Here is a 54,248-nt window from a genome sequence, read left to right as displayed (position 1 = left end):
CGCTGGACGAGGCGGAGACCCTCGGCGTCACCGGCCGGGGCGCGCTGTCCGGGCCCGGCCGCGCCCTGCTGGAACACCGCGACCCGGCGCCGCTGATGGCCCCGCTGCTGCCGGAGCCGGTGGACCACGTCCTGCTCCAGGCCGACCTGACGGCGGTGGCCCCCGGCCCGCTGCGGCGGCCGCTCGGAGACACCCTGGCGGTCCTCGCGGACGTGGAGTCCAAGGGCGGGGCGACGGTGTACCGGTTCACGCCCGGTTCGGTGCGGCGCGCCCTGGACGCCGGGCACACCGCCGTCGACCTGCACGCCTTCCTCAAGGAGCACAGCCGCACCCCCGTCCCGCAGCCGCTGACGTACCTGATCGACGACGTGGCCCGGCGGCACGGGCACCTGCGGGTCGGGGCGGCCTCCTCCTACGTGCGGTGCGACGACGACGCGATGCTGGGCGAGATCCTCGCCGACAGGCGCTCGGCCGGGCTGGGCCTGCGCCGGATCGCCCCGACCGTGCTGGCCGCGCAGTCCGAACCGGGCGCGCTGCTCGACGGGTTGCGGGCGATGGGGTACGCGCCGGCCGCGGAATCCCGTACCGGGGACGTCCTGGTCGGCCGGGCCGACGCGCACCGCAGCCCGGCGCGCTCGGCGCCCGTACCGGTGCCGGAGGGGCCGCCGGTGCCGGACGCGACGCTGCTGGGGGCGGCCGTACGGGCCATCCGCGCGGGCGACCTGGCGGCGACGGCGGTCCGCAAGGAGCCGGCCCCGTCGGCCGGGGTGCCGGGCGGACTCCCGCGCACGAGCGCGGCGGAGACCCTGGCGACGGTGCAGGCGGCGGCGCTGACGGGCTCGGCGGTGTGGATCGGCTACGTGAACGCGGACGGGGCGGCGAGCCAGCGGGTCCTCGCCCCGGTCCGGGTGGAGGGCGGCTTCGTGACGGGCTACGACCACACGGCGGACGAGGTCCGCACGTACGCGCTCCACCGGATCACGGGCGTGGCGGAACTGGAGGAGGACCACCTCTGACCCGGGCGGGGGCGGGCGGGCCGCGGGCGGGGTCGCGGGGCCGGGCCGCCGGCCCGGGGGAAAACCGGTGGTCCTGCCGCGGGGCGCCCCGCAGGGTAGGGGCATGCACGACGTACCCCCGCGCCAGATCCGCGCGGCCCACACCGCCACCACGGTCACCGTCTACCAGGCGTACGCCCCCTCGCTCGGCCTGCCCGCCGCCCGCGACGGCCGCTTCCCGGCCGCCTGGAAGCGGGAGCGGATGACGTGGGTGAAGCCGTCGTTCCTGTGGATGATGTACCGCTGCGGCTGGGCCGCCAAGACCGACCAGGAGACGGTCCTCGCCGTGGAGATCACCCGCGACGGGTTCGACCGGGCGCTGGCCGGCGCCTGTTTGTCCCACTACTCCCCCGGCATCCACGCCGACCGCCCGGCCTGGCAGCGGGCCCTGCGGGAGTCGTCGGCCCGGGTCCAGTGGGACCCGGAGCGGGACGTGCGGCTCGACCCGCTCCCGTACCGCTCGCTCCAACTCGGGTTGTCCGGGCCCTCCTCACGCGCGTACGCCGACCAGTGGACGGTCTCCATCCGCGACGTGACCCCGCTGGCCCGGGAGGTCCACGGCCTGCTGCGGGCCGGGGACGCGGACGCCGCGCGCGCCCTCCTCCCGGCCGAGACCCCGTACCCCTCGGGCCCGTTGCCCCACCTCGGCGCGTAACCGGCCCGCGGAGCGCCCGAACGGCCGAACGCCCGGACCGCGCGGCCGCGCGGCCGCGCCCGGGCCAACGGGTCAGAGCGCGCGGCTGCCCCCGGGCCGGCGGGCGGCCTCGAGCTCCAGCAGCTCGTCCACCGACCACTGGTCGTAGACGTGCGCTCCGTACCGGGCCGCCACCACCGCCCCGTCGGGCGCGATCAGGAAGTCCGCGGGCAGCCCCAGCCGCCCGCCGCGCGGGTTCGCGTCCGGCAGCCGCTCGCGTCCGCGCAGCGCGGCGACGGCCGACCGCGCGACGGCCCGCAGGACCGGGCCCCACGCGCGGGGGTCGAGGAGCGCGCGGGGCGGATTCCACGCCGAACTCGCGGTACCGAAGTCCCGGGGCCTGCCGGGCCCTCCGAGCGCCGTGTTCCCGAACATCCGGCAGTACGGCACCATGGAGGTTTGGCCTGAATGAAACGGGGCGCTGCGCGTGAATGGTCCACTGATCGTCCAGAGCGACAAAACACTCCTCCTCGAGGTCGACCACGAGCTGGCCGGCGCCGCGCGCCGGGCCATCGCTCCCTTCGCCGAGCTGGAGCGGGCTCCCGAGCACATCCACACCTACCGGATCACCCCGCTCGGCCTCTGGAACGCCCGGGCCGCCGGGCACGACGCCGAGCAGGTCGTCGACGCGCTGGTCGAGTTCTCCCGCTACCCCGTCCCGCACGCGCTGCTGGTCGACGTCGCCGAGACCATGGCGCGCTACGGCCGCCTCACCCTCTCCAAGCACCCCGTGCACGGGCTGGTCCTGACCAGCACCGACCGGCCCGTGCTGGAGGAGATCCTGCGGTCCAAGAAGGTCGCCCCGCTCGTCGGGGCCCGGCTCGACGCCGACACCGTGGCCGTGCACCCCTCCGAGCGAGGGCAGATCAAGCAGACGCTGCTCAAGCTGGGCTGGCCCGCCGAGGACCTCGCCGGGTACGTGGACGGCGAGGCGCACCCGATCGAGCTGGACGAGAACGGCTGGGCCCTGCGCCCGTACCAGCAGCAGGCCGTCGAAGGGTTCTGGCACGGCGGCTCCGGTGTGGTCGTGCTGCCCTGCGGCGCCGGCAAGACGCTCGTCGGCGCCGGCGCCATGGCGATGGCCAAGGCGACCACGCTGATCCTGGTCACCAACACCGTCTCGGCCCGCCAGTGGAAGCACGAGCTGGTCAAGCGGACGTCGCTGACGGAGGACGAGATCGGCGAGTACTCCGGTACCCGCAAGGAGATCCGGCCCGTCACGATCGCCACGTACCAGGTCCTCACGACGAAGCGGAAGGGCGTCTACCCGCACCTGGAACTCTTCGACTCCCGGGACTGGGGCCTGATCGTCTACGACGAGGTGCACCTGCTGCCCGCGCCGGTCTTCAAGTTCACCGCCGACCTCCAGGCGCGGCGCCGGCTCGGCCTGACCGCCACGCTCGTGCGCGAGGACGGCCGCGAGTCGGACGTCTTCTCGCTCATCGGGCCGAAGCGGTTCGACGCGCCGTGGAAGGAGATCGAGGCGCAGGGCTACATCGCGCCCGCCGACTGCGTCGAGGTGCGGGTGAACCTGACGGAGTCGGAGCGGCTCGCGTACGCGACCGCCGAGACCGAGGAGAAGTACCGCTTCTGCGCGACGACCGCGACGAAGCGGAAGGTCACCGAGGCGCTGGTGCGCAAGCACAAGGGCGAGCAGACCCTCGTCATCGGCCAGTACATCGACCAGCTCGACGAGCTCGGCGAGCACCTGGACGCGCCCGTCATCAAGGGCGAGACCTCGAACGCGCAGCGCGAGAAGCTCTTCAACGCCTTCCGCGAGGGCGAGATCAGCGTGCTGGTCGTCTCGAAGGTCGCGAACTTCTCCATCGACCTGCCCGAGGCGACCGTCGCCATCCAGGTGTCGGGCACCTTCGGCTCCCGCCAGGAGGAGGCCCAGCGTCTCGGCCGGGTGCTGCGTCCGAAGGCGGACGGCCACGAGGCGCGGTTCTACTCGGTCGTCGCGCGCGACACCGTCGACCAGGACTTCGCGGCGCACCGCCAGCGCTTCCTCGCGGAACAGGGCTACGCCTACCGGATCATGGACGCCGACGAGATCCTGGCGAGCGACTGACCGTGCGGTCGGCCGTACCACCTGCCATGCCGCCTGCCGTGCGGCCGGCCTCGCCGGGTGCGGGCCGCCGCGGCGCGGGTACGGGCCCCTGCAACCGGTCGGCCGGGCCGGCTCCCCCGGTCCGGCCGGCCCCGCCGCGCGCGGCGGCGATCAGGGCGGTCAGCAGCGGTACGCACCACACCCACAGCTGGGCCCGGCCCGGCACCGACAGCAGGGCCCGGCCCGCCGTCGGCAGGTGACGGGTCCAGAACGCGTCGGAGGCCTCCGGGAGGACCAGCAGGCCCAGCAGGGCGGTACCGGCCAGGGCGGCCGCCGCCGTCAGGCCCGCCCGGGCGCGCTGGGTCAGCAGCAGGTACGGGATGAGCGCCGCCGCGGTGAGGACAGTCCCGGCGCCGATGCCCAGCGCGAAGCCCTTGCCGAGCGCGGCACCGGGCCGCCCGAGGTCCCACAGGACGAGGCAGGCGGCGGCGAGGCCGACCTGGCCGGGCAGCGCGGCCCCGGTCAGGGTGTCCAGCCACAGCCCGGCGACGGTGGCGGCCAGTACGGGCCGGCGCCGCGCCCGCAGTCCGGCCAGGCGGCACGAGAGCAGGATCAGCAGGGCGAGCAGACCGGCGCTGCCGAGGACGACGACGGCCTCCAGGACGCCGGCCGGCAGCCAGGCGGCGGGCGTGAACAGGATCGCCGCGAACGGCGGGTACGCGGCGGGCGGGCGCCAGTCGGCGGCGGCGACACCGTCGGCGGGCACGTGGGCCGGGGGGACGCGCAGAGCGACGCAGAGCACGCCCAGCGCGAGCAGCGAGCCGGTGAACAGCATGCCGGGGAGCGACGGCGGCAAGCGGCTTGGAACGGTGCTCCGGGTCACGCGCGTGACCCTAGTGGATCAGCCACGCCCCACACGGCCCCGGACCGCCCCGGCCCCGGCCCCGCCGCCCGCACGGCCCTACGGGCCACGCCCACGCACACGAACCCCGGCCCCCACACACCAAAGGCCCCCCACCCAGCGGCCCGACAACCCGCCGCCCAATCCCCCAAGGCGACCCGCGTCCCGGCACTCCGGCACTCCGGCCAGCACCGCGGGCCGGTCCGGCCCGCAGCCGGATCGGTGCCGCGCGAGGCGGCGCGGCGCCGGGGCAGCGCAGGGCCGGGGGGTCAGCGGCGTCGGGGCGGCGCGCGGCCGGGGCAGCGCAGGGCCGGGCCGGGGGGTCAGCGGCGTATGACGCCCGCGTCCTCGGCGTACTCGCCCAGGACGACGACGCTCACGGCGGTGGCCGCGATGACCTTCGCGGCGCGCAGCACGCCGCCCAGGCTGTGCCGGGGACGGAAGTCGGAGGTGGCGGTGGCGCCGCTCGGGCGGCCGCCCTGGATCGGGGTGAAGGTTGCGGTGCTCATGTATCCATGGTGCGTTTCCCGCGCGGATTCCACATCGCCCTCCGGACGGAATCCCGGGGCCCCCGGCATCCTCCTCCCGGCCCATGCCTCCCCCTAGTGGCTCTGCCCCGGGTATGACACCCCCAGGTACGACACCCGAACGGAGGTCCCGCCCCCAAGGGACTTCCGGCCCCCCCCAATCCGTTCGCACCGGACCGCGCCCCTCGCTAGAATCTCCGCTCCTGCCGCCTCCCGCCGCCTCACCGGGGAGAGCCGCCCGCCGCACGGAAACCGGCGGGCTCCTTGTTCGCACCCGCGCTTGTCCGCACCCGCGCACCCAGCAGCTGGAGGCAGTCCCGTGCCCGCGCACGCGCCCGCATCAGACCCGCACACCCCCGCACCACGGGACCCGCTCGCCCGCGAACGGTCCCACCTCGCCGCGTCCCGCTCCGCGCTCCGCGCCATGCGCGAGGACGCCGAGGCCCTCGACATCCGCGACGTGACCGCGAACTGGGTCAACGCGATCGTCCTGCAGGCCCAGATCGACGACCGCATCAAGTCCCTCGCCGACCTCTCCCACACCCCCCTCTTCTTCGGGCGGCTCAACTACCTGCACGCCCCGGGCGCGACCCTCGCCGAGGGCGCCGAGGGCGAGCAGTTCTACATCGGCCGCCGCCACGTCCACGACGCGGGCGGCGACCCGATGGTCATCGACTGGCGGGCGCCCGTCTCGCAGCCGTTCTACCGGGCCTCCAGGAAGGACCCCCAGGACGTCTCGCTGCGCCGCCGCTTCGGCTACACCGTCGGCGAGCTCACGGCGTACGAGGACGAGCACCTCTCCGACCCCGGCGAGGCGGCCGCCGTCAGCAAGCTGCTCCAGCAGGAGATCGAGCGGCCCCGCGTCGGCCCCATGCGGGACATCGTCGCGACGATCCAGCCCGAGCAGGACGAGATCGTCCGCTCCGGCCTCTCCGGTTCCGTCTGCGTGCAGGGCGGCCCCGGCACCGGGAAGACGGCCGTCGGCCTGCACCGCGTCGCGTACCTCCTCTACGCGCACCGCGACCGCCTCGCCCGTACGGGCACGCTCGTCATCGGGCCGAACCGTTCCTTCCTCCACTACATCGAGCAGGTCCTCCCGGCCCTCGGCGAGCTGGACGTCAAGCAGGCCACCGTCGACGACCTGGTCGCCCGCGACGGCCTGGAGGTACGCGCGACGGACGCCGCCGAAACCGCCGTCGTCAAGGGCGACGCCCGGATGGCGGAGGTGCTGCGCCGCGCGCTCGGCTCGCACGTCACCCCGCCCGCCGAGCCGCTGATGGTGGTCCGCGGCTCGCGCCGCTGGCGCGTGCCGGCGTACGAGCTCGCCGAGATGGTCGAGGAACTCCAGAACCGCGACATCCGCTACGGCGCCGCCCGTGACGCGCTGCCGCAGCGGATCGCGCACGCGGTGCTCGTACGGATGGAGCAGGCGGGCGAGGCGCCCGACGACCGCGTCCAGGACGCGGTGGCGCGCACCGCCGCCGTCAAGGCGGCGGTGAAGGAGTGCTGGCCGCCGGTCCAACCGGCGAAGCTGGTCCTGCGGCTCCTCGCCGACCCGGACTTCCTGGCCGCCCACGCGGAAGGGGTCCTGACCGCGGACGAGCAGAAGCTCCTCCTGTGGCCCAAGCCGTTCCGGAGCGTGAAGTCGGCGAAGTGGTCGGCGGCGGACCTGGTCCTGATCGACGAGGCCACCGACCTGGTGGAGCGGACGCACTCGCTGGGCCATGTCGTCCTCGACGAGGCCCAGGACCTGTCGCCGATGCAGTACCGGGCCGTGGGCCGGCGCTGCACGACGGGCTCCGCGACGGTCCTCGGCGACCTCGCGCAGGGCACCACCCCGTGGGCCACGCGCGGCTGGGACGAGGCCCTCACCCACCTCGGGAAGCCGCAGGCGGTGGTGGAGGAGCTGACGGCGGGCTTCCGCGTGCCGCGCGAGGTGATCGCGTACGCCTCCCGCCTGCTGCCGTCGATCTCCCCGGGCCTGGCCCCGGTCTCCTCGGTCCGCGAGACCCCCGGCTCGCTGCGGATCGCGGAGGTCGCCGATCCGACGGCGGCGGCGGTCGTGGCCTGCCGGGAGGCGCTGGCGCACGAGGGCTCGACCGGCCTGATCGCGGCGGACGCCCGCGTCCCGGCGCTCGCGGAGGCCCTGCTGGCGGCGGGGCTGCCGTACCTGTCGCCGGGCGAGGAGACGACGGCACAGTCGCGGCTGACGCTGGTGCCGGCGTCGCTGGCGAAGGGCCTGGAGTACGACTACGTGGTCCTGGACGAGCCGGCGGCGATCGTGGACGGCGAGCCCGACGAGCGGACGGGCCTGCGGCGGCTGTACGTCTGCCTCACCCGCGCCGTCTCGGGCCTGGCCCTCCTGCACGCCGCCCCGCTGCCCGCCGCCCTGGCCTGACGGCCCCGAACGGGGCGGGCGGGGGCGGGGGCGGAGCCGGTGGGTACGGCCCGGTCCGGCCCCCGGCCCGCCCGGCCCGCCGTTCCCGGCGCGCCTCTGCCCGCCTCGGGCCGCCGTTCCCGGCGTCAGTCCAGGGCCGACCGCCACCGCGCCACCGCGGCCGCCGACACCGGGCGTCCCCACCCGTCGGGGCGCGCCGCCCCGCCGATGTGGAACGCGTCCACGCCGGCCTCGCGCAGCACCGGCAGGTGCGACAGCGCCAGGCCGCCGCCGACCAGGATCCGCGCCTCGTACCCGGGCTCGCCCCGCCGCGCCGCCTCGGCCAGCAGCACCGGCAGGCCCTCGTCCACGCCGGCCGCGGAGCCCGCCGTCAGGTAGGTGTCCGGTCCGGCGGGCACCGGCTCGGCGAGGGCCTTGCGCAGCTGGTCCCGGTCCGCCGCCCGGTCGATCGCCCGGTGGAAGGTCCAGCGGCAGCCGTCCAGCTCCGCCACCACGGCCTCGACAGCCGCGAGGTCCGGGGTGCCGTCGGGGTTCAGGAAGCCGAGGACGAACTCGGTCGCCCCTTCCGACCGCAGCTCCCGCGCGGCCGTCAGCAGGAGCTCGGCGTCGCCCGCCGCGAACCCGTCCGTCGTGCGCAGCATGACGCGCAGCGGGATGTCGACCGCGGCCCTGATCGCCGCGAAGGTCTCGCGCGGCGGGGTGAGCCCGTCGGCGGCCATGTCGGTGACCAGTTCGAGTCGGTCCGCCCCACCGGCCTGGGCCGCGACCGCGTCCTCCGCGTCGAGGGCGATCACCTCCAGGAGCGCACGGTTGCTCATTCGATCCATCCTTCGGAAAGCTGCTCGGGTGACCCGACGGCCCGGTCGGGGCGCATGCGGTCAGAGTGGAAAATAGGTCTAGTCCAATATTGAGGGTACGGGCCCGCCCCTGGCACCACCAGCACAATCACGCCACCCCCACAATGTGCGCATGGACACAGGCACCCCGCGCCCCGACACGGCCGCCCTCCGCGCCCGCTGGCGGGCCACCACCGCCGCCGCCGGAGCCCCCGCCGACCGCGACCCCGACCCGTACGCCGACCGCCTCCTCGCCGCCTGGGCGGAGCCCCAGCGCACCTACCACACCACCGCGCACCTGGCCGACGTACTGGCGCGGATCGACGTACTGGCGCCGCACGCCGCCGACCCGGCCGCCGTCGAGCTCGCCGCCTGGTTCCACGACGCCGTCTACCGGCCCGACCGCTCCGAGAACGAGGAGCGCAGCGCCGCCATGGCCGAGCGCGCCCTCCCCGAGCTCGGCGTGGACCCGGCGCGCACCGCCGAGACGGCGCGGCTGGTCCGCCTCACCGTCACCCACGACCCCGCCCCCGGGGACACCAACGGCGAGGCGCTGTGCGACGCCGACCTGGCCGTCCTCGCGGGCGACGGGCCGGCGTACGCCGCCTACGCGGCCGCCGTCCGCGCCGAGTACGGGTTCGTCCCCGACGACGCCTTCCGCGACGGCCGCGCGGCCGTCCTGCGCCGGCTCCTGGACCTGCCCCGGCTCTTCCGCACCCCGTACGGGGCCGCGCACTGGGAGGCGCCGGCCCGCGCCAACCTCGCCGCGGAGCTCGCCGCGCTGACGGCCTGAGGCGCCGCGGCCGGGGCGCCCGTTCCGCCGCAGATGTCACGCAGCCGACACACGAACGGGGAATTCGAGCACGTTCGCGGTGGTTGGTGCCAGGCATGCCCGTAGCAGCCGCACGCCCCCGCATGCCCGTCGCCGTCTACGTCCTCGGCCTATCCGTCTTCGCACTCGGCACCAGTGAATTCATGCTCTCCGGGCTGCTGCCACCGATCGCCGAGGACATGGGCGTCACCATCCCGCAGGCGGGCCTGCTGATATCCGCCTTCGCGATCGGCATGGTCATCGGGGCGCCGCTGCTGGCCGTGGCCACCCTGCGGCTGCCGCGGCGCACCACCCTCGTCTCCCTCATCAGCCTCTTCGGCCTCGGGCAGGTCGCGGGTGCACTGGCCCCCTCGTACGAGCTGCTCTTCGCCTCGCGCGTCGTCTCGGCCCTCGCCTGCGCGGGCTTCTGGGCGGTCGGCGCGGCCGTCGCCATCGCCATGGTCGACAAGGACCAGCGGGCCCGCGCCATGGCCGTCATGATCGGCGGCCTGTCCATCGCCAACGTGCTGGGCGTCCCCGCCGGCGCCTTCCTCGGCGAGCACCTCGGCTGGCGCTCCGCGTTCTGGTCGGTGGGCGCCGCCTCCGCGATCGCGCTGGCCGGCATCCTGGTGCTGATCCCGAAGATCCCGCTGCCCGCCGAGAAGCCGCGCCTCGGGCGCGAGCTGCGCATCTACCGCGACCGCCAGGTGTGGCTGGCCATCGGCATCACGGCCCTGGCCGCGGGCGGCGTCTTCTGCGCGTTCAGCTACCTCTCGCCGCTGCTGACGGACGTGGCCGGGCTGGACTCGCAGTGGGTCCCGTGGATCCTCGGCCTCTTCGGCCTCGGCGCGCTCGTCGGCACCACCATCGGCGGCCGGGTCGCCGACGCGCACCTGTTCGGCGTGATGCTCTGGGGCATCACCGCCTCGACCGTCTTCCTGGCCGCGCTCGCCCTGCTGGCCGGGACCGCGGCCGCGGCGATCGCGCTGTCGTTCCTGCTCGGCTTCTCCGCCTTCTTCACCGCTCCGGCGCTCAACGCCCGCATGTTCAACGTGGCCGGCGCCGCCCCGACCCTGGCCGGCGCCACCACCACCGCCGCCTTCAACCTCGGCAACACCGGCGGCCCCTGGCTCGGCGGCACCGTGATCGACGCGGACCTCGGCTTCTCCGCCACCGCCTGGGCGGGCGCCGCCATGACGGTCACCGCCATCGCCCTGACCGTCATCGCCCTGCGCCTGGACCGCCGCACGCCGCTTCGTGCGACCCGCGTGATCGCCCAGGGCCCGGGCACCGCGACCCCGGTGGAACAGCCCGCCCACGCCTGAGCGCAGACCGTACGGGGAGGGGCCGCGCGCCCCGGCCGTGGCGTTCGGGGGACGGTTACAGCGGGCGGCCCTTCGGGCGGCGCAGGCCCGCGTCCGTGAGGCGGCGGACCAGTTCCTTGCTGCCGATCTCCACCGCGCCCGCGCCGACCGCGTCCGCGTACCGGTACGACGGCACGTCGTAGTGGTCGCGCTCGAAGGCCCGGGGCGGGCAGCCTATGGACGCCGCGAAGGCGTGCAGTTCCTCGTACGAGACGTCGCTGACCAGGTGCGACCACATGCGGCCGTGGCCCGGCCAGGTGGGCGGGTCGATGTACACCGTCACCGGCGCCTCACCGGCCCGGCCTCAGGACCGGGCCGAGGCCGCCCACCGCGGCGACCCTGACGCCCGCCTCCGGGCACACCCAGTGCGGGTCCGGGCCCAGCTCGGGGTCCACGTCCAGCGCGTGCGGGTCGCCGTGGCCGCAGACCGGGCACAGCGGCCAGCGGCCGTACTTCTCCAGCAGCGCGTCCTGGACGTCCTGGGCGACGAGTCCGGGAAGGAAGCCGGCCCCCTGCGGCCACTGCTCCACCCACCACCGGCGGTGCGTGACCGAGTCCTCGACGAGGGAGACGACGTCGGCCTCGGCGACCTCGGCCGCGGCGAGGTCGGCGAGTACGAGGGCGCGGGCGACGTGCAGCGCCTGCTCCAGCGGGGGTGCGTGTTCCATGGCCCCATTGTGAACCCGTGCGGGGCGTGTGGCGAAGGTCCCTTCCTGCCCGCGACGAATGGCGTCTTGACGTCCGGGCTCCGCTGAAAATAGGTTTCAGACGTGAGCGAGAACGCGAAAGAAACTTTCAGACCGGACGCGCCCCCCACGCCGGCCTCCCCCTCGGCCCACTCGGCCCCCTTGGTCCCTTCGGCCCCCCCGGCCCCGGCCGTCCCGGCTCCCCCCTCCACTCCCGCACCCTCCGCCCTCCGGGCCCGGGTCCGCAGTCTCGGCCCCTCCATGACCCGCTCCATGCAGGCCGTCGCCGAGGCCGTCGCCTCCGACCCGGCCGGCTGCGCGCAGCTCACCGTCTCGGCCCTCGCCAAGCACACCGGCACCAGCGAAGCCACCGTCGTCCGCACCGCCCGCCTCCTCGGCTACCCCGGCTACCGCGACCTGCGCCTCGCACTGGCCGCGCTCGCCGCACAGCAGGAGTCCGGCGCCGCGCCCGCCGTCACCGTCGACATAGCCGTCGACGACCCCCTCGCGGACGTCGTCGCCAAGCTCGCCCACGAGGAGGCGCAGACCCTCGCCGACACCGCCGCCGGGCTCGACCTGACCCAGTTGGCCGGCGCCGTCACCGCCCTCGCGACCGCCCGGCGCATCGACATCTACGGCGTCGGCGCCTCCGCCCTCGTCGGCCAGGACCTCGCCCAGAAGCTGCTCCGCATCGGCCTGATCGCCCACGCCCACCAGGACACCCACCTCGCCGTCACCAACGCCGTCCTGCTGCGCCCCGGCGACGTCGCCGTCGCCGTCACCCACTCCGGCTCCACGGGCGACGTCATCGAGCCCCTCCGTACGGCCTTCGAGCGCGGCGCCACCACCATCGCGCTGACCGGCCGCCCGAACGCCCCCGTCGCCCACTACGCCGACCACGTCCTGGCCACGTCCGCCGCCCGCGAGACCCAGCTGCGCCCGGCCGCCATGTCCAGCCGGACCAGCCAGCTCCTCGTCGTCGACTGCCTGTTCGTCGGCGTGGCGCAGCGGACGTACGAGACCGCCGCACCCGCCCTCGCCGCCTCGTACGAGGCGCTCGCCCCCCGCCACCAGACCTCCGTACCGACCAACAAGCGCAGCAGCACCGCCCGCTAGGAGCCCGACCATGACCGCGTACGCCGCCCTCCGCGCCCAGCTGGAGACCCTGACCACCGAGGCCTTCCGCCCCGAACTGGCCGAGGTCGACCGGCTGTCCACCCTTGAGATCGCCCGCCTGATGAACGCCGAGGACGCCACCGTCCCGGCCGCCGTCGCCGGGCAGCTGCCGGAGATCGCCGCCGCGATCGACGCGATCGCCGAGCGGATGGCGCGCGGCGGCCGGCTCGTCTACGCGGGAGCCGGCACCGCGGGCCGGATGGGCGTGCTGGACGCCAGCGAGTGCCCGCCCACCTTCAACACCGACCCGGCGGAGGTCGTCGGCCTGATCGCGGGCGGCCCCTCGGCCATGGTCAAGGCCGTCGAGGGCGCCGAGGACTCCCGGGAGCTGGCCGCCGAGGACCTCACCGCGCTGGGACTCGGCCCCGACGACACCGTGGTCGGCGTCTCCGCCTCCGGGCGCACCCCGTACGCGATCGGCGCCGTCCAGTTCGCCCGTACGCGCGGCGCGCTCACGCTCGGGCTGTCCTGCAACGCGGGCTCGGCGCTCGCCGCGGCCGCCGAGCACGGCATCGAGGTGGTCGTGGGGCCCGAACTGCTCACCGGGTCCACCCGGTTGAAGGCCGGTACCGCGCAGAAGCTCGTACTCAATCTGATCTCGACGGTGACGATGATCCGGCTCGGGAAGACGTACGGGAACCTGATGGTCGACATGCGCTCCTCCAACGAGAAGCTGCGCGCCCGCGCCCGCCGCATCGTGGCCCTGGCCACCGGCGCGCCCGACGAGGAGATCGAGGCCGCGCTGACGGCCACCGGCGGCGAGGTGAAGAACGCCATCCTCGTCGTCCTCGGCGGCGTCGACGGCCCGAAGGCCGCCGAGCTGCTCGCGTCCTCGCGGGGCCACCTGCGCGCCGCGCTCGCCGCGGCCTCCTGAACGCCTACCCCCGCCCCCGCCCGCACCCCCGACGCAAGGCGAACCCCAGCATGTCCACTGACAAGAACCGCGCCACAGCCGCCGCGATCCTTCCTCTGGTCGGCGGCCCGGACAACATCACCTCGATCGCGCACTGCATGACCCGCCTGCGCATCGGTCTGCGCGACCGGAGCCTGGTCCAGGAGGAGGCCCTCAAGGCCCTCCCGGCCGTCATGGGCGTCGTCGAGGACGACACCTACCAGATCGTGCTGGGGCCGGGCACCGTCGCCCGGGTCACCCCGGAGTTCGAGGCGCTCGTCGCGGAGGGCCGCTCGGCCGCGCCGGCCGCGGCGCAGGCGGCGTCCGCCCCCGCGCCCGCCGGCGGCCACCCCGTGACGGCCGGCGAACTGGCTTCGCAGGGCGCGGCGTTGAAGGAGGCCCGCAAGGCCAGGAACGCCACCCCCTTCAAGCTGTTCCTGCGCCGCATCGCGAACATCTTCGTCCCGCTCATCCCCGCCCTGATCGGCTGCGGCGTCATCGCGGGCCTGAACGGCCTGCTGACGAACCTGGGCTGGCTGCCCGCCCTGGTCCCGGCCCTCGCCGCGATCGCCTCCGGCTTCATGTCGCTGATCGCGGTGTTCGTCGGTTACAACACGGCCAAGGAGTTCGGCGGTACGCCGATCCTGGGCGGCGCGGTCGCCGCGATCATCGTCTTCCCGGGCGTCGCGAAGGTCACCGCCTTCGGACTGGAACTCAAGCCCGGCCAGGGCGGCGTCCTCGGCGCGCTCGCCGCGGCCGTGCTCGCCGTGTACGTCGAGAAGTGGTGCCGCAAGTGGGTCCCCGAGGCACTGGACGTCCTGGTCACGCCGACCCTCACGGTCCTGATCTCGGGCCTGGTCACCCTCTTCGGCCTGATGTTCCTCGCCGGTGAGGCCTCCACCGCCATCGGCACCTTCGCCGACTGGCTCCTCGCCACCGGCGGCGCCTTCGCCGGGCTGGTCCTGGGCGGGCTGTTCCTCCCGCTGGTGATGCTGGGCCTGCACCAGGCCCTGATCCCCATCCACACCACGCTCATCGAGCAGTCCGGGTACACCGTCCTGCTGCCCATCCTCGCCATGGCGGGCGCGGGGCAGGTCGGCGCGGCCGTCGCCGTCTACTACAAGCTGCCGCACAACGGCTCCCTGCGCTCCACCATCAAGTCCGCGCTCCCGGCCGGGTTCCTGGGCGTCGGCGAACCGCTGATCTACGGCGTCTCGCTGCCGCTGGGCCGCCCGTTCGTCACCGCCTGCGTCGGCGGCGCGGTCGGCGGGGCCTTCGTCGGCCTCTTCAACCAGCTGGGCGTGGGCTTCGGCTCGACCGCCATCGGCCCCTCGGGCTGGGCCCTCTTCCCGCTCCTGGACGGCACGTCGGGCATGGGCGCCACCCTCGCGATCTACGGGGGCGGCCTGGCGGTCGGCTACCTGGTGGGCTTCGCCGCCACCTACTTCTTCGGCTTCACGCGGCAGATGCTGGCCGACCTCAACACCGCCCCGGAGCCCACCCCGTCCGCGGACCAGGACCCGGACAAGCAGCCGGCCCTGGCCTGACCCGCACCCCACGGCCCCCGCACCCCGGCGGGGGCCTCGACGGCGACAGGCCCCCGCCCGGGCGCTCCTCTCCGCGCTCCGCACGACCGCGGCCCGGCCCGTCCCCGCGCATCGGCGGTCGGGCCGTCCGCGACGCCCTCCGGCCACCCCGGCCGACAGCCGCCCCGCTCGATTCCCGCCCGGCCGCGCGGGTCCGGCAGGATGCGCTCATGAGCGACGCGATACCCCCTGTGGTCCCCGCCGGCCGACTGGCCGCCCTGCCCCAGCCGGAGTTCTACCTCCCCGGCACCGGCGGACTGCACCTGCGCCCCTGGACCGCTTACGACGCACCCGCGTTGGTCGAGGCCTGCTACGACCCGGACATCCGGTTCTGGAACCGCCCGAGCCTGCTCGACGAGGCCGGAGCGGTGGCGCGGATCGCCCGCTGGGAGGCCCGCAGGCAGGCCGAGGAGGGCGTGGTCTGGGCCGTGGCCCCGGCCCAGGGCGGCCAGGCCTTCGGCCTGGTCGGGCTGGGGGACGTCGACCTCGCGGGCGGCAGCGCCGAGTTCCTGTACTGGCTGCTGCCCGCCGGCCGCGGCGCCGGGGTCATGGCCCGGGCCACCGACCTCGTCAGCCGCTGGGCCTTCGAGACCCTGGGCCTGCACCGCCTGCGCATCACCCACTCCGTGCGCAACCCGGCCTCCTGCGTCGTCGCCCTGCGGGCCGGGTTCCCCCCGGAGGGCGTCATGCGCGGCGCGCTCCTGCACGCGGACGGCTGGCACGACGAGCACCTCCACGCCCGCCTGCGCACCGACTGAACGGGAGGCCGGGACGGCTCCACGCGGTCCGGGTCAGAGACCGCCGAGGTAGAGCAGCTCGTTGGAGGTCCCCTTGCTGACACTGGTCAGGACGTCCTTGGTGGACTCCTCACTGAGGAACCCGGCGATGTCACCCGGAGCCGCCGAGGGGTTCTTGGCCTTGTAGAGGGCGGCCACACCCGTGACGTGCGGCGCGGCCATCGACGTGCCGTCGAGGGCGACGCTGCCGCCTCCGAGCTGCGCGGAGACGATGGCCTCGCCGGGCGCGTAGAGGGAGACGCACGTGCCGTGGTTGGAGAAGGAGGTCTCCTCGTCCCACTTGTTGGAAGCCGCCACCGTCAGCACCTTCGCCGCACCGGCTGGGGAGACCAGGCAGGCGTCCTTCGCGGAGTTGCCTGCGGCGACGACCGGCAGCACGCCCGCGTCGGTCACGGCGTTGGCGGCGTTGTCCACGGCATCGGACCGGTCCCCGCCCAGGGAGGCGTTCAGTACGGCCGGCTGCTCGGCGTTCTTCGCCACCCAGTCCAGGCCCGCGAGGATCCCCGAGACCGTGCCCTGGCCGTCGCAGCCGAGGACGCGCACGCTGACCAGGCTCGCCTTGCGGGCCACCCCGTACGTCTGGCCCGCCACCGTGCCCGCGACGTGCGTGCCGTGGCCGTTGCAGTCCTGGCCGTTGCGACCGTCGTCGACGGCGTCGAAGCCGAAGGCGGCCCGGGTGGCGTCGGGCCCGCCGAACTCCGCGTGCTGGTGGTCGATGCCGGTGTCGAGGATGTAGGCGGTCACCCCCGCGCCGTTGCCCTGGACGGTGAAGTCGCTGTCGAGCGGCAGGTTCCGCTGGTCGATGCGGTCCAGTCCCCACGAGCTCGCCGGCGCACGGGTGCCGGGGGCGGTGCTCCGCCTCGGGACGGACTGCACCTTGGCGTCCTCCTCGACCGCCTTCACGCCCGGGCTGTTGCGGACGATCGTCAGCTGGAGCGGGGTCAGCGGAACGGCGAAGCCGTTGAGCGCCGAGGTGTAGAGGAACGACGGCTTCAGGCCCAGCCTCTTCGCCGCCTGCGCCGCGTCCACCCCCTTGTCGAGCGTCACGATGTACCGGCCGGGCACGGCGTTGGCGGCGGTCTTGAGCGGCGCCGGAGTCGGCTCCGGAGCAGCGGCGGACGCCGTCCCGGCCAGGGCCGGGGTCATCGCGAGGAGGGCTGCGGTGGCCACACGGGCGAGCAGGTGCATGGAGGAAGCTCCCGGACGGGGTGGGGGTGGCATGGGTGAGCCGCCCCCGCGGCATCAGGTGCACCCGTGGGGGCGGCCCTCGGTTCCATCAGTGCCACCCGGCGGAGGGTTGAACCAGCCCGCCCGGCGGCCGGTCGGGCGCCGCGCGCGCGGATGCGCCGGATACGCCGGCTGCGGAAACGTTCATCCCCTGCGCCGCCAAGGCTGCCCCCGGACGCGTACGGTGCGGCGGCCGCCCGGCAGGATCACCCGTACGGCCTCCCGCCACCCCAGGGGGCGCGCGGCGGGTGCGCTCCCCGTGACCCCGCCGCACCCCGGGCGGTCGTTGACCGGCCCCGCCCGGCGTGATGCCCTCGGCCCCATGCGCACCCCCCTGAGCCGAGCCGGCGTACCCCTGGCCGCCGTCGTCCTGGCGGCCGCGGCCGCCGCCGAGCCGGTACCCGGGTCCCGCGTCACGGCCCCCGCCGTCGACCACCCCACGTACATCGTCACCGTCCACCCGGGCCTCGACCCGGGCATCGTGGCCGACGCCTACGGGATCACCCCGATCCACGTGTACCGCGACGCCCTGAACGGCTTCGCCGCCCGCCTCTCCCCCGAGCAGGTCGAAGACCTCCGGGCGACCTCCGCCCTCGTACGGTCCGTCGAGGCGGACGGCACCGCGTCCGGCTCCGGGATCAGCTGACGGCACGACGGCCCGCTTCCCACCCGCCGGCCGGCCCCGGGCGGGAACGGGGGCCTGTCGGCGGGTCAGCGGGGGAAGTGCTCCGTCTCCAACGTCACCGAGAACGGCTCGGGGAACTTCAGCGCTTCACCGAAGGCCACCCGTTCGGCGTGCCGGTAGGCGCCGTTCCCGGGCCCGGTGAACAGCGTGGCCGTGGGCCCGTGCTCGTCGAAGCGGCCGATCAGCAGATAGACCGGCACCGGGGCATGGGCGTAGGCCCAGAGCTTCTTCTTCCAGTCGTCTTCGGCGTTGCTCCCGGGGGTGATCTCCACGACGAGCAGCGCGTCGGCCGCGTCCACCGGATCACTGACGTCCGCGTCGACACCAAGGTGATCCGCCCTCCGTCGATCTCGGCGCGCCAGCCCTCCGGCACGTCCAGCTCACGCCAGCTCTGCAGCAGGTACTCCCACGCACGGCCATCTGCACTCCCGCCGGGTTCGACCATGGCTGCGGTCATCCCGGGTCCCCTCTCCCGTGGCCCATGAGCGTGAGCGTAGACAGACGGATCAGCGGCCCGGGGGCCGCTCCATCCAACGTCCCACGATCGGGGGGGCGCACGCAGCTGTCTCCGCGCCGCGCCGCCCCCGTCCACCGGGTGTTCCGGACGAAACGGACTAGCGCCGGTACACCCGCAGTGCCGACACCTCGTACGACATCTCCGTGGCCCCCGGATCCGGCGCCGGGTGGTAACGGCCCGCCGAGACCGAGAGGTTGACGATGAGGTACGCGCGCCAGTTCCGGCCTACGCCCCGGCCGTCGCTGAAGACGCGGGCGCCGTTCACCCACCAGACGACCGAGTTCCTCCCGAACTCGACCTTCAGGTCGACCCACCCGCCGGGCCGCACCGACGGGTCGCGGTGGTAGCGGTGGCCCTCGCGGACGTGGTTGGACAGCTCCAGCAGGTCCGGGTTGTCGGGGTGGTACTCGAAGACGTCGATCTCCTGCCCGCCGTCCCGCCAGGTCCAGATCGCGGGCCACGCCCCGCGCTCCACCGGGAGCCTCACCCGGGCCTCCAGCACGTCGCCGGTGCGCGCCATGAACCCGCCGTCGCTGCCCTCGGTGGTGAGCAGGCCGGCGTCCCAGTTGCCGTCGGGGCGCAGGGTCGCCCTGAAGACCCCGCCGCGGCTGTAGGCGGGGTCGGCGACGAGGTGGTCCAGCTTGTTGTCGTTCGGGTTGACCGGGCCGCCGCCGGGATACGCCCACGAGCGGCCGGCGACCCACTGGGAGGTGGAGGCGAAGTCGGCGGTGAAGACGGGAGTGCGGCGCGGCGCGAACACGGGCACGCCTCCACCGCCCTCAGGAACGAGGCGGCTTGTCAGGCGCCGCAGCCATCCGAGCGTGTCCGAGAGCATGACAGTGCTTTGCCCGCCGGAAACCGGCCCAACCTCCGGTTCTCGCGGAGAGTAATCGCACGAACGCTTTCAGCGAGCAGAAGCGTGCGCCGCGCGCACGAAGGCGTCGATGAGCGCCGGGGACTTCACTCCGCGCTCCCCCTCGACTCCACTGGAGACGTCCACGCCCCACGCTCCCGTGGTTTCCAGGGCCTCCCGGACGTTGCCGGGGGTCAGTCCGCCCGCCAGGAGCCAGCGGCCCTCCGGCGCCGTGAACTCCGCGGAACCCCAGTTCCAGGGCTTGCCGGAGCCCGGGTCCGGCGCGTCGATCAGCAGCAGGTCCTCACCGTACTCCCCGCACCGCCGGACGTGCTCCGCGGTGGCCCGCAGCAGCGTCCGGCCCGCGGCCCGCAGCGCCGCGAAGTCCTCGGGGCCCTCCTCCCCGTGCAGCTGGACGCCCCGTACGCCGCTCTCCTCGGTGAACCGGCGGACCTCCGCCACCGACTGCCCCCGGAACACCCCGACGGTGAGCACCCCCGGCGGCACCTCCGCCGCGAGGGCGCGCGCGGTCGCGGCGTCGACCGTACGCGGGCTGCCCGGGGCGAACACGAACCCGACGGCGCCCGCCCCCGCGGCCACGGCCGCCTCGACGTCGCGCGCGTTCTTGAGGCCGCAGATCTTGACGAAGGGTGCGCTGCTCTCGCTCATCCCCCGAGTCAACCAAACCCGCCCGCCCCACGGCACTCCGTCCCGAGGACCGGGCACGGCCCCGGCCCCGGCCCCGGCCCCGGCGCTAGCCTGATCTGAGACACGGGCCCCGGCCCGGTACAGCACGCACGCCATGCGGAGGACCACGGTGACCACCATGACCGAGCGGGCCACACCGATAGACACCACACTGTCGGCACCTCCGACATTCGAGAGCCTCCTGCGCACCGTCGAGGAGATGAACACGCCGGACGGCTTCAAGGCCGAGCTCATCCGGGGGAAGATCGTCGTGTCGCCGTGGTCCAAGCCGCGCTACGTCCGCCCCATGCGTGCCCTGCGCAGGCAGCTGGACGCCGAGGCTCCGGACGGGCACATCGTCGAGACCTCCCCCTTCCTCTTCCGGTTCCCCTCGGCGGCCCGCGCCTACGGTCCCGATCTCTTCGTCGCCGACGAAGCGGCCTTCGAAGCGGACGGCCGCCACGCGGACGGGGCGGCCCTTTCCCTGGTCGGGGAGTTCACCTCCGTTTCCACGAAGGACGCGGACTGGACCGACAAGCTCGATGTCTACGGCCTGCTCGTGCCGGTCTACCTGGTCGTCGACATGCAGGGCTCGGAGATCACCTGCTTCTCTGACCCCTCCCCGCACGGCTACCGCTCCCGCACCACGGTGTCCTTCGGCGAGCCCCTGCACGTCCCGGAACCGTTCGGCTGCGTCATCGACTCCTCCGGGTTCTGACCCGGGAGGCCCCGGAAACCGTTCGTGGCGGCGCGGGCGCGGGCCGCAGAATGGCCCGATGAAGGACAACGGGGTGGAGATCACCACAGGCGGCGCGGACGGCGGTCTCGACGCACGGCTCGGCAAGGAGCTCGACGCCTTCAACCAGGCGGCGACGGCGGGACACGAGCAGTCCGAGTTCACCGTCCGGGTCACGGACGCGGACGGCGCGCTCGTCGCCGGGCTCAGCGGCTGGAGCTGGGGCGACCGGGCGGGCATCGGCTTGACCTGGGTGCGCGAGGACAGCCGCGGCGACGGCTGGGGCGGCAGGCTGCTGGCAGCCGCCGAGGACGAGGCCCGCCGGCGCGGCTGCGCGACCGTCCTCGTCTCGTCGTTCACCTTCCAGGCCCCGGCCTTCTACGCCCGCCACGGCTACGTGGAGACGGCCCGCGTCCCCGGCTTCCCGGGCGGCCACGAGGACGTGTACTTCCTCAAGCAGCTCTGACCCGGCCGATCACGTCCCCCGCTCCAGGCGGCCGGGGAAACGCCCGAGGGCGGCACCCCCCCGCGGGGGGTGCCGCCCTCGTTCGAGAACAGCCGATCAGCCGGGGCCGATCAGAAGTCCATGTCACCACCCGGCATGCCGCCGCCCGCGGGGGCACCGGCCTTCTCGGGCTTGTCGGCGATGACGGCCTCGGTCGTCAGGAACAGCGCGGCGATCGACGCGGCGTTCTGCAGCGCGGAGCGCGTCACCTTCGCCGGGTCGATGATGCCCTCGGCGATGAGGTCGACGTACTCGCCGGTGGCCGCGTTCAGACCCCAGCCCGGGGTCAGGTTGCGGACCTTCTCCACGACGACGCCACCCTCGAGGCCGGCGTTGACGGCGATCTGCTTCAGCGGGGCTTCCAGGGCGAGCTTGACGGCGGCAGCGCCGGTCGCCTCGTCACCCGTGAGCTCCAGCTTGTCGAAGACCGCGGAGGCCTGCAGCAGGGCCACGCCGCCACCGGCGACGATGCCCTCCTCGACGGCCGCCTTCGCGTTGCGAACGGCGTCCTCGATGCGGTGCTTGCGCTCCTTGAGCTCGACCTCGGTCGCGGCACCGGCCTTGATGACGGCCACGCCGCCGGCCAGCTTCGCGAGGCGCTCCTGGAGCTTCTCGCGGTCGTAGTCCGAGTCGGAGTTCTCGATCTCGACGCGGATCTGGTTGACGCGACCGGCAACCTGGTCGCTGTCGCCGGCACCGTCGACGATGGTGGTCTCGTCCTTGGTGATGACGACCTTGCGGGCGCGGCCCAGCAGGTCGAGACCGGCGTTCTCCAGCTTGAGGCCGACCTCCTCGGAGATGACCGTGCCGCCCGTGAGGATGGCGATGTCACCGAGCATGGCCTTGCGGCGGTCGCCGAAGCCCGGGGCCTTGACGGCGACGGACTTGAAGGTGCCGCGGATCTTGTTGACGACCAGGGTCGACAGGGCCTCGCCCTCGACGTCCTCGGCGATGATCAGCAGCGGCTTGCCGGACTGCATGACCTTCTCCAGGAGGGGCAGCAGGTCCTTGACCGAGCCGATCTTGGAGTTGACGATCAGGATGTACGGGTCGTCGAGGGACGACTCCATGCGCTCCATGTCGGTGGCGAAGTACGCCGAGATGTAGCCCTTGTCGAAGCGCATGCCCTCGGTGAGCTCGAGCTCCAGACCGAAGGTCTGCGACTCCTCGACCGTGATGACGCCTTCCTTGCCGACCTTGTCCATCGCCTCGGCGATGAGCTCGCCGATCTGGGTGTCGGCGGCGGAGATGGAGGCCGTGGAGGCGATCTGCTCCTTGGTCTCGACGTCCTTGGCCTGGGCAAGCAGGGCGGCGGAGACGGCCTCGACGGCCTTCTCGATACCACGCTTGAGGGCCATCGGGTTGGCGCCGGCGGCTACGTTGCGCAGACCCTCGCGGACGAGGGCCTGGGCCAGCACGGTGGCGGTGGTCGTACCGTCGCCGGCGACGTCGTCCGTCTTCTTGGCGACTTCCTTGACCAGCTCGGCGCCGATCTTCTCGTACGGGTCCTCGAGCTCGATCTCCTTGGCGATGGAGACACCATCGTTGGTGATCGTGGGGGCGCCCCACTTCTTCTCAAGGACGACGTTGCGACCCTTGGGGCCAAGGGTGACCTTGACGGCGTCGGCGAGCTGGTTCATCCCACGCTCGAGACCGCGCCGGGCCTCCTCGTTGAACGCAATGATCTTGGCCATCTGAAGTGGTCCTCCCGGACAGGGGTGGATTGCTCCGGACCGCGCCCGCGCCCGCGACGGACGGCCTGCGCGACCGGCGGTTCCTTCCCGCCGGACGCTGCGGGCCTCACCGACCCGGTCCTCGTTTTAGTAGCACTCTCACCGGGAGAGTGCTAACGCCAATGATTAGCACTCGGCACCCTCGAGTGCAAGCGGCTTCGGTCAACACCCCCGGAAGAAGCAGGCGCCGCACGGGTCGTGCGGGCCGGACGCACGAGGGGCCCACATCCCTTGTCCAGGATGTGGGCCCCTCGTAGTGCCTCGCACGTCATACATACGTCGTACGTCGGTACGACCGTGCACGCCGTACGTGTGCGTCGCTGGTCGATCGCGTGGGGACTAGCCGGCGGCCGCGAGCTTGACCATGTCCGCCTGCGGCCCCTTCTGGCCCTGCGAGATCTCGAACTCGACCCGCTGACCCTCTTCAAGGGTGCGGTAACCGTCCATCTGGATGGCGCTGTAGTGGACGAACACATCCGCGCCACCGTCGACCGCGATGAAGCCGTAGCCCTTCTCCGCGTTGAACCACTTGACGGTGCCCTGAGCCATGCCTAACTCCCCTATTACTGGCCCTTGCGCAGGAACGCACTTCGCGATCCCGGGTCAGAACTTGCGTCGGAACGCGTCGACCGAGGCTGAATGTATCCGCGCCGGTGCTGTCTGCAACAGGTCAATCCGACGAGAATTCCGGCCACCTGGAAACATTGAAAAAGAGTGAAAATTTGGCATATTCCAGGGCAACTCGGGCCCGGCATCTCTCGCCAAAGCCCCATAGCGCACTCGCACATTGACCCGATGTCGACCCTCACGCGACCCGTTCATATGCGGCGGGCAAGAACAGCGGAGGGGACTTCCCCAACCCTACCGCGCCCAATCAAGCAGAATTGCCCCCTCCGCTTATTAGCGGAGGGGGCAATTTCGGTTTTGCGTGTCACCGCACGGTCGGTCAGCAACCGCCCGCGACGGCCGGGATGATCGAGACGCCGGCGCCGTCCGGGGTGACGGCCTCCAGGCCTCCCTCGAAGCGCACGTCGTCGTCGTTCACGTAGACGTTCACGAAACGGCGGAGCTTGCCCTGGTCGTCCAGGACGCGCGCGGCGATGCCCGGGTGGCTCTTCTCCAGCGAGTCGATGACCTCGGCCAGGTTCGCGCCCTCGGCGGAGACCTCGGCCTTGCCGCCGGTGTAGGTGCGCAGAATGGTGGGGATGCGGACGTTGACGCTCATGGCGCTACTGCCTTTCCGGTGTGCGAGGGAGGATCAGACCAGGCCGGCGGCGCGGAAGGCGTCCAGGCTCGGGCGGATGGTGGCGGTCTGCCCGCTGTCCGCGGCCACCGCCTCCAGGGTCTTGAGGCCGTCACCGGTGTTCAGGATGACGGTGGTCAGCGCCGGGTCGAGGTGCCCGGCCTCGATCAGCTTCTTCGTGACGCCGACGGTCACGCCGCCCGCGGTCTCGGCGAAGATGCCCTCGGTCTGCGCCAGGATCTTGATGGCCTCGACGACCTGCTCGTCGTTGACGTCGTCGACGAAGCCGCCGGTGCGCCGCGCGATGTCCAGGACGTACGGGCCGTCCGCCGGGTTGCCGATCGCCAGGGACTTGGCGATGGTGTTCGGCTTCTGCGGGCGGACCACGTCGAGACCGGCCTTGAAGGCGGTCGAGACCGGGGAGCAGCCCTCGGCCTGGGCGCCGAAGATCTTGTACGGCTTGTCCTCCACCAGACCGAGCTTGATCAGCTCCTGGAGGCCCTTGTCGATCTTCGTCAGCTGCGAGCCGGAGGCGATCGGGATGACCAGCTGGTCGGGCAGCTGCCAGCCGAGCTGCTCGCAGATCTCGTACGCGAGGGTCTTGGAGCCCTCGCCGTAGTACGGACGCAGGTTGACGTTGACGAAGCCCCAGCCCTCGCCGAGCGGGTCGCCGATGAGCTCGGAGCAGAAGCGGTTGACGTCGTCGTAGTTGCCTTCGATGCCGACGAGGTCGCCGCCGTAGACACCGGCCATGACGACCTTGCCCTGTTCCAGGTCGTGCGGGATGAACACGCAGGAGCGGAAGCCGGCGCGGGCGGCCGCGGCGCCGACGGCGCCGGCCAGGTTGCCGGTGGAGGAGCAGGAGAGCGTGGTGAAGCCGAAGGCGCGGGCCGCCTCGACGGCGATGGCCACGACGCGGTCCTTGAAGGAGTGCGTCGGGTTGCCGGAGTCGTCCTTGACGTAGAGCTTGCCGGTGACGCCGAGCTCCTTGGCCAGGTTGGCCGCGTCCACGAGCTTGGTGAAGCCCGGGTTCAGGCTCGGCTTGGAGGCCACGTCGGCGGGGACGGGCAGCAGCGGCGCGTAACGCCAGATGTTGTTCGGGCCGGCCTCGATCGCGGCGCGCAGGGCCTCGGGGTCACCGGTGGGAAGGTCGTAGGCGACTTCCAGCGGTCCGAAGCACTCGACGCACGCGAAGATGGGGCCGAGTTCGAAGCGGGTACCGCACTCGCGACAGGAAAGGCCGGTGGCGGGTCCGAGATCGACAGAGGTGGTTTCAGTCTGTGCAGCCATGATGGCGAGGCCCTTTCTCCTCATCTTCCCCATGGCGCACTTCGCCATGAGACGGAATTGGCACCTTCCCTAGCCGGGGACCTCGCGGAGTGTGCGCAGAACGCATCGCGAGAACCGACTGGAGGGTTGCCGGGGCTTCAACGGGCCGTGTCCCTCTGCCCCTCTGGATGAGCGGTATGGCACCGGGCCGCGCGCTCTTGGCGCGTCCGGGCATTTGTGGGCGAGCACCCCCGGCATGCGGTGGTGCTTCGCGTTGTTCAAGACTGTAACGGAAGGTCCGGGTGGTTGAGACAGCCGTCCGAACCGCGAGATGGATCACATTTCGGCTTATACCGCCGAGTAACCAGGGAGTGCCGAGAGTGCTGGAAGAGGTGGAGCGCTGGCTGGCCGAGCGCTCCTGGGCCGCCGCCGACCGACCGCTCGCCCAGCTGATCGAACGGAAGCGGGCGACGGGCGTCACGGTCAGCGTGGTGCTGCCCGCACTCGACGAGGAGGCGACGGTCGGCGAGATCGTCGAGGTGATCCGGCGCGAGCTGATGGAGGGGCTGCCCGTCCCCCTCGTGGACGAACTCCTCGTCGTCGACTCGGGCTCCGCCGACCGGACCGCGGAGGTGGCGGCGAAGGCCGGCGCCCGGGTGGAGCACCGCGACGCGATCCTGCCCCGCATCCCGGCGCTGCCCGGCAAGGGCGAGGTGCTGTGGCGTTCGCTGCTGGCCACGACCGGGGACGTCGTGTGCTTCGTCGACGCCGACCTGCGGGACTTCTCGGCCTCCTTCGTCTCCGGCATCGTGGGACCGCTGCTGACCGACCCCGACGTGCAGTTCGTCAAGGCGATGTACGACCGCCCGCTGGGCGACGCGCCGGGCCAGGGCGGGCGGGTGACGGAGCTGGTCGCCCGGCCCCTGCTCAACCTCCACTGGCCGCAGCTGGCGGGCTTCGTCCAGCCGCTGGGCGGCGAGTACGCCGTGCGGCGCTCGCTGCTGGAGCGCCTCCCCTTCCCCGTCGGGTACGGGGTCGAGCTGGGCCTGCTGGTGGACGCGCTGCACACCGTCGGGCTGGACGCGCTGGCCCAGGTCGACGTGGGCGTACGGGTCCACCGCCACCAGGACGGGCAGGCGCTGGGCCGGATGGCCGCGGCGATCTACCGCACGGCGCAGCTGCGGCTCTCGCGCGGGCACCTCGTACGGCCGGAGCTGACGCAGTTCGAGCGGGGCCCGGACGGCTTCGTGCCGCGCACCTACGCGGTGGACACCGAGGAGCGGCCGCCGATGCGCGAGGTCGAGGAGTACGCCGTACGCCGCGTGGCGTGACGAATCAGGCGGTTTGAGGGGAGCCGGGCCCGGCTAGGTTGGCGGCATGGCTTCTCAGGTACTCGTTGCAGCGAACCGCGGCCCGCTCTCCTACGCCCTCTCCGACGACGGGGAGCTCAGCGCCCGCCGCGGCGGGGGCGGACTCGTCTCCGGGCTCTCCGCGGCCCTCGCGGAGCAGCCGGACGCGCTGTGGATCTGCTCGGCGCTCTCGGACGCCGACCGGGAGGCGGTGCGCCGGGGCGTCTCCGAGCCGGGCGTCCGGATGCTGGACATCGATCCCACGGTGTACGACGACGCGTACAACGGCATCGCGAACTCCGTGCTCTGGTTCACCCACCACCACCTGTACGACGTCCCGCGCGAGCCGGTCTTCGACGCGCGGTTCCGCCGCCAGTGGGACTCGTACACCGAGTACAACCGCGCCTTCGCGCAGGCCCTCGCGCAGGAGGCGGCGCCCGGCGCCCGCGTCCTGGTGCAGGACTACCACCTGGCGCTGGTCCCGGGGCAGTTGCGCGAGCTGCGGCCGGACCTGCGGATCGCGCACTTCACGCACACGCCGTGGGCCTCGCCCGAATTCCTCGGCATGCTCCCCGACGACGTCCGCCAGCAGCTGGTGTGGGGAATGCTCGGCGCGGACGTGCTGGGCTTCCACACGGGCGAGTGGGCGCGGAACTTCGTCGCGGGGGCGCAGGCCGACGACGCGAGCGGTGTGGCGGAGGGCTTCTGGCCGGCCGCCGGTCCCAGCGGGGTGCGGCACCGCCGCAGCCCTGTGGACGGGCGGCGCGAGGAGCGGCCGGAGGAGCCCCGCTTCACCGAGGTGACCGCCTTCCCCCTGGGCGTGGACGGGGACGACCTGCGGGCACTCGCGCACCGGCCCGAGGTCGACGCGAAGCTGGCGGAGCTGCGGGCGGAGGTCGGGGACCGCAAGACGGTCGTCCGGGTGGACCGCACGGAGCTGTCGAAGAACATCCTGCGCGGGCTGCTGGCCTACCGGGAGCTGCTGACGGTCCACCCCGAGTGGCGCGGCCGGGTGGTGCATCTGGCCTCCGCGTACCCGTCGCGGCAGGACCTGAAGGTGTACCGGGACTACACGGCGGCGGTGGCGGAGCTGGCGGCGGAGATCAACGCGGAGTTCGCCGCGGAGGGCTGGGAGCCGGTGCTGGTGTCGGTGAAGGACGACTTCGCGCGCTCGCTGGCGGCGTACCGGCTGGCGGACGTGGCCCTGGTGAACCCGGTGCGCGACGGGATGAACCTGGTGGCGAAGGAGATCCCGGTGGTGTCGGAGGCGGGCTGCGCGCTGGTGCTGTCGACGGGCGCGGGGGCGTACGAGGAGCTCCGCGACCACGCCCTGACGGTGAACCCGTTCGACGTGTCGCGGACGGCGGAGGCCCTGAACGAGGCGCTGAGCATGCCGGAGCCGGAGCGCGCGGAGCGTACGAAGCGGCTGGCGGCGGCGGCCACGGCGCTGCCCCCGGCGGCCTGGTTCCGCGCCCAGCTGGACGCCCTGGACACCCCGGAGTCCTGACCCGCCGGCGCGGCGCGGGTTCCGGGGCGGGCCCCCGGAACCGCGCGCACCGGCGCGGGGGTCAGGACCGCAGCGCGTCCGCCAGGGCGGCCAGCAGGGCGACGACCTCGGCGGGGCCGGCGAGGACGATGTCGGCCCGCGAGGCCAGTTCCGGGACCTCCGCGGAGCCGCTGCACACCAGCAGGCCCGGGTGCCCGTCGGTCCGCCGCTTCTCGACGGCGGCGTACGCGGCGAGGTCGCCCAGGTCGTCCCCGGCGTACAGCACCGCCTCGGCGCCGGTCTCCTCCAGGAACTCGGTCAGCGCGACGCCCTTGTCCATGCCCGGGGGCCGCAGCTCAAGCACGGCCCGGCCGGGCTCCACCATCAGCCCGTGCCGGGCGGCCAGGTCGGCCAGCGGCTCGCGCAGGGCGTCGAAGGCGGCGGCGGGGTCGGCGGCGCGCCGGGTGTGGACGGCCAGCGCCTGGCCCTTCTCCTCGATCCAGGTACCGCGCCAGGCCCCGATCGACTCCAGGAACCCCGGCAGCTCCGCCCGGACCGCCGCGACCCCGGGGTGCTCGGCCGGGGCGTGGACGGTGCCGGTGACGGCGTCCCAGCGCTCGGCGCCGTAGTGCCCCAGGACCACGAGGTGTTCGAGTCCGGGGACGCCGGCGAAGCCGCCGTAGCGTACGGCCACGCCCGCCGGGCGGCCGGTGACCACGGCCACGGAGGCGACCTCGGGGGCGAGCGCGGCCAGGGCCGGCACGGCTCCGGGGTGGGCGCGGGCCTGGTCGGGGTCGGGAACGATGTCGGCCAGCGTGCCGTCGAAGTCGAGGGCGACCACGGAGCGGCGGGGCGCGCGGAGCAGGGCTTCCAGGCCCTCGCGTCCGGCTGCGGTGACGGGCATCGGCAGGTCGTGCGGATGGCTCCCCATACGGACGACCCTAACGGGCTGGCCCGGCGACGGCTACGGCGCGGTGCCCGTACGTCCCGGCCAGCCCCGTACGGTCACCGCCGCGCCCGCTGGGCCTCACGGATGCGTCGCAGCCGGTTCACCGTGCCCGGGGCGTGGGCGAGCGCCCGGGCATCGTCCATCAGCGCGTTGAGCAGCTGGTAGTACCGGACCGGGGTCATCCCCAGCCCCTCCCGTACCGCCCGCTCCTTGGCGCCGGGTCCGGGCCAGGTCCGGGCCTCGTACGCGAGCACCTCGGCCTCCGTGGCCGTCAGCCGCCCCTCGTCCGTCATACCGCCAGATTAACGCCGCCCACCGACACCGGCCCGCGCCGGGCGGGCCGGTGAACCGGCGGGCGGGCCGGCAGACGGAGAGGCGTTCCCGGTCAGCTCGGGTCGGCCTTGCGGGCCGCCATGGCGATCTCCTCCAGCACCTTCGCGGGCTGGCCGCCCGGCTGCACGGTCTTGCCGATCTTCTGCTTGATGTCCTCGCTCACGCCCGCCCAGGACTTCTTGCCGACCGGGTAGAGCCGGGAATTCGGCAGGGCCGCCAGGAACGTCTTGAGCTGCGGGGAGGAGCCGCTCGTGCCCGCCTCGGCGGCCCGGTAGCCGCTCGTGGTGACCGGCAGCAGGTCGTACTTCTCGGTGAAGGCCGTCACGTTCTTCGCCTCGTACAGGTAGTCGAGGAACGTGCCGGACTCCTTGCGGTGCCCGTTCTTGAAGGCCATCACCCAGTCCGCGACACCCATCGTCGGGTGCTCGGTGCCGTCCGCGGTCGGCAGGGCCACCATGCCGAACTTCACGCCCCGGTCGCCGGCCTGCTTGAGCAGCGTCGGGTGGCCGTTGAGCATGCCGACCTCGCCGCGCGCGAAGGCGTCGAAGGCGGCCTGCCGGTCCAGCTTGCCCGGCTCGACCGAGCCGGTCAGGCCCTGCCCGACCAGCTTGTCCCGCAGGAACTCCAGCGTTTTGGCGTTGTCGGGGGAGTCGAGGGAGTAGTTCTCCTCGTTGTCCGTGTAGCCGCCGCCGCCCGCGAGCATCCACATCATCGTCTCGGCCTGGGCCTCCTCGCGGCCCAGCGGCAGCGCGAAGGGGGTCGGGACGCCCGAACCCTTCAGCTTCTTCGCGGCGGCCTCCAGCTCGCTCCAGCTCTTCGGCTGCCAGGCGGTCTTGCCGTCCTTGGGGACGACGCCGGCGTCGCCGAGCAGCTTCTCGTTGTAGAAGAGCAGCCGGGTGCTGGCGACGAAGGGCAGGCCGTACTGGACCCGCCTGACCTTGCCCGCGTCGGCGAGCGGCGCCAGGAAGTCCGCCTCGGTCTTCACGGAGAGCAGCTCGTCCGCGGTGTACAGCTTGCCGTCGGCCGCGTAGTCGGCGTAGGCGCCGATCTGGGCGATGTCGGGGGCCTTGCCGGCCTTGACCATCGCGGCGACCTTGGCGTCGACCTCCGACCAGTTGAAGACGCTGACCTCGACCTTGATGCCGGGGTGCTCCTTCGTGAAGGCCTCGCCGAGGTCCTTCCAGTAGATGGCGGAGGAGTTCTGCGGATTGTCCCCGTAGTCGGCCGCCACGACCCGCAGGGTCACCTCGTTGTCCCCGGCGAGTCCGTCGACGGCTCCACAGCCCGTCAGCGTCACGCCCGTCAGACAGAGTGCGGCGCCGGAGGCGGCCAGGCTCAGGTAACGGCGCTTCACAGTTCTCGTTCCACCCCTTGTTGTACGTACGATCCACGTAAGGTCTACACCACTTTGGCGACTGGTCCACATCCCTGGAGCGGTCCGTGTCCGCTTCGTATCCGGACCGGGGTCCCGATTTTGTATGGCCACTCAACAATCCCTCCCAATGGACTAGACCTTTCCCCGTCGAGCACGCGAGACTGTCACCTGTGAAACCCGTGAAACACGTCATCGCCCTCGATGTGGGCGGCACCGGGATGAAGGCCGCCCTCGTCGCCGACGACGGCACCCTGCTGCACGAGGCGCGCCGCGCCACCGGCCGCGAGCGGGGCCCCGACGCCGTCGTCGAGACGATCCAGGACTTCGCCGCGGAGCTGCTGCGCACCGGCGAGGAGCACTTCGGGCGGCCCGCCTCGGCCGCCGGCGTCGCCGTACCCGGCATCGTCGACGCCGAGAACGGGATCGCCGTCTACGCGGCGAACCTGGGCTGGCGCGACGTCCCCCTGCGCGAGCTGATCGGCAGACGCCTCGGCGGCATCCCGGTGGCCCTGGGCCACGACGTCCGCACGGGCGGCCTCGCCGAGGGCCGCATCGGCGCCGGCCGCGGCGCCGACCGCTTCCTCTTCGTCCCCCTGGGCACCGGCATCGCCGGCGCCATCGGGATCGCCGGCCGCATCGAGGCCGGCGCCCACGGCTACGCGGGCGAGATCGGCCACATCGTGGTGCGCCCCGGCGGCCCCGCCTGCGGCTGCGGCCAGCGCGGCTGCCTGGAGACCCTCGCCTCCGCCTCCGCCGTCTCCCGCGCGTGGGCGGCGGCCTGTGGCGACCCCGCGGCGGACGCCGCGCAGTGCGCCGAGGCCGTCGAGGCCGGCGATGAGCGGGCCCGCGAGGTCTGGCTGGCGGCCGTCGGCGCGCTCGCCGACGGCCTGGTCACCGCGATCACCCTGCTGGACCCGCGCACGCTGATCATCGGTGGCGGGCTGGCCGAGGCCGGGGAAACCTTGTTCACACCACTACGGACGGCCGTCGAGGAGCGCGTGACGTTCCAGCGGCTGCCGGACATCGTTCCGGCGGCCCTCGGGGACACGGCCGGATGCCTGGGCGCAGGGCTGCTCGCCTGGGACCTACTCGCCACGGAGGTACCCGCCTGATGTCCGGAAGCGCTCACAGCACCGTTCTCTCCGGCGCCAGGGTGGTGCTGCCCACCGGAACCGTCGCCAACGGCCGGGTCATCGTCGACGGCGCCCGCATCGCCGGCAGCGCCCGGGAGGGCGCGGACGTCCTGGACCTGACCGGGCACTGGGTCGTCCCCGGCTTCGTCGACGTGCACAACCACGGCGGCGGCGGCGCCTCCTTCACCTCCGGCACCCCCGAGGAGGTCCTCAAGGGCGTACGGACGCACCGCGAGCACGGCACCACCACCCTGGTCGCCTCCACCGTCACCGGTGACCTGGACGAACTCGCCCGCCGCGCCGGGCTGCTCGCCGAGCTGACCCAGCAGGGCGAGATCGCGGGCATCCACTTCGAGGGGCCGTTCATCAACCCCTGCCGCAAGGGCGCGCACAAGGAGGAGCTGCTGCGCGACCCCGACCCGGCCGAGGTCCGCAAGCTGATCGACGCCGCGCAGGGCGCCGCCCGGATGTTCACCCTCGCCACCGAGCTGCCGGGCGGCCTGGACTCCGTACGGCTCCTCGCCGAGCACGGGGTCATCGCGGCCATCGGCCACACGGACTCCACGTACGAGCAGACGCGCCAGGCCATCGACGCGGGTGCGACCGTGGCCACCCACCTCTACAACGCCATGCCGGGCCTGGAGCACCGAGCCCCGGGCCCCATCGCGGCGCTGCTGGAGGACGAGCGGGTCACCGTCGAGCTGATCAACGACGGCGTGCACCTGCACCCGGCCATGCTGGAGCTGGCCTTCCACCACGCCGGCGCGCACCGGGTGGCGCTGATCACCGACGCGATGGACGCGGCCGGCTTCGGCGACGGGACCTACCACCTCGGCCCGCTGGAGGTCGAGGTCAAGGAGGGTGTGGCCCGGCTCGTGGAGGGCGGCTCCATCGCCGGTTCGACCCTCACCCTGGACACCGCCTTCAAGCGGTCGGTGACCCTGGACCGGCTGCCGGTGGAGTCCGTGGTCCAGGCGATCTCCGCGAACCCGGCCAGGCTGATCGGCCTGTACGGCGAGATCGGCTCGCTGGAGCCCGGCAAGTACGCCGACCTGGTCGTCCTCGACGCCGCGTTCGACGTCAAGGGCGTCATGCGGCGCGGCGAATGGATCGTCACCCCGGAGGTGTGAGCCGGTTCCTGACGGTTCGTAACACCGACAGGACACGCGCGTGGGGCGGTCGGCCCGCGGGACTGGGCCGACCGCCTTCCGTTTGGCATGATCCCGGCAGCAACAGACCCGGGAGTGCCCATGATCCTGACCGTCACGCTCAACACGGCGCTGGACGTCACCTACCGCGTGCCGCGGCTGCTCCCGCACGCCTCGCACCGCGTCTCGGACGTCGCCGAACGCCCCGGCGGCAAGGGCCTCAACGTCGCCCGCGTCCTGGCCGCGCTCGGCCACGAGGTCACCGCCACCGGCTTCGCGGGCGGCCGGACCGGCGCCGTCGTACGGGACCTGCTGGCGCACTCCCCCGGGGTGACCGACGCGCTGGTCCCCTGCGCGGGCACCACCCGGCGCACCGTGGCCGTGGTCGACGCGGCCTCCGGAGACACCACGCAGTTCAACGAGCCGGGCCCGCTGATCACGGCTCCGGAGTGGTCGGCCTTCCTGACCCGGTACGACGCCCTGCTGGCCGGAGCCGAGGCCGTCGCCCTGTGCGGCAGCCTCCCGCCGGGCGTGCCGGTGGGCGCGTACGCGGTGCTCGTACGGACCGCCCGAGCGGCCGGGGTCCCGGTGCTCCTGGACACCGGCGGCGAGGCCCTGCGCCGCGGGGTCGCCGCCCGGCCGGAGGTCATCAAGCCGAACGCCGCCGAACTGGCGGAGCTCACCGGGTCCCGCGACCCGCTCCCCGCCACCCGTGACGCCCGCCGCCGGGGCGCCCACGCGGTGGTCACCTCGCTCGGCCCGGGCGGGCTGCTGGCCGCCACCCCCGACGGCACCTGGCAGGCCGCCCCGCCGCGCCCGCTGGCCGGCAACCCCACCGGGGCCGGCGACTCCGCGGTCGCGGGGCTGTTGTCCGCCCTGACGCAGGGCCTGGACTGGCCGACCCGCCTGACCCGCGCCGTCGCCCTCTCGGCGGCCACGGTCCTCGCCCCGGCGGCGGGGGAGTTCGACCGGTGCGTCTACGAGGAGTTGACGCTCGCCGTCTCCGTCACCGACAGGAGCCGAAGCTGAGCGTCCGGCGGTCCCCGGGGAGCAACGGACCGGTCCGACAACGGAACCGGCCCCCGACCGCGCGAGCGGTGGGGGGCCGGGTTCAGCCGACGGGCGGGCGGGCCGGACGACGGGTCAGCGCCGGACGTGGCCCGAGGCCATCTCCAGCTGGTCGAAGACCACGTCGCACTGGTTGCCCGCCTCGCAGGAGATCTTCACGTTGTTCGTGCCCTTCTTGAGGGTGATCCAGGCGTAGGTGGTCGTCCACCCCTTCTCCCAGGCACCCTCCGAGGCCTTCGCGAAGTTGGCGAGGTTCAGCGCCTGGTTGGGGCTCTGCCCGTTGACCGTGAGCGTCGCCTTCGCGTCCTTGCCGGGCACGCCGTACTTCACGTAGACCGTGTAGTCGCCGGCCGACGGGACGTCGACCGTCCAGGTCAGCGCCGCACCGGGCTGGTTGAAGCCGCCCACGTACTGGCCGTCGCCGCTCTTCGCTCCCGGCACCGTGTTCTGCAGCTGCGCGCCGCCCGTGAGCACCATGCCCGCGCCCGAGGCGTCCGCCTTCGGCAGCGGGGCCGCGGAGGGCTTGGGAGCATCGCTCGGGGCCGGGGACGCCGGGTTCTGCGGGGCGGCCGACTGCTGACCGCCGTCGCCGCCCGCCTTGTCGTCGCCCTTTTCCTTGCCGTCGCCGCCGAAGGCCAGGGCCGCGCCGATGCCGATCACGACCGCGCCGACCACGGCGACCGCCGCGATCAGCAGGCCCTTGCGGCTGGAGCCGCCGCCGCGGTTCCCCGTGCCGCCGTGGCCGTGGCTCCCGCCGCCGCCGTGCGAGGAGATCGCCTGGGTCTGGGAGGACTGCGACGAGCCGCCCTGCTGCGGCGGAACGCCGTAGCCGCCGGCCTGGAGGGCCTCGGGTGACTGGTACTGCGCCTGGTAGGACGGCTGGCCCTGCTGGGGAACGGGGCCCCGGGGGCCGCCGCTGCTCCTGCGGTCGCCGACCGTGCGCACCTGGTGGTGGGAGGTCCGCGGGACACCGGGCTGCGTACCGGGGTGACCGCCGCCCGGGCCGGGGTAGCCGTATCCGCCCTGACCGGGCGGGGTGGCCCCGGCGGCCTGGCCGTCCTCGTAGAGGTAGCCGAACGGATCGTCGTCCTCGGGCTTGTTCGCCCCACTGTGCGAGCCGTTGTTCGCGGGCGTCGTCATCGCAGGTCACTCCTTTCGACCCCCGGGAGCCTACCCCGAACGCATGCGCCCACGAGCGGCCGATCGCCTCATCCGGCCCGGCGGTGCGACTTCGACCGCGCCCGCTTCTCGATGTACATCCGCTGGTCGGCGGAGCGCAGCACCTCGTCGGCGGACATTCCGCAGCTCGCCCATCCGATCCCGAAACTCGCTCCCACGCGCACCGCGCGGCCGTCGACCCGGATCGGCGGGATGATCGCGTTGCGCAGCCGGACCGCGAGGTCGGCGGCGTCCGCGGCGCCCAGGCCGTCGGCGAGGACGACGAACTCGTCACCACCCAGCCGGGCGACGGTGTCGCCGTCCCTGACGCCGGTCGTCAGTCGCCGGGCGACTTCGATCAGGACCGCGTCGCCCGTGTGGTGCCCGAACCGGTCGTTGATCGACTTGAAGCCGTCGAGGTCGCAGAAGAGCACCGCGAGCCCCTTCGTCCCGTCGTCGACGTCGGTCGCGGGCGCCACCGTGTGCACGTGGTGGTCGTACGGACCGTCCGCGGGGCCCGCCACCGCCCCGGGGAACTCGAAGGGGTCGGCCCCGCCGAACCGGTCGGGGCCGTCGGGCTGAAAGCCGTGCTCACCCGCACCACCCGCCTCCCCGTGCACCTCGTACCCCGTCCGCACCTCGCGTCCCTCGTAGGCCGCGTCCAGGGCCTCGACCGCGGTGGCCCTTACGGACTGCGGGCGGCGGCACAGCCGGGCCCCGAGCCGGGATCTGAGCTCGGCGCTGTTGGGCAGGCCGGTCAGCGAGTCGTGGCTGGCCCGGTGGGCGAGCTGGAGCTCGTGCCGCTTGCGCTCCTCGATGTCCTCGACGTGGGTCAGCAGGAACCGCGGCCCGTCGGCGGCGTCCGCGACCACGGAGTTGCGCAGCGAGACCCATACGTACGTGCCGTCGCGGCGGCCGAGGCGCAGCTCGGCGCGGCCGCCCTCGGCGGAGGTGCGCAGCAGGGTGCCGATGTCCTCGGGGTGGACCAGGTCGGAGAAGGAGTAGCGGCGCAGTACGGAGGCCGGTCTGCCCAGCAGCCGGCACAGCGCGTCGTTGGTCCGCAGCAGGCGGCCGTGCTGGTCCCCGCCCATCTCGGCGATGGCCATGCCGCTGGGCGCGTACTCGAAGGCCTGGCGGAACGACTCCTCACTGGCGCGGAGCGCCTGCTGCTCGCGTTCCAGCCGGACCAGGGCCCGCTGCATGTTCGCGCGGAGCCTGGCATTGCTGATCGCAATCGCCGCCTGGAAGGCGTACATCTGGAGCGCCTCGCGCCCCCACGCCCCGGGGCGGCGCCCGTTGCGCGGTCTGTCCACCGAGATGACACCCAGGAGTTCCCCGCCGGACGCGTACATGGGTGCGTAGAGCCGGTCTTCGGGGTGCCACTCGTCCTCGAACCGCGGTTCGGGCCCCTCGGTGTGCCACTGGGGGACGTCGTCCTCCATGAGGACCCAGCCCTCGGTGTGCGGGATGAAGCGGAGCCCGTCCCAGTTCTCACCCATGGTCAGGCGGCGGTCCCAGGAGGCCCGGGAGCCGACCCGGCCGGTGATGAGGGCCTCGGCGGCGGGGTCGCCGGCGAAGGCCGCGACGACGAGATCCCCGTCAGGGCGTACGAGGTTGACACAGGCGAGTTCGTAGCCGAGCCCCACGACGATGCCGTCCACGACGGTCTGCAGGGTGTCCGCCAGGCTCCGGGCCGTATTGAGCTCGGCCACCACCCGGTGCAGCTGCCGCAGGGTCGCAAGACGGACGTACGGCTCCGACTCGGTCTCCATTGCTCGCTCTCCCCGAGACCTCGACAGCAACTCCAGGTTTGTCATCGGCGTTTCGTTGCGGTGTCCCGTCCACTGAATCACAGTGAGCTGTGCCGCAGGTACACAGGGTCAACAAATCTTGCCCTCTGTGACTCAAGTCACATGGGATGAATAATGGTACGCAACGGACCTCCCAGGTGGGGAACGCTCCCCCTCCTTCCCGCGGGCAAACGATACGCCCGGGCCTAGGGCGAGAGGCGGGGGCGCGACTCGGACCGGGGCCCGATGTGCGCCGGGGAGCGCGAGATTAGCGTTTCACCGTGCACCAGACGACCCCCGTACCCACCCTGCCCGAGCGAACCCCCCATGCTGAGGGCGTGAGCAATGACGAGTTCCGCGCCGCGATGGCCCGGCTGGCGGCGGGCGTGTGCCTGATCACCGCGCACGAGGCCCCCCTGGCGGCCGGCGGTCCGCGCGGCGAGGACGTCGGCATGACGGCGACCGCCTTCATGTCCGTCTCGCTGGACCCGCCGCTGGTGGTCGTGAGCCTGCGCGAGGGCTCCCGGATGGACGACCTGCTGGCGGAGCAGCCGATGTGGGCGGTCTCGGTGCTCGCCGACCACCAGCTCCAGATCGCGGGCCGCTTCGCGATGAAGAACCGGATCAGCGACCGCCTCCTGTTCGCGGACCTCCCGTACGTGCGCGGCGAGGCCTCCGGGGCCCCGCTGCTGACCGGCGCCCTGGCCACCCTCGAATGCCGTACGGAGAACCGCGTGGAGGCGGGCGACCACACCCTGGTCGTCGGCCGCGTGGTGACGGCGGCGCTGCCGTCGCCGGACTCGCCGCCGCTCGCGTACTTCCGCGGGCGCTACCGGCACCTCGGGCAGTAGCCGGGGGCGGCCGCGCGGCGGACGCGGCGGGCGGGGCGCGGTCGGAGGGGGCGGCGGGCGGGGCGCGGTCGGAGGGGGCGGACGCCTCGGTGCACGGCGCGCACGGCGGCACGGGGGGCGTGCGGCTACCGGTGCGCTACCAGTCGCGGCCGGTGCGGCCCCGCTTGGTCTCCGCCCTGGCCTTCTTCTCGCGCAGCCGGCGCTCGTTGATCCCGCGCGGGATCTTGGTCGCCCGGCGCTGCCGCGGCGGCGGCGCCGTCGCCTCGGCGAGCAGCGAGGCCAGCCGGACCAGCGCCATCTCCCGGTTGCGCAGCTGCGAGCGGTGCTCGGAGGCCCGTACGGTCACCACCCCGTCGACGAGGCGGGAGGCGAGCCGCTCCAGCGCCCGCTCCTTCCACACCTCGGGCAGCGCCTTGGTCGCCGCCAGGTCGAAGAGCAGCTCCGCGCGGGAGTCCGAGGTGTTCACGTGCTGTCCGCCGGGCCCCGAGGAACGCGAGAAGCGCCAGGCGAGCTCCGACTCCGGGAGCGCGACCGAACCGCGGATGACATAGGGACCAGGCATGCCCCCTATGATCCGTGCCCGCAGCCGCTCCGTCACCCTTATTTTCCTTCGGGAACCCGGCAGGCCCCTCGTCGCGTTAGAGGGAGCAGCGGTACTTTGACCGCCTGTACGTGCATGTTGGATGAGGAAAGGGACATTCCCATGGCTGTAAGCCTGTCCAAGGGCGGCAACGTCTCGCTCTCGAAGGAGGCCCCCGGTCTGGCTGCCGTCACGGTCGGCCTCGGCTGGGACACCCGCACCACCACCGGTGTCGACTTCGACCTCGACGCCTCGGCCATCGCCGTCAACGCGACCGGCAAGGTCGTCTCCGACGGCCACTTCGTCTTCTTCAACAACAAGTCCACCCCGGACCAGACCATCGTCCACACCGGTGACAACCGCACCGGCGAGGGCGCGGGCGACGACGAGGCCATCAACGTCAACCTCGCCGGCCTGCCGGCCGACGTGGACAAGATCGTCTTCCCGGTCTCCATCTACGACGCCGAGACCCGCAACCAGAACTTCGGCCAGGTCCGCAACGCTTACATCCGCGTCGTGAACCAGGCCGGCGGCACCGAGATCGCCCGCTACGACCTCTCCGAGGACGCGGCGACCGAGACCGCCATGGTCTTCGGCGAGCTCTACCGCAACGGCGCCGAGTGGAAGTTCCGCGCGGTCGGCCAGGGCTACGCCTCGGGCCTGACGGGCATCGCGCAGGACTTCGGCGTCAACGTCTGACCGTCCCGCGCCGACGGTTCCGCGCCGGCCGGTCGCACGGATCCGGCCGCGCGGAGCCGTCGTACGGACGGGTGCGCGCAGGCCGGTGCGCCCACGGGCCGGTCCGCGCGGCCCGGTGGGCCCGTCGGCCGGTGCGTCCGTCGGCCGGTCCGCGCCGGCCTGTGCGTCCGCCGCGCGGCGGACACCCGAGTTGGTGACAGCCGCACTGGTGACACCTGAGTTGGTGACACCTGTGTTGGTGAAGCCCCCTCCCGGCCGTCCGGGGAGGGGGCTTCGCTACCGTTCGGCAGGTGATCCTCCAACCGCTCGTCCCCGTGGACGGCGCCCTGCCCGGCCCGGTCCTCACCGAGATCGCCGCCCTCTACGCGACGAACCACGCGTTCTTCGAACTGAGCGGTGATTTCCCCGACCCCGGCCGCATCACGGTCGAGCAGGTCGCGGCCGCCCTCGCCGACGAACTCTCCCGCGCCGGCGCAGAGGTCCTCCTCGCCCGCTCGGCGGGCCGGCTGGTCGGCCTGGCCACCACCCTCGCCCACCATCCCGACCCGGCGTCCGAGGACCCCGACCCGTGGATCGGGCTGCTGCTGATCGACGCCACCGCGCACCGCGAGGGGTACGGCAGGACCGTGGCCGGCCTGGTCGAGGACCGCTTCCGCGCCGCGGGGCGCGCCGGGCTGCGGCTCGCGGTGCTGGAGAACAACCCCGGCGCGCTCGCCTTCTGGGAGTCCCGCGGCTACGCCTTCGTGCGCCGGGCCAAGGACCGCGAACTGGGCCGCGACTGCGTGGTGCTGCGCAAGCCGCTGGAAGCCCCGTAGCCCGTATAGCCCCGTAGCCGGTGGGCCGGTGGGCTGTGGGCCGGTGGGCTGTGGGCCGGACCGGCTAGCGGGGGCCGCCCGGGCGGTCCTTCCCGTACAGCCAGACGTCCCAGACGTCCTTCAGGTCGTGTCCCGTCGACTTCTCGGCGTAGGCGGTGAAGTCGGCCGTGCTCGCGTTCCCGTGCCGGTGCGCGGCGGCCCAGCCGCGCAGGAGCGCGAAGAACTTCTCGTCCCCCACCTCCTGCCGGACGCGGTGCAGGACCATCGCCCCGCGGTAGTACACCGGGTTCCCGGAGATGTCGGCGGGCCCGGGCGGGGCGCCCGGCGGGAAGGCGTCCCAGTCGGAGTCGGCGTTCTCGTCGACCTCCGTGTCGCCCTCCAGGAAGGCGTCGAACTCCTCCTGGGCCGTGGGCCCGTCGTGGTCCTCGGTCCACAGCCACTCGGCGTAGGTGGCGAAGCCCTCGTTCAGCCACATGTCCTTCCAGGACTCGGGCGACACCGAGTTGCCGAACCACTGGTGGGCGAGCTCGTGCAGGACGAGTTCCTCGCTGCCGGGCGCCCCCGGGAAGACGGGCTTGGTCTGCGTCTCCAGCGCGTAGGCCAGGGTGCCGGCGGGCAGCACGACGGCGCCCGCCGTGCCGAACGGGTACGGGCCGAACCGGCCGCTGCCCCACTCCACCATCTCCGGCAGCCGCGCGAGCACCCCGGCGCTCGACGTGGCCTCGTCGGGCGTCACGGCGTTGTAGAGGGCCACCCCGGAGGGCGTGCGCCCCGTGGTCACCCGGTACTTCCCGATGACGGCGGTGGCCAGGTAGCTCGCCATGGGCTCCGGGCTGTGCCACGCGAAGGCGGTCCGCCCGGCGCCGGCCGGGGTGCGGGAGCGCAGCGCGCCGTTCGACACGGCCTCGTAGCCGTCCGGGACGGTCAGCGTGATGTCGTACGCGGCCTTGTCGCTGGGGTGGTGGTTGCCGGGGAACCACGTCATCGAGCCGACCGGCTCGCCGACGCCGACCGCGCCGTCCGCACCGCCCGCGTTCCCCGCGGCTCCCGGGGTGGTGATCCAGCCCTCCTCGGAGCCGTCCGGATCTGTGAGGGCCTTCGGGTGGCCGCTGTAGTCGACCTCCGTACGGAAGACCTCGCCCTTCTTCAGGTCCTCGGCCGGACGCACGGTCAGCTCGTTCCCGGTGCGGTTGTACCGGGCGTCCTCGCCCTGCACGGTCACGGCGTCGACGCGCAGTCCGCTCAGGTCCAGGTTGAAGGAGCTGAGGCCCTGCCCGGCGCGGGCGGTGATGACGGCGCGGCCGCGCAGCCGGTTGCCGGTGGGTTCGTAGTCCAGGTCCAGGGCGTAGTGCTCGACCTGGTAGCCGCCGTTGCCGGCCTTGGGGAAGTACGGGTCGCGCAGCCCCGACGCACCCGGCCGCCCCTGCACGGTGCCGCCCGTACACGCCGTGGTGAGGGCGAGGAGGGCGGCAGCGGCGGGGACTGCGATGCGGGAGGAGCGGGATCGGGCGCGGTGTTCCACGCACTCGATCCTAAGCGGGGGACGGGGCGGGCTACTTGCCCAGCGCGTCCACGCCGGCCTTGGCGAACTTCTCGTCCAGGTCGCCGCTGGGGGCGCCGGCGACGCCGATGCCGGCCACCGGGGCGCCATCGGCCTGCACCGGGGTGCCGCCGCCGAGGAAGAGGGTGCCGGGGATGTCCTTCAGGTTCGGGGTCTGGGCGAGGCGGCCCGCGAGGACGGAGGTGGGCGCGTTCCAGGACACCGCGGTGAAGGCCTTGCGCTCGGCGGACTCGTAGGACTGCGGGCCCGCGCCGTCGCCGCGCAGGGTGACGATGGTGTTGCCGTTGCGGTCCACGACCGCGACCGTCACGCGCTGGTTCTCCTTCTCGGCGGCGTCCAGCGCGGCCCGGGCGGCGCGGGTGGCGGCGTCGACGGTGAGGTGGGTGGAGGTGGTGAAGTTCCGGTCGTCGTCCTTCTTCGCCGCGGCGGCGGCCGGGGCGGCGGCGGACGCGCCGGCCGGTGCGGCGGTGGCGCTGGCGCTGACGGCCCCGAAGGTCCCGGCACCGATGACGGCGGCGAGGGCGGTACCGGTGAGGACGCGGGTACGGGTGTTCATCTCTGCTCCTGAGGACGGTGGCACGGGGGGGGTGGGCGGCATCGGTGGGGCCGTCCGCTCCGGTGGTGCGGGGCGGGCCGGCTCCTTCACTGCTCCAAGCCTGGGCCCGGAACCCCCGCCGCCCCGTCCCCGTACCGGCTCCCGCCGGCGACCGCACCGGTTGACCCGCGGGTCAACCGATCGGCCGATGCGCCGCCCCCCACCCCGGTATTGGCTGACACCAACCCCCGCCCCCACGAGGAACCCCGGCGGCGCGGCCGGTCCCGCCCGAACACCCCGACGGCAGCCCCGCCCACGCCCGAACACCCCAACGGCGGGACCGCCCCCGCCTCCGCCGACCCGGCAGGATGGGAGGGCCGCACCCCCCACCCCAGGAGACCCCGTGAGTCACCCCCCGCCGCGGCGACCGGACACCCGCACCCTGGCCACCGTCACGCACGCGGCGTTCTTCCTGCTCCTCGGCGCCTCACTGGCCCGGTTCCTCCTCCGCCACCCCGGCGAACCCCGCACCCCGTGGATCATCGCGCTCAGCATCACCCTGTCCCTGCTGTACGTGCTCGGCCCCGCGGTCGGCGCCACCCCGCCCCCCGGCACCCGGGCCGCCGGAGCCGCCGCCACCGCCGGCTCCGCGGCCACCCCACCGGCCCCTCCCCTCGGACGGCTGCTCTGGCTCGGCCTGGTCGTCGCCACCTGGGTGGTCCTCGTCCTGCTCGCGCCCAGCTTCGCCTGGTGCGCCGTCCCGCTCTTCTACACCGCCCTGCGCACCCTCCGCCCCCGCGCGGCGATCGTCCTCGTCGCCCTCCTCACCACCTTCGTCGTCATCGCCCAGCTCCAGCTCGCCACCGCCTTCGACCCGAACCTGCTCCTCGCCCCGCCCGCCGTGGCCGCCCTCGCCACCGCCGTCTTCGTCCACACGGAGCGCCAGGCCGAGGCCCAGCGGGCCCTGATCGACGACCTCATCCGCACCCGCAGGGAACTGGCCGCCACCGAGCGCCGCGAAGGCACCCTCGCCGAACGGCAGCGGCTGTCCATGGAGATCCACGACACCCTCGCCCAGAACCTCTCCAGCCAGCAGATGCTGCTCCAGGCCGCCGACCGCACCTGGGACACCGACCCCGGCACCGCCCGCGCGCACGTCCGTACCGCCACCGGCATCGCCGCACGCGGCCTCGCCGAGGCCCGCCGCCTCGTCCACGACCTGGCCCCGTCCGAACTCGCGGACGGCGCCGGCCTCGCCGACGCCCTGCGCGCCCTGGACGCCGGCCCGCACACCGAGGTCCGCTTCCACCTCGAAGGCACTCCGGCGCCGCTGCCCGACCGCGTCCAGTCGGCCCTGCTGCGCATCGCCCAGGGAGCACTGGCCAACGTCCGCGAGCACTCCGGCGCCCGTACCGCCGCCCTCACCCTCAGCTTCCTGGGCGACCAGGTCGTCCTGGACATCGCCGACGACGGCCACGGCTTCGCCGAGCCCCGCACCGGTACCGGCACGGGCACCGGCACCGCCGCGGGCACCCGCGCCCCCGAACGCGGCCACGGCCTCCCCGCGATGCGCGCCCGCGTGCGCCAGCTGGGCGGCACCCTGACCATCGAATCCACGCCCGGAGAAGGCACCGTCCTCTCCGCGGCCGTCCCCCTGGAGCCCACCGGATGACGACGATCCTGCTCTGCGACGACCACGTGGTGGTCCGCGCCGGACTGCTGGCCCTGCTCGGCAGCGAGCCGGACATCGAGGTGCTCGGCGAGGCGGGCAGCGGCGAGGAGGCGGTCGCCCTGGCCGCCAAACTGCGGCCCGACGTGGTCCTGATGGACCTCCAGCTGGGCGAGGGCATCGACGGCGTGGAGGCCACCCGCCGCATCACGGCCCAGCCCGAGCCCCCGCACGTCCTGGTCCTCACCACGTACGACACCGACGCCGACATCACCCGCGCCATCGGCGCGGGAGCCACCGGCTACCTGCTGAAGGCGGAACGGCCCGAGGAGCTCTTCGCGGCCATCCACTCCGCGGCCGCCGGCCGCACCACCCTCTCCCCGCCGGTGGCCAGCCGTGTGATGGCCCACATGCGCGGCACCCGCCCCACCCTGACCGACCGCGAGCTGGACATCCTCGGCCAGCTGGCCCGCGGCCTCGGCAACCGGGACATCGCGCGGGCCCTGTTCATCAGCGAGGCCACCGTCAAGACCCACCTGGGCCGCATCTACGACAAGCTCGGCGTCGACACCCGCGCGGGCGCCGTATCGGTGGCCAAGGAACAACGCCTCCTCCCGTAACCGCCGCTGCCGTACCCGCACGGCCGGGGGCGGGGGCGGCCCGGACCCGTGACACCATCGGGTACGTGCTCGACATCGGCTACTCCCTCTCCCGGCGCTTCCCGGACCCCCCGCAGACCGACTACCGCTCGGCGGACGTCCACACCCTGCGGCACGACCTGTTCTGCGGGGACGTCTACCTCGCCGACACCCACGCGGACCGGGAAGTATCCACAGCCTGGGGATGGGTGCCCGTACTGGACTTCGCCTGGGCCCTGTGCGACATCGTCGAGCAGCTCGACCAGGACCCGCGCGGCAGTCGTTCCGCCCACCGCCAGTACGCCGAACTCGACTTCACCGAGTCCACGGACCGGATGCTCTTCGAGCGCCGCTTCGGGTGGGTCGACGTCGAGGCCGACTGGATGCCGTCCGAGGAGGCGCCGCTGACCTTCAGCCACCGCCTGCTGCGCCGCGAGGCCCGCGACTTCCTGCACGACGTCATCGCGGACCTCGTCGACATGCACGAGGGCCTCGCCGACAACCCGGCCATCTGGACTCTCCAGTCCCGCTTCCCCCGAGTCCCGGCCTGACCCCCACGGCACGCCCCGCCGGGCCGCACCGCACTCCAACCGGACGGCACCGCACCCCGGCGCCGGGGGCCGAACCCCGGCCGCACGCACTCCGCCCCGCCCCGCACTCCGGCCCCGCCGGGGCCAAACCCAGCCCCGCCGGCGTTTGAGGCGCGGGGTCCGGGGCGGAGCCCCGCGGCCTCCCGGGCGACCCGGCCCCGCCCAGCCCGAGCACCGCCCCCGCAGGCCAGGCCAGGCCCGCCCAGGCCAGCGCCAGCGCCCCGGTACCGCTACGCAACCACCCGTACCCCCAGCTGCGCAGCCAACGCCGGCGCCAGGTCGAACAGCTGCGCCGGGCTGATCACCGCCCCGGACAGCGCGTCCACCCCGCGGGCGATCTCCAGCTCGGCGGCGGCCCGCAGGTCCACGTCCGTCATCCGCACCCCGGTGAAATCCACCCCCCGCAGCGCGCAGTCCCGGAACTCCACCCGTTCCAGCACCGCCCCCGCGAAGTCCGGCTCCACCAGCACGCACCCCTCGAAGACCACGTCCTTGAGCCGCGCCTTCCGCAGGTTCAAGTAGTCGATCTTCCCCCCGCGCACCACCACCCGCTCCAGCACCGCCCCGTGCAGCTGCACCCCGCCCAGCCGGGCGTCCACCAGCTCCACGTCCCGCAGGGACGCTCCCGACAGGTCCGTCCCCACTCCCCGGACCCCCTCCAGCACCGAGTCCAGCACGCGTGCCTTCGCCAGCCCCGCCTCGTCCAGTACGCAGCGCCGCAGAGCGCAGTCCATGAACCGGGCCCCGATCCCCTCCTGCCCCGTCAGATCCAGGTCGGCGAACTCCACCCCGTCGTAGTCACCGTCCGGCTCCAGCTCGCCGTCCGCCCACACCGCAAGCTCCGGCAGCTGCACCTCCGGCCGCTTCGCCGCCTTCGCCGCCTTCGCCGCCTTCACGGCCTTCACGGCCTTCACGGCCTCGGCCGTCCGCTGCTGCTGCTGTCCGTTTCGCGCCATTCACCCATCCTGACGCACCGCACCGACAACACCCCTTGACCTCAACCGTGCTTGAGGTCACAGCCTGATCCCATGCCGACACCGACACCGAACCCCACGCCGACGCCTACGGTCACGCCCACACCCACACCCCCGTCCATGCACGCCGTCCGCCTCCACGCCTTCGGCCCCGCCGAGAACCTCACCTACGAGCCCGCCCCCACCCCCGTACCGGCCCCCGGCCAGGTCCGCATCGCCGTGGCCGCCGCCGGAGTGCACCTCCTCGACACCACCCTGCGCGAGGGCGACCCGGGCCCCTTCCCCGCCCTCCCTGCGCTCCCCACCGTGCCCGGCCGCGAAGTCGCCGGGACCGTCGACGCCCTCGGTCCCGGCACCGACCCCGCCTGGCTCGGCCGCGACGTCGTCGTCCACCTCGGCCCCGCCCCCGGCGGGTACGCCGAGTACGCCGTCGCCGACGCCGACCGCCTGCACCCCGTACCGCCGGGCCTAGACCCGGCCGCGGCCGTCGCCATGATCGGCACCGGCCGCACCGCCCTCGGCATCCTCCAGTTCGCCGACCTCGGCCCCGGCAGCGTCGCCCTGGTCCCCGCCGCCGCCGGCGGCATCGGCACCCTGCTCGTCCAGTACGCCGTCCACGCCGGCGCCACCGTCATCGCCCTCGCCGGCGGCCCCGCCAAGACCGCGCGGGCCGCCGCGAACGGCGCCCACCTCGCTCTCGACTACACCGACCCCGCCTGGCCCGACACGGTCCGCGCGCACCACCCCGGCGGCGCCACCGTCCTCTTCGACTCCGTCGGCGGCCCCGTCACCCGCACCGCCCTCGGTCTGCTCGCCCCCGGCGCCCTGCGCCTCGTCTTCGGCTGGTCCGCCGGCCCCCTCACCCTCACCGACGCCGAGGAAGCCGCCCTGGCCGCCCGCGGCATCACCACCCGGAACGTCCTCGGCCCGGCGATGTTCCGGCAGGTCGGCACCCCCGACCCGCTGCGCACCCTGGAGACCCGCGCCCTCGCCGAAGCAGCCGCCGGCCGCCTCCGCCCGGCCCTCACCCGCTTCCCCCTCGCCGAGGCGGCCGCAGCCCGCCACGCCCTGGAAACCCGCGCCACGACGGGCAAGGTAGTCCTCGAACCCTGACCCGCCCGGGCCACCGGCCCCGGCCCCGCCCCCGGCCCCGGCCCCGCCCAACGCGGCTACGCTCCTCCGCCCCAAGCCCGTCAGCGACCCGGCGGCAAGGGCTCCGGTTCGCTCACTCCGCCTCGCCGCCCAGTCTGCGCAGCGCCGCGTCCGTCAGGCGGTGCACCGTCCACTCGTCCATCGGCACCGCCCCGACCGACCGGTAGAAGTCGAGGGCCGGCGCGTTCCAGTCGAGGACCGACCACTCCAGCCGCTCGTACCCCCGCTCCACGCACGTCCGCGCGAGTTCCGCCAGCAGCGCCTTGCCGTGGCCGCCCCCGCGCGCGCCGGGACGTACGTACAGGTCCTCCAGGTAGATCCCGTGCGCCCCGCGCCACGTCGAGAAGCTCAGCAACCACACCGCGAAGCCCACGGGCTCGCCGTCCTCGGACTCCGCGATGTGCGCGAACACCGCCGGCCGCTCCCCGAACAGCGCCTCCCGCAGCTGCTCCTCGGTCGCGCGGGCCTCCCCCGGCACCTTCTCGTACTCCGCCAGCTCTCGGATCATGTCCCGGATGACGGGAACGTCGGCGACACGCGCGTTACGGATCATCCCCGCACTCTAGACATCGCGCCCCATCAGCAGCTCCGCCACCGCCCGTTGCTCCTCCGGCAGCCGCTCCTCCCCGTCCTCCACCTCCCACAGGCAGTTCTGCAGCACCCGGGCCAGCGTCCACGCCCGCGCCCGTTCCCGGTCCAGCCCGACCGCCGCCGTCAGCAGGTCGAACCGCCACCGCACCTCCCCCGCCGCGAAGTTGTTCACGATCGCCGGCAGCAGCTCGAAGCCCGCGTCCCCGGCCAGCGGCTTCGGGTCGATCGCCAGCCACTCCCCGCGGCCCCGGGCGCCGCCGCCCAGCACGTTGCCGTAGTGCAGGTCCCAGTGCAGCAACCGGTCCCCGGGCTCCCCCGCCACCTCCGCCAGGGCCGCCGCGCAGTCCGCCAGCACCCGCCGGTCCCGCCCGTCCGCCAGCCGCCCCAGCGCCCCCGGTACGTCCTGCAGCATTCCGGCCGCCATCGCGCCGAGCCCCCGCAGGCCCGCCGGAGCCGGCGTCGCCGTCAGCCGCGCCAGCAGCCCGGCGACCACCTCCACCGCCTCGCGCGCGTCCCGCTCCGCGACCGCCGTCAGCGGCCGCCGCTCGTCCAGCCGCTCCAGCAGCATCGCCCCCGACACCGCGTCGTGTTCCCACAGCCGTACGGCGCCGTCCCCGTCCCACGCCCGCAGCGCCGCCGGCTCCCCGACCGTCTCCTCGTCCACCGGCTGGAGCTTCAGGGCCGCCGGCGTACCGTCCGCCCGCTCCACCGGCAGCACCAGAGCGGCCACCCCGTGCATGCCCGGCCCCGTACGCCGCAGCTCCCACCGCTCCAGGAACCGCCCCGCCAGCGCGGGCAGCCCGGCGATGAACGCCCGGCCCGCCTCACCGCCGTACGTCGCCTGCGCCTCGACCAGACCCGGCGGGACCTCGGCGTCCCCGATGTTCGCGACGCCCCCGGCATCCCCGGTGTCCGCCACGTTCCCGACCTTGTCGACCATGGCTCCGAGGCTACGGCGGCCGCTTCCGGGGTAGCCACACGGCGCACGAGCTCACACGCGCAGCACCCGTCGCGCACCCACCACCTCCACAAGGAGACCGCATGAGCGTGTCCGACCGCTACCGCACGTCCTGGGACGGCTTCTGGGAGCAGAGCTCCGGCGAGCCGGGCGAGCCCTTCTGGGACGCCGATCCCGCCGTCACCGCCGCGCGCGACCTCCCCCGCCTCACCCCGTACGCAGACCCGGACCTCCCCATCGCCGACCTCGGCTGCGGAAACGGCACCCAGACGCGCTACCTCGCCACCCGCTTCCCCCGCGCCGTCGGCGTCGACCTCTCGGCCGCCGCCGTCGCCCACGCCCGCCGCGCCGATCCCGCGGGCACCGCCGCGTACGAGCAGCTCAACCTCGCCGACGCGGACCAGGCCCCGGCCCGCGACCTGCACGCCCGCCTCGGCGACACCCACGTCTACATGCGGGCCGTCCTGCACCAGAGCGACCCCGGGGACCGCCCGGCCGTCGCCGCCGCCGTCGCCGCCCTCGTCGGCGCGCAGGGCCGCGCCCTCGTCCTGGAACCCACCGGCGACGCCAAAGGGGTCATCGTCGCCCTCGCCGAACAGCCCGGCGGCCCCTCCCCGAAGCTGCGCCGCGTCAAGGAGCACGACCTCCGCCCCGGCGAGGTCGCCGAGGGCGAGGTCGCCGCACTGCTGCGCGGCGCCGGCCTCACCGTGCTGGAGGAGGGCCCCACCACCCTCGCGATGAGCGAGAACCGGGCGGACGGCTCCCCCGTGGAACTGCCCGCCCGGTGGTTCGTCGCGGGCCGCCCCTGACCCGCGCGACCCCGCAGCCCCGCCAACCCCAACCCGCCGCCCCCGCAGCCCGCCACGGCCCCGCCGAAGAGGGACGCCACCGCGACCGCCACGACGGCACGACCCGCGCGCCCTGCCTTCCGTACCCGTGCCATGAACCGCACCTCTCAACAAAAACAATGACAAATCCCCCAGCCCACCGTACGGATCACCACCCCGCCCCCGCATCGGTCTTCCGGCCCCCGATCCGGCCCCGGAACACGACACTCCGTCCCTGGACACCCCTTCGGAACCGGGTGTAGCAACTCCCCCATGACGATCAACGGCGGCATCTCCTTCTGGTACGCGACCGACCCCACCGCCCCGACCACCCCACCCCGCGCGCCCCTCACCTCCCACGCCGCCGCGGACGTCGTCATCGTCGGCGGCGGCTACACCGGCCTCTGGACCGCCTACTACCTCAAGCGCGCCGCCCCCGACCTGCGCGTCACCGTCCTGGAGCAGGCGTTCTGCGGCTACGGCGCCTCCGGCCGCAACGGCGGCTGGCTCTACAACGGCATCGCCGGCCGCGACCGTTACGCCGCGCTGCACGGCCACCCCGCGGCGCTGCGCCTCCAGCAGGCCATGAACGACACCGTCACCGAGGTCGTCGACACCGCCGCCGCGGAGGGCATCGACGCCGACATCCACCGCGGCGGCGTCCTCGAAGTCGCCCGCACCCCCGCCCAACTCACCCGCCTGCGGGCCTTCCACGCCACCGAGCTCTCCTTCGGCGAGACCGACCGCGAGCTGTACGACGCCGCCACCACCCGGGCCCGCGTCAACGTCGCCGGCGCGCTCGGCTCCAGCTGGACCCCGCACGGCGCCCGCATCCACCCCCTCAAGCTGGTCACGGGGCTGGCCGCCGCCTGCGAGCGCCTCGGCGTGGTCATCCACGAGTCCACCCCCGTCACGGGGATCGCCCCCGGCCGGGCCGTCACCCCGTACGGAACCGTCCGCGCCCCCCACGTGCTGCGCTGCACGGAGGGCTTCACCGCCGCCCTCAAGGGACAGCGCCGCTCGTGGCTCCCGATGAACTCCTCGATGATCGTGACGGCCCCGCTCCCCGCCGCGGTCTGGGAGTCCCTCAACTGGTCGGACGCCGCCACTCTCGGCGACACGGCCCACGCCTACATGTACGCCCAGCGCACCGCCGACGGCCGCATCGCGCTCGGCGGCCGCGGCGCCCCGTACCGCTTCGGATCGCGCGCGGCGCGCGCCGGGAACGCCGGGCGCACCGAGCCGGCCACCATCACCGCGCTGACCGAACTCCTCACCTCCTTCTTCCCCCAGCTCGCGGGTACGGAGATCACCCACGCCTGGTCCGGCGTCCTCGGCGTCCCCCGCGACTGGTGCGCCACCGTCAGCCTCGACCGCGCCACGGGCCTCGGCTGGGCCGGCGGCTACGTCGGCTCGGGCGTCGCCACCTCCAACCTCGCCGCCCGCACCCTGCGCGACCTCGTCCTCGGCGAGCCCACCGGCCTGACCGCGCTCCCCTGGGTCGGCCACCGCGTCCGCCGCTGGGAGCCGGAACCGCTGCGCTGGCTCGGCGTCCACGCCCTGTACGCGGCCTACCGCGCGGCGGACCGCCGCGAGGCGTCCACCGGCAGTCCGCGGACGACCCCCCTGGCCCGCCTGGCCGACCGCGTCGCGGGCCGTCACTGACGGCACGACGAAGGCCCCGGACGTAAAACGTCCGGGGCCTTCGTGCGCGGAGCCCCCTGTCGGGTTCGAACCGACGACCCCCGCTTTACAAGAGCGGCGCTCTGGCCAGCTGAGCTAAGGAGGCAAGGCGCTCTCACTCTACACAGAGGCCCCTTACCGGGACCATCACGTTGTCGCCGCCACCGGGCGGCCCGTCCGGCCGCGCGCGAGGGTGCAGGGAAGCACGCCGGGGCGGCAATCCGGCCGGCCAGGGTACTGACAGGAAGCGTCCGGACGGGTAGCGTCGAGCGGAGTCCGACAACTGGACTAGACCTTCCACTCGGATCGTCCGGCACGTTCCTGCCGGTAGAAGGGATTCACCACCATGGCTTCTGTCACTTTCGACAAGGCGACCCGTCTGTACCCCGGCGGCGACAAGCCCGCCGTCGACCAGCTGGAGCTGGAGATCGAGGACGGCGAGTTCCTCGTCCTCGTCGGCCCCTCCGGCTGCGGCAAGTCCACCTCGCTGCGCATGCTGGCCGGCCTGGAGGACGTCAACGGCGGCTCCATCCGCATCGGCGAGCGCGACGTCACGCACCTGCCGCCCAAGGACCGGGACATCGCGATGGTGTTCCAGAACTACGCGCTCTACCCGCACATGTCCGTCGCCGACAACATGGGCTTCGCGCTCAAGATCGCCGGCGAGGACAAGGCCACCATCCGCCGCAAGGTGGAGGACGCGGCGAAGATGCTGGACCTGACCGCGTACCTCGACCGCAAGCCGAAGGCGCTCTCCGGCGGCCAGCGCCAGCGCGTCGCCATGGGCCGCGCGATCGTCCGCAAGCCGCAGGTCTTCCTCATGGACGAGCCGCTGTCGAACCTGGACGCCAAGCTCCGCGTGTCCACCCGCACGCAGATCGCCGCGCTCCAGCGCGACCTCGGCATCACCACCGTCTACGTCACCCACGACCAGGTCGAGGCCATGACGATGGGCGACCGGGTCGCGGTCCTCAAGGACGGTCTGCTCCAGCAGGTCGACACCCCGCGGAACATGTACGACCGCCCGGCGAACCTGTTCGTCGCCGGCTTCATCGGCTCCCCGGCCATGAACCTCGTCGAGGTCCCGATCACCGACGGCGGCGTGAAGTTCGGCGACAGCGTCGTCCCGGTGTCGCGCGAGGCGCTGTCCGCCGCGGCCGACGCGGGCGACCGCACCGTCACGGTCGGCGTCCGCCCGGAGCACTTCGACATCGCCGCGACCGGGGGCCTGACCGTCACCGTGAACGTCGTGGAGGAACTCGGCGCCGACGGCTACGTGTACGGCTCGACCTCCGCCGCCGAGGGCTCGCAGGACCTCGTGGTCCGCGTCGGCGGCCGCCAGGTCCCGGAGAAGGGCTCCGAGCTCCACGTGGTGCCGCGGGCCGACGAGATCCACGTGTTCTCGACGTCCTCGGGCGCGCGGCTCTCCAAGTAGCCGCCGCGGCACGATCCGACGCACGAGGAGGGGCGCCCCGCCAAGGGGCGCCCCTTTCGCGTCGGTTGCCCCGCGCGGACGGCGCCGCAACCGTCGCCGGAACTCCGGCAGAACGGGCCATTCGGCCCCAACCGTCAACCCCGTATTCGAAAAGCCACGTCGAACCATCCCCCGACAGGGTGACTAAATGTCGCCAATTCTTCACCGAGCGCTACTCTCGCCCTCGTGACCCACACTGCCCGCCGTATCGGCCGTTCCCTCGCCCTGGTCCTGCCCGTCGTCCTGGTCCTGTCCGGGACCCTCGCGGTCACCATGGTCCCCTGGGCGGACACTTCCTCCTCCCAGATCCTGACCGCCTCCGCCGAGGACGTCTCCGTCCCCGCCAAGCCGCGCGCCGCACAGGACGTGCTGCGCGACAAGCTGCTGAGCGAACTCCAGCAGGGCGAGGAGCCGGGTGACGTCCTCACCCACCTCCAGCAGGAGGTGGACCGCAGGCCGTCGCTGGCCGAGCACTGCGTGGGCATCGCGCGGGCCCTGGGGCGCGCCGCCGTCGACGCGTACGGCCCGACGAAGGCCCAGTCCTTCGCCCGTCCCGTGTGCGACACCTCGTACGCGACCGGCGTCGCCTCCATGGGCTGACGCCCGCCGCGTCCCTACGCTGGCGGCCATGACCGACACAGCTCCCGAACCCGCAGCACCCCAACCGTCCGATCCCGCAGCCGCGTTCCCCGCCGCACCCGTCCAGGCAGTCGTCCTGGCGGGCGGCCAGGGCTCGCGGCTGCGGCCGTACACGGACGACCGCCCGAAGCCGATGGTCGAGATCCCGGGCACCGGCGTGCCGATCATCGGACACCAGCTGGCCTGGCTCGCCTCGGAGGGCGTCACCGACGCGGTGGTCTCCTGCGGACACCTCGCCGGCGTGCTCCAGGAGTGGCTGGCCGGGGCGCGGTTGCCGCTGCGGGTGACCACGGTCGTCGAGGAGGAGCCGCTGGGGCGCGGCGGCGGCCTGAAGTACGCGGCCCGCAGCCTCCCGTACCCGGAGCTGTCCTGGTACGCGACCAACGGCGACGTCTGGACCCGGTTCTCCCTCCGCGAGATGGCGGCCTTCCACGCCGAGCGGGGGGCGACCGCGACGCTGGCACTGGCCCGGCCGCGCATCCCGTGGGGCGTGGTGGAGACCAACGAGTACGGCCAGGTGCTGGACTTCATCGAGGCTCCGCAGTCGCCGTACCCCGTCAACGCCGGGGTGTACGTCTTCGGGCCCGAATTCGCGGCACTGCTCCCGGACTTGGGCGACCACGAGCGCACCACCTTCCCGCGGCTGGCGCGCGAACGCCGCCTGGCGGGCTTCCCGCTGCCCCAGGGGGCCTACTGGCGGGCGATCGACACCGCGAAGGACCTGACCGAGGCCGCACGGGAGTTGGCCGCGCAGACGGGCTCCTGAGGCTTTTCACACGCCCGTACGGAGCCTCGCGCACCCGTACGACCTCCCGTACACAGCTCCGCGCAGGACCCGCACCGGGCCTCCCGGCCGGGCCCGCTGGACCCACATCCGCCGCAGGATCTGGACCTGCTTCCCCTCCCGCAGGGCGGCCGGTGCCTGGGCCGAGAAAACAGCCTCAAGCAGCCGCATCCCGTCCGTCCCGACCCGCTGGCCGACCTCCTCCCGTCGG

General features: G+C 73.8%; 55 protein-coding genes, 1 tRNA gene, 1 pseudogene and 1 riboswitch (1 of these 58 running past the window's edge). Of the genes and pseudogenes, 30 read left to right on the top strand and 27 right to left on the bottom strand.

All coding sequences use genetic code 11. The features are described from left to right. On the top strand, positions 1–1,016 hold the 3' portion of the coding sequence (locus ACFWTC_RS21405; RefSeq protein WP_384028143.1) for a helicase-associated domain-containing protein. The gene continues 1,492 nt to the left of window position 1, outside the view; 1,016 of the gene's 2,508 nt are visible here — the last part of the coding sequence; the start codon falls outside the window, past its left edge; the stop codon is at positions 1,014–1,016. A gap of 103 nt (positions 1,017–1,119) precedes the next feature. Beyond that, positions 1,120–1,710: a DUF4291 domain-containing protein gene (locus tag ACFWTC_RS21400; protein WP_384028142.1), complete on the top strand. Its 591-nt coding sequence runs from the start codon at positions 1,120–1,122 to the stop codon at positions 1,708–1,710. Between the two features lie 72 nt (positions 1,711–1,782). On the opposite strand, the gene ACFWTC_RS21395 is transcribed toward ACFWTC_RS21400, so the two are convergent. Next, entirely contained in the window at positions 1,783–2,124 is a 342-nt protein-coding gene (locus ACFWTC_RS21395) for a hypothetical protein (RefSeq protein WP_384028141.1), read from the bottom strand. Positions 2,125–2,176: 52 nt separating this feature from the next. Here ACFWTC_RS21395 and ACFWTC_RS21390 point away from each other — a divergent pair, with 52 nt between their 5' ends. Next, positions 2,177–3,820: a DNA repair helicase XPB gene (locus ACFWTC_RS21390; RefSeq protein ID WP_383916970.1), complete on the top strand. Its 1,644-nt coding sequence runs from the start codon at positions 2,177–2,179 to the stop codon at positions 3,818–3,820. Here the strand turns inward: ACFWTC_RS21390 and ACFWTC_RS21385 are convergent. Next, on the bottom strand, positions 3,786–4,655 hold the full coding sequence (locus ACFWTC_RS21385) for a glycosyltransferase family 87 protein (protein WP_384074372.1): 870 nt from the start codon (positions 4,653–4,655) through the stop codon (positions 3,786–3,788). The two genes, ACFWTC_RS21390 and ACFWTC_RS21385, sit on opposite strands and share 35 nt — an antisense overlap. Positions 4,656–5,023: 368 nt before the next feature. Beyond that, positions 5,024–5,209, bottom strand: a complete 186-nt coding sequence (locus ACFWTC_RS21380) for a hypothetical protein (protein WP_384028139.1) — start codon at positions 5,207–5,209, stop codon at positions 5,024–5,026. A gap of 337 nt (positions 5,210–5,546) precedes the next feature. On the opposite strand from ACFWTC_RS21380, the gene ACFWTC_RS21375 reads away from it, so the two are divergent. Continuing rightward, the gene (locus tag ACFWTC_RS21375) at positions 5,547–7,625 is read left to right on the top strand and encodes a HelD family protein (RefSeq protein ID WP_384028138.1); all 2,079 of its coding nucleotides are present in this window, start codon (positions 5,547–5,549) and stop codon (positions 7,623–7,625) included. 125 nt (positions 7,626–7,750) lie between these two features. On the opposite strand, the gene ACFWTC_RS21370 is transcribed toward ACFWTC_RS21375, so the two are convergent. Next, positions 7,751–8,443 carry a copper homeostasis protein CutC gene (locus tag ACFWTC_RS21370; protein ID WP_383916978.1) on the bottom strand — a complete coding sequence of 231 codons (693 nt, stop codon included), beginning with the start codon at positions 8,441–8,443 and terminating at the stop codon, positions 7,751–7,753. 151 nt (positions 8,444–8,594) lie between these two features. On the opposite strand from ACFWTC_RS21370, the gene ACFWTC_RS21365 reads away from it, so the two are divergent. Together ACFWTC_RS21365 and ACFWTC_RS21360 are read left to right on the top strand one after the other, a co-directional pair. After that, positions 8,595–9,254 (top strand): hypothetical protein, encoded by a 660-nt coding sequence (locus ACFWTC_RS21365; RefSeq protein ID WP_384028137.1) that lies wholly within the window; start codon positions 8,595–8,597, stop codon positions 9,252–9,254. Positions 9,255–9,376: 122 nt separating this feature from the next. Further along, entirely contained in the window at positions 9,377–10,597 is a 1,221-nt protein-coding gene (locus ACFWTC_RS21360) for a Cmx/CmrA family chloramphenicol efflux MFS transporter (protein ID WP_383917064.1), read from the top strand. Between the two features lie 55 nt (positions 10,598–10,652). On the opposite strand, the gene ACFWTC_RS21355 is transcribed toward ACFWTC_RS21360, so the two are convergent. Both ACFWTC_RS21355 and ACFWTC_RS21350 read right to left on the bottom strand, forming a co-directional pair. Beyond that, positions 10,653–10,919 (bottom strand): DUF4031 domain-containing protein, encoded by a 267-nt coding sequence (locus tag ACFWTC_RS21355; RefSeq protein WP_383916984.1) that lies wholly within the window; start codon positions 10,917–10,919, stop codon positions 10,653–10,655. Positions 10,920–10,926: 7 nt separating this feature from the next. Then, on the bottom strand, positions 10,927–11,304 hold the full coding sequence (locus ACFWTC_RS21350; protein ID WP_383916986.1) for a hypothetical protein: 378 nt from the start codon (positions 11,302–11,304) through the stop codon (positions 10,927–10,929). Positions 11,305–11,484: 180 nt separating this feature from the next. Here ACFWTC_RS21350 and ACFWTC_RS21345 point away from each other — a divergent pair, with 180 nt between their 5' ends. From ACFWTC_RS21345 to ACFWTC_RS21330, 4 genes are all read left to right on the top strand, one after another. Next, positions 11,485–12,438 carry a MurR/RpiR family transcriptional regulator gene (locus ACFWTC_RS21345; RefSeq protein ID WP_383916989.1) on the top strand — a complete coding sequence of 318 codons (954 nt, stop codon included), beginning with the start codon at positions 11,485–11,487 and terminating at the stop codon, positions 12,436–12,438. 10 nt (positions 12,439–12,448) lie between these two features. Continuing rightward, positions 12,449–13,372 (top strand): N-acetylmuramic acid 6-phosphate etherase, encoded by a 924-nt coding sequence (gene murQ / locus ACFWTC_RS21340; RefSeq protein WP_383916992.1) that lies wholly within the window; start codon positions 12,449–12,451, stop codon positions 13,370–13,372. Between the two features lie 50 nt (positions 13,373–13,422). Then, the gene (locus tag ACFWTC_RS21335) at positions 13,423–14,937 is read left to right on the top strand and encodes a PTS transporter subunit EIIC (protein ID WP_383916995.1); all 1,515 of its coding nucleotides are present in this window, start codon (positions 13,423–13,425) and stop codon (positions 14,935–14,937) included. 209 nt (positions 14,938–15,146) lie between these two features. Then, positions 15,147–15,734, top strand: a complete 588-nt coding sequence (locus ACFWTC_RS21330) for a GNAT family N-acetyltransferase (RefSeq protein WP_383916998.1) — start codon at positions 15,147–15,149, stop codon at positions 15,732–15,734. 33 nt (positions 15,735–15,767) lie between these two features. On the opposite strand, the gene ACFWTC_RS21325 is transcribed toward ACFWTC_RS21330, so the two are convergent. After that, a complete protein-coding gene (locus tag ACFWTC_RS21325; RefSeq protein WP_383917001.1) occupies positions 15,768–16,961 on the bottom strand; it encodes a S8 family peptidase in 1,194 nt (397 codons plus the stop codon). A gap of 361 nt (positions 16,962–17,322) precedes the next feature. Between ACFWTC_RS21325 and ACFWTC_RS21320 the strand changes: the two genes are divergently transcribed. Continuing rightward, the gene (locus ACFWTC_RS21320; protein WP_383917004.1) at positions 17,323–17,646 is read left to right on the top strand and encodes a protease inhibitor I9 family protein; all 324 of its coding nucleotides are present in this window, start codon (positions 17,323–17,325) and stop codon (positions 17,644–17,646) included. 65 nt (positions 17,647–17,711) lie between these two features. Here ACFWTC_RS21320 and ACFWTC_RS21315 read toward each other — a convergent pair whose 3' ends face one another. The 3 genes from ACFWTC_RS21315 to ACFWTC_RS21305 form a co-directional block, all read right to left on the bottom strand. Beyond that, positions 17,712–17,984 carry a Uma2 family endonuclease gene (locus tag ACFWTC_RS21315; RefSeq protein WP_383917006.1) on the bottom strand — a complete coding sequence of 91 codons (273 nt, stop codon included), beginning with the start codon at positions 17,982–17,984 and terminating at the stop codon, positions 17,712–17,714. Between the two features lie 315 nt (positions 17,985–18,299). Next, the gene (locus ACFWTC_RS21310) at positions 18,300–18,962 is read right to left on the bottom strand and encodes a beta-glucanase (RefSeq protein WP_384028136.1); all 663 of its coding nucleotides are present in this window, start codon (positions 18,960–18,962) and stop codon (positions 18,300–18,302) included. A 144-nt stretch (positions 18,963–19,106) separates the two neighbouring features. Next, positions 19,107–19,724 (bottom strand): phosphoribosylanthranilate isomerase, encoded by a 618-nt coding sequence (locus ACFWTC_RS21305; RefSeq protein ID WP_383917012.1) that lies wholly within the window; start codon positions 19,722–19,724, stop codon positions 19,107–19,109. Between the two features lie 157 nt (positions 19,725–19,881). Here ACFWTC_RS21305 and ACFWTC_RS21300 point away from each other — a divergent pair, with 157 nt between their 5' ends. Beyond that, complete coding sequence (locus ACFWTC_RS21300) at positions 19,882–20,460, top strand: Uma2 family endonuclease (protein ID WP_383917067.1); 579 nt, start codon at positions 19,882–19,884, stop codon at positions 20,458–20,460. Between the two features lie 58 nt (positions 20,461–20,518). Then, the gene (locus ACFWTC_RS21295; protein ID WP_383917016.1) at positions 20,519–20,944 is read left to right on the top strand and encodes a GNAT family N-acetyltransferase; all 426 of its coding nucleotides are present in this window, start codon (positions 20,519–20,521) and stop codon (positions 20,942–20,944) included. 110 nt (positions 20,945–21,054) lie between these two features. Here ACFWTC_RS21295 and groL read toward each other — a convergent pair whose 3' ends face one another. The 4 genes from groL to thrC form a co-directional block, all read right to left on the bottom strand. Beyond that, positions 21,055–22,677, bottom strand: a complete 1,623-nt coding sequence (groL, locus tag ACFWTC_RS21290; RefSeq protein WP_383917019.1) for a chaperonin GroEL — start codon at positions 22,675–22,677, stop codon at positions 21,055–21,057. Between the two features lie 378 nt (positions 22,678–23,055). After that, entirely contained in the window at positions 23,056–23,265 is a 210-nt protein-coding gene (locus ACFWTC_RS21285; protein ID WP_030232479.1) for a cold-shock protein, read from the bottom strand. Positions 23,266–23,662: 397 nt separating this feature from the next. Beyond that, positions 23,663–23,941 (bottom strand): MoaD/ThiS family protein, encoded by a 279-nt coding sequence (locus ACFWTC_RS21280; RefSeq protein WP_383917022.1) that lies wholly within the window; start codon positions 23,939–23,941, stop codon positions 23,663–23,665. Positions 23,942–23,974: 33 nt separating this feature from the next. Beyond that, positions 23,975–25,273, bottom strand: a complete 1,299-nt coding sequence (gene thrC, locus ACFWTC_RS21275) for a threonine synthase (protein WP_383917025.1) — start codon at positions 25,271–25,273, stop codon at positions 23,975–23,977. Further along, positions 25,267–25,423: riboswitch (SAM riboswitch) on the bottom strand. Its footprint overlaps the gene before it by 7 nt. 185 nt (positions 25,424–25,608) lie before the next feature. Between thrC and ACFWTC_RS21270 the strand changes: the two genes are divergently transcribed. Both ACFWTC_RS21270 and ACFWTC_RS21265 read left to right on the top strand, forming a co-directional pair. Continuing rightward, entirely contained in the window at positions 25,609–26,559 is a 951-nt protein-coding gene (locus ACFWTC_RS21270) for a glucosyl-3-phosphoglycerate synthase (protein WP_383917028.1), read from the top strand. A 46-nt stretch (positions 26,560–26,605) separates the two neighbouring features. Beyond that, a complete protein-coding gene (locus ACFWTC_RS21265) occupies positions 26,606–28,084 on the top strand; it encodes a trehalose-6-phosphate synthase (protein WP_384028135.1) in 1,479 nt (492 codons plus the stop codon). Positions 28,085–28,145: 61 nt separating this feature from the next. Here ACFWTC_RS21265 and otsB read toward each other — a convergent pair whose 3' ends face one another. From otsB to ACFWTC_RS21250, 3 genes are all read right to left on the bottom strand, one after another. After that, positions 28,146–28,994 carry a trehalose-phosphatase gene (gene otsB, locus ACFWTC_RS21260; protein ID WP_267724548.1) on the bottom strand — a complete coding sequence of 283 codons (849 nt, stop codon included), beginning with the start codon at positions 28,992–28,994 and terminating at the stop codon, positions 28,146–28,148. Positions 28,995–29,068: 74 nt separating this feature from the next. Beyond that, positions 29,069–29,305, bottom strand: a complete 237-nt coding sequence (locus ACFWTC_RS21255) for a DUF3263 domain-containing protein (protein ID WP_384028134.1) — start codon at positions 29,303–29,305, stop codon at positions 29,069–29,071. A gap of 92 nt (positions 29,306–29,397) precedes the next feature. Then, positions 29,398–30,684 (bottom strand): extracellular solute-binding protein, encoded by a 1,287-nt coding sequence (locus tag ACFWTC_RS21250; protein ID WP_383917070.1) that lies wholly within the window; start codon positions 30,682–30,684, stop codon positions 29,398–29,400. Positions 30,685–30,899: 215 nt separating this feature from the next. Between ACFWTC_RS21250 and ACFWTC_RS21245 the strand changes: the two genes are divergently transcribed. The 3 genes from ACFWTC_RS21245 to ACFWTC_RS21235 all read left to right on the top strand — a co-directional run bounded on the left by ACFWTC_RS21245 (position 30,900) and on the right by ACFWTC_RS21235 (position 34,030). Then, positions 30,900–31,832 carry an ROK family protein gene (locus ACFWTC_RS21245; RefSeq protein ID WP_383917073.1) on the top strand — a complete coding sequence of 311 codons (933 nt, stop codon included), beginning with the start codon at positions 30,900–30,902 and terminating at the stop codon, positions 31,830–31,832. Continuing rightward, positions 31,832–32,983 (top strand): N-acetylglucosamine-6-phosphate deacetylase, encoded by a 1,152-nt coding sequence (gene nagA, locus ACFWTC_RS21240; RefSeq protein ID WP_383917034.1) that lies wholly within the window; start codon positions 31,832–31,834, stop codon positions 32,981–32,983. The genes ACFWTC_RS21245 and nagA overlap by 1 nt, the downstream gene beginning before the upstream one ends. 120 nt (positions 32,984–33,103) lie before the next feature. Continuing rightward, positions 33,104–34,030 carry a 1-phosphofructokinase family hexose kinase gene (locus ACFWTC_RS21235; RefSeq protein ID WP_383917037.1) on the top strand — a complete coding sequence of 309 codons (927 nt, stop codon included), beginning with the start codon at positions 33,104–33,106 and terminating at the stop codon, positions 34,028–34,030. Between the two features lie 114 nt (positions 34,031–34,144). On the opposite strand, the gene ACFWTC_RS21230 is transcribed toward ACFWTC_RS21235, so the two are convergent. Both ACFWTC_RS21230 and cdgB read right to left on the bottom strand, forming a co-directional pair. After that, positions 34,145–35,209 (bottom strand): CBM35 domain-containing protein, encoded by a 1,065-nt coding sequence (locus ACFWTC_RS21230; protein ID WP_384028133.1) that lies wholly within the window; start codon positions 35,207–35,209, stop codon positions 34,145–34,147. Positions 35,210–35,277: 68 nt separating this feature from the next. Continuing rightward, the gene (gene cdgB, locus ACFWTC_RS21225) at positions 35,278–36,999 is read right to left on the bottom strand and encodes a diguanylate cyclase CdgB (protein WP_383917044.1); all 1,722 of its coding nucleotides are present in this window, start codon (positions 36,997–36,999) and stop codon (positions 35,278–35,280) included. A gap of 383 nt (positions 37,000–37,382) precedes the next feature. Between cdgB and ACFWTC_RS21220 the strand changes: the two genes are divergently transcribed. Next, complete coding sequence (locus tag ACFWTC_RS21220; protein ID WP_383917076.1) at positions 37,383–37,868, top strand: flavin reductase family protein; 486 nt, start codon at positions 37,383–37,385, stop codon at positions 37,866–37,868. A gap of 136 nt (positions 37,869–38,004) precedes the next feature. Here the strand turns inward: ACFWTC_RS21220 and arfB are convergent, their stop codons facing one another. Then, positions 38,005–38,430, bottom strand: coding sequence for an alternative ribosome rescue aminoacyl-tRNA hydrolase ArfB (arfB, locus tag ACFWTC_RS21215; RefSeq protein WP_383900053.1), 426 nt, complete (start codon positions 38,428–38,430; stop codon positions 38,005–38,007). Positions 38,431–38,571: 141 nt separating this feature from the next. On the opposite strand from arfB, the gene ACFWTC_RS21210 reads away from it, so the two are divergent. Both ACFWTC_RS21210 and ACFWTC_RS21205 read left to right on the top strand, forming a co-directional pair. Then, positions 38,572–39,147 (top strand): TerD family protein, encoded by a 576-nt coding sequence (locus tag ACFWTC_RS21210; protein ID WP_267724528.1) that lies wholly within the window; start codon positions 38,572–38,574, stop codon positions 39,145–39,147. Positions 39,148–39,437: 290 nt separating this feature from the next. Further along, positions 39,438–39,962 carry a GNAT family N-acetyltransferase gene (locus ACFWTC_RS21205; RefSeq protein WP_383918413.1) on the top strand — a complete coding sequence of 175 codons (525 nt, stop codon included), beginning with the start codon at positions 39,438–39,440 and terminating at the stop codon, positions 39,960–39,962. A 64-nt stretch (positions 39,963–40,026) separates the two neighbouring features. Here the strand turns inward: ACFWTC_RS21205 and ACFWTC_RS21200 are convergent, their stop codons facing one another. Next, on the bottom strand, positions 40,027–41,484 hold the full coding sequence (locus ACFWTC_RS21200) for a M1 family metallopeptidase (RefSeq protein WP_383918410.1): 1,458 nt from the start codon (positions 41,482–41,484) through the stop codon (positions 40,027–40,029). 31 nt (positions 41,485–41,515) lie between these two features. Beyond that, positions 41,516–42,079 carry a heme-binding protein gene (locus tag ACFWTC_RS21195; protein ID WP_383918407.1) on the bottom strand — a complete coding sequence of 188 codons (564 nt, stop codon included), beginning with the start codon at positions 42,077–42,079 and terminating at the stop codon, positions 41,516–41,518. A gap of 187 nt (positions 42,080–42,266) precedes the next feature. Between ACFWTC_RS21195 and ACFWTC_RS21190 the strand changes: the two genes are divergently transcribed. The 3 genes from ACFWTC_RS21190 (at position 42,267) to ACFWTC_RS21180 (ending at position 44,916) form a co-directional block, all read left to right on the top strand. Continuing rightward, a complete protein-coding gene (locus tag ACFWTC_RS21190) occupies positions 42,267–43,730 on the top strand; it encodes a sensor histidine kinase (protein ID WP_383918404.1) in 1,464 nt (487 codons plus the stop codon). Next, complete coding sequence (locus ACFWTC_RS21185; protein ID WP_384028132.1) at positions 43,727–44,347, top strand: response regulator; 621 nt, start codon at positions 43,727–43,729, stop codon at positions 44,345–44,347. The genes ACFWTC_RS21190 and ACFWTC_RS21185 overlap by 4 nt, the downstream gene beginning before the upstream one ends. Before the next feature lie 65 nt (positions 44,348–44,412). Continuing rightward, a complete protein-coding gene (locus tag ACFWTC_RS21180; protein WP_383918399.1) occupies positions 44,413–44,916 on the top strand; it encodes a hypothetical protein in 504 nt (167 codons plus the stop codon). Positions 44,917–45,185: 269 nt separating this feature from the next. Here the strand turns inward: ACFWTC_RS21180 and ACFWTC_RS21175 are convergent, their stop codons facing one another. After that, positions 45,186–45,911, bottom strand: coding sequence for a pentapeptide repeat-containing protein (locus ACFWTC_RS21175; protein WP_384028131.1), 726 nt, complete (start codon positions 45,909–45,911; stop codon positions 45,186–45,188). Between the two features lie 138 nt (positions 45,912–46,049). Here ACFWTC_RS21175 and ACFWTC_RS21170 point away from each other — a divergent pair, with 138 nt between their 5' ends. Then, complete coding sequence (locus ACFWTC_RS21170) at positions 46,050–47,042, top strand: zinc-binding dehydrogenase (RefSeq protein ID WP_384028130.1); 993 nt, start codon at positions 46,050–46,052, stop codon at positions 47,040–47,042. A gap of 112 nt (positions 47,043–47,154) precedes the next feature. On the opposite strand, the gene ACFWTC_RS21165 is transcribed toward ACFWTC_RS21170, so the two are convergent. Further along, complete coding sequence (locus ACFWTC_RS21165) at positions 47,155–47,634, bottom strand: GNAT family N-acetyltransferase (RefSeq protein WP_383918392.1); 480 nt, start codon at positions 47,632–47,634, stop codon at positions 47,155–47,157. A 9-nt stretch (positions 47,635–47,643) separates the two neighbouring features. After that, entirely contained in the window at positions 47,644–48,612 is a 969-nt protein-coding gene (locus tag ACFWTC_RS21160) for an aminoglycoside phosphotransferase family protein (RefSeq protein WP_383918389.1), read from the bottom strand. Positions 48,613–48,713: 101 nt separating this feature from the next. Here ACFWTC_RS21160 and ACFWTC_RS21155 point away from each other — a divergent pair, with 101 nt between their 5' ends. Together ACFWTC_RS21155 and ACFWTC_RS21150 are read left to right on the top strand one after the other, a co-directional pair. After that, positions 48,714–49,439, top strand: a complete 726-nt coding sequence (locus ACFWTC_RS21155) for a methyltransferase domain-containing protein (RefSeq protein ID WP_383918386.1) — start codon at positions 48,714–48,716, stop codon at positions 49,437–49,439. A gap of 291 nt (positions 49,440–49,730) precedes the next feature. Beyond that, positions 49,731–51,122 (top strand): NAD(P)/FAD-dependent oxidoreductase, encoded by a 1,392-nt coding sequence (locus ACFWTC_RS21150; RefSeq protein WP_384028129.1) that lies wholly within the window; start codon positions 49,731–49,733, stop codon positions 51,120–51,122. 50 nt (positions 51,123–51,172) lie between these two features. On the opposite strand, the gene ACFWTC_RS21145 is transcribed toward ACFWTC_RS21150, so the two are convergent. Next, positions 51,173–51,246, bottom strand: a tRNA-Thr gene (locus ACFWTC_RS21145). 240 nt (positions 51,247–51,486) lie between these two features. On the opposite strand from ACFWTC_RS21145, the gene ACFWTC_RS21140 reads away from it, so the two are divergent. The 3 genes from ACFWTC_RS21140 to ACFWTC_RS21130 all read left to right on the top strand — a co-directional run bounded on the left by ACFWTC_RS21140 (position 51,487) and on the right by ACFWTC_RS21130 (position 54,019). Continuing rightward, positions 51,487–52,575, top strand: a complete 1,089-nt coding sequence (locus ACFWTC_RS21140) for an ABC transporter ATP-binding protein (protein ID WP_383918383.1) — start codon at positions 51,487–51,489, stop codon at positions 52,573–52,575. A gap of 225 nt (positions 52,576–52,800) precedes the next feature. After that, the gene (locus tag ACFWTC_RS21135; RefSeq protein WP_351271185.1) at positions 52,801–53,214 is read left to right on the top strand and encodes a hypothetical protein; all 414 of its coding nucleotides are present in this window, start codon (positions 52,801–52,803) and stop codon (positions 53,212–53,214) included. Between the two features lie 28 nt (positions 53,215–53,242). Then, positions 53,243–54,019, top strand: a complete 777-nt coding sequence (locus tag ACFWTC_RS21130; RefSeq protein WP_383918379.1) for an NDP-sugar synthase — start codon at positions 53,243–53,245, stop codon at positions 54,017–54,019. Between the two features lie 6 nt (positions 54,020–54,025). On the opposite strand, the pseudogene ACFWTC_RS21125 reads toward ACFWTC_RS21130, so the two are convergent. Next, a pseudogene (locus ACFWTC_RS21125) lies at positions 54,026–54,248 on the bottom strand (hypothetical protein); the annotation flags it as partial.

Source organism: Streptomyces sp. NPDC058619, assembly GCF_042717785.1.
GTDB lineage: Bacteria > Actinomycetota > Actinomycetes > Streptomycetales > Streptomycetaceae > Streptomyces.
This window is presented reverse-complemented; position numbering and strand designations above follow the sequence as displayed.

Bases quoted from the DNA above. Each gene is read 5' to 3' on its own strand.
- ACFWTC_RS21400 (WP_384028142.1), top strand. From the start codon at position 1,120: ATGCACGACGTACCCCCGCGCCAGATCCGCGCGGCCCACACCGCCACC.
- ACFWTC_RS21395 (WP_384028141.1), bottom strand. From the start codon at position 2,124: ATGTTCGGGAACACGGCGCTCGGAGGGCCCGGCAGGCCCCGGGACTTC.
- ACFWTC_RS21380 (WP_384028139.1), bottom strand. From the start codon at position 5,209: ATGAGCACCGCAACCTTCACCCCGATCCAGGGCGGCCGCCCGAGCGGC.
- ACFWTC_RS21370 (WP_383916978.1), bottom strand. From the start codon at position 8,443: ATGAGCAACCGTGCGCTCCTGGAGGTGATCGCCCTCGACGCGGAGGAC.
- ACFWTC_RS21365 (WP_384028137.1), top strand. From the start codon at position 8,595: ATGGACACAGGCACCCCGCGCCCCGACACGGCCGCCCTCCGCGCCCGC.
- ACFWTC_RS21360 (WP_383917064.1), top strand. From the start codon at position 9,377: ATGCCCGTCGCCGTCTACGTCCTCGGCCTATCCGTCTTCGCACTCGGC.
- ACFWTC_RS21350 (WP_383916986.1), bottom strand. From the start codon at position 11,304: ATGGAACACGCACCCCCGCTGGAGCAGGCGCTGCACGTCGCCCGCGCC.
- murQ (WP_383916992.1), top strand. From the start codon at position 12,449: ATGACCGCGTACGCCGCCCTCCGCGCCCAGCTGGAGACCCTGACCACC.
- ACFWTC_RS21335 (WP_383916995.1), top strand. From the start codon at position 13,423: ATGTCCACTGACAAGAACCGCGCCACAGCCGCCGCGATCCTTCCTCTG.
- ACFWTC_RS21330 (WP_383916998.1), top strand. From the start codon at position 15,147: ATGAGCGACGCGATACCCCCTGTGGTCCCCGCCGGCCGACTGGCCGCC.
- ACFWTC_RS21325 (WP_383917001.1), bottom strand. From the start codon at position 16,961: ATGCACCTGCTCGCCCGTGTGGCCACCGCAGCCCTCCTCGCGATGACC.
- ACFWTC_RS21320 (WP_383917004.1), top strand. From the start codon at position 17,323: ATGCGCACCCCCCTGAGCCGAGCCGGCGTACCCCTGGCCGCCGTCGTC.
- ACFWTC_RS21305 (WP_383917012.1), bottom strand. From the start codon at position 19,724: ATGAGCGAGAGCAGCGCACCCTTCGTCAAGATCTGCGGCCTCAAGAAC.
- ACFWTC_RS21300 (WP_383917067.1), top strand. From the start codon at position 19,882: ATGACCGAGCGGGCCACACCGATAGACACCACACTGTCGGCACCTCCG.
- ACFWTC_RS21295 (WP_383917016.1), top strand. From the start codon at position 20,519: ATGAAGGACAACGGGGTGGAGATCACCACAGGCGGCGCGGACGGCGGT.
- groL (WP_383917019.1), bottom strand. From the start codon at position 22,677: ATGGCCAAGATCATTGCGTTCAACGAGGAGGCCCGGCGCGGTCTCGAG.
- ACFWTC_RS21285 (WP_030232479.1), bottom strand. From the start codon at position 23,265: ATGGCTCAGGGCACCGTCAAGTGGTTCAACGCGGAGAAGGGCTACGGC.
- ACFWTC_RS21280 (WP_383917022.1), bottom strand. From the start codon at position 23,941: ATGAGCGTCAACGTCCGCATCCCCACCATTCTGCGCACCTACACCGGC.
- thrC (WP_383917025.1), bottom strand. From the start codon at position 25,273: ATGAGGAGAAAGGGCCTCGCCATCATGGCTGCACAGACTGAAACCACC.
- ACFWTC_RS21265 (WP_384028135.1), top strand. From the start codon at position 26,606: ATGGCTTCTCAGGTACTCGTTGCAGCGAACCGCGGCCCGCTCTCCTAC.
- otsB (WP_267724548.1), bottom strand. From the start codon at position 28,994: ATGGGGAGCCATCCGCACGACCTGCCGATGCCCGTCACCGCAGCCGGA.
- ACFWTC_RS21255 (WP_384028134.1), bottom strand. From the start codon at position 29,305: ATGACGGACGAGGGGCGGCTGACGGCCACGGAGGCCGAGGTGCTCGCG.
- nagA (WP_383917034.1), top strand. From the start codon at position 31,832: ATGTCCGGAAGCGCTCACAGCACCGTTCTCTCCGGCGCCAGGGTGGTG.
- ACFWTC_RS21235 (WP_383917037.1), top strand. From the start codon at position 33,104: ATGATCCTGACCGTCACGCTCAACACGGCGCTGGACGTCACCTACCGC.
- ACFWTC_RS21230 (WP_384028133.1), bottom strand. From the start codon at position 35,209: ATGACGACGCCCGCGAACAACGGCTCGCACAGTGGGGCGAACAAGCCC.
- cdgB (WP_383917044.1), bottom strand. From the start codon at position 36,999: ATGGAGACCGAGTCGGAGCCGTACGTCCGTCTTGCGACCCTGCGGCAG.
- ACFWTC_RS21220 (WP_383917076.1), top strand. From the start codon at position 37,383: ATGGCCCGGCTGGCGGCGGGCGTGTGCCTGATCACCGCGCACGAGGCC.
- arfB (WP_383900053.1), bottom strand. From the start codon at position 38,430: ATGCCTGGTCCCTATGTCATCCGCGGTTCGGTCGCGCTCCCGGAGTCG.
- ACFWTC_RS21210 (WP_267724528.1), top strand. From the start codon at position 38,572: ATGGCTGTAAGCCTGTCCAAGGGCGGCAACGTCTCGCTCTCGAAGGAG.
- ACFWTC_RS21195 (WP_383918407.1), bottom strand. From the start codon at position 42,079: ATGAACACCCGTACCCGCGTCCTCACCGGTACCGCCCTCGCCGCCGTC.
- ACFWTC_RS21190 (WP_383918404.1), top strand. From the start codon at position 42,267: ATGCGCCGCCCCCCACCCCGGTATTGGCTGACACCAACCCCCGCCCCC.
- ACFWTC_RS21185 (WP_384028132.1), top strand. From the start codon at position 43,727: ATGACGACGATCCTGCTCTGCGACGACCACGTGGTGGTCCGCGCCGGA.
- ACFWTC_RS21175 (WP_384028131.1), bottom strand. From the start codon at position 45,911: ATGGCGCGAAACGGACAGCAGCAGCAGCGGACGGCCGAGGCCGTGAAG.
- ACFWTC_RS21170 (WP_384028130.1), top strand. From the start codon at position 46,050: ATGCACGCCGTCCGCCTCCACGCCTTCGGCCCCGCCGAGAACCTCACC.
- ACFWTC_RS21165 (WP_383918392.1), bottom strand. From the start codon at position 47,634: ATGATCCGTAACGCGCGTGTCGCCGACGTTCCCGTCATCCGGGACATG.
- ACFWTC_RS21160 (WP_383918389.1), bottom strand. From the start codon at position 48,612: ATGGTCGACAAGGTCGGGAACGTGGCGGACACCGGGGATGCCGGGGGC.
- ACFWTC_RS21155 (WP_383918386.1), top strand. From the start codon at position 48,714: ATGAGCGTGTCCGACCGCTACCGCACGTCCTGGGACGGCTTCTGGGAG.
- ACFWTC_RS21150 (WP_384028129.1), top strand. From the start codon at position 49,731: ATGACGATCAACGGCGGCATCTCCTTCTGGTACGCGACCGACCCCACC.
- ACFWTC_RS21140 (WP_383918383.1), top strand. From the start codon at position 51,487: ATGGCTTCTGTCACTTTCGACAAGGCGACCCGTCTGTACCCCGGCGGC.
- ACFWTC_RS21130 (WP_383918379.1), top strand. From the start codon at position 53,243: ATGACCGACACAGCTCCCGAACCCGCAGCACCCCAACCGTCCGATCCC.